The 55,815-nt window shown below is 66.8% G+C and carries 56 protein-coding genes (1 of these 56 only partly in view); 19 read left to right on the top strand and 37 right to left on the bottom strand.

Annotation, left to right across the window (positions count from 1 at the left end; translation table 11 throughout):
* Both rpsA and BCY78_RS18800 read right to left on the bottom strand, forming a co-directional pair.
* Positions 1–58: the 5' portion of a 30S ribosomal protein S1 gene (gene rpsA / locus BCY78_RS18805; RefSeq protein WP_068304926.1), read on the bottom strand. Its footprint begins 1,616 nt before the window's first position; 58 of the gene's 1,674 nt are visible here — the first part of the coding sequence; it begins with the start codon at positions 56–58; its stop codon lies beyond the left edge, outside the window.
* Positions 59–289: 231 nt separating this feature from the next.
* Complete coding sequence (locus tag BCY78_RS18800) at positions 290–922, bottom strand: NAD(P)H-dependent oxidoreductase (RefSeq protein WP_068304924.1); 633 nt, start codon at positions 920–922, stop codon at positions 290–292.
* Positions 923–1,048: 126 nt separating this feature from the next.
* Between BCY78_RS18800 and BCY78_RS18795 the strand changes: the two genes are divergently transcribed.
* Together BCY78_RS18795 and BCY78_RS18790 are read left to right on the top strand one after the other, a co-directional pair.
* Entirely contained in the window at positions 1,049–1,420 is a 372-nt protein-coding gene (locus tag BCY78_RS18795; protein ID WP_068304922.1) for a helix-turn-helix domain-containing protein, read from the top strand.
* 83 nt (positions 1,421–1,503) lie between these two features.
* Positions 1,504–3,057, top strand: coding sequence for an AMP-binding protein (locus BCY78_RS18790; RefSeq protein WP_068304920.1), 1,554 nt, complete (start codon positions 1,504–1,506; stop codon positions 3,055–3,057).
* Between the two features lie 148 nt (positions 3,058–3,205).
* Here BCY78_RS18790 and BCY78_RS18785 read toward each other — a convergent pair whose 3' ends face one another.
* From BCY78_RS18785 to BCY78_RS18770, 4 genes are all read right to left on the bottom strand, one after another.
* On the bottom strand, positions 3,206–3,805 hold the full coding sequence (locus BCY78_RS18785; RefSeq protein ID WP_068304917.1) for a hypothetical protein: 600 nt from the start codon (positions 3,803–3,805) through the stop codon (positions 3,206–3,208).
* 135 nt (positions 3,806–3,940) lie between these two features.
* Positions 3,941–4,954 (bottom strand): tryptophan--tRNA ligase, encoded by a 1,014-nt coding sequence (gene trpS, locus BCY78_RS18780; protein WP_068304915.1) that lies wholly within the window; start codon positions 4,952–4,954, stop codon positions 3,941–3,943.
* 202 nt (positions 4,955–5,156) lie between these two features.
* Positions 5,157–6,155, bottom strand: coding sequence for an aldo/keto reductase (locus BCY78_RS18775; protein ID WP_068304914.1), 999 nt, complete (start codon positions 6,153–6,155; stop codon positions 5,157–5,159).
* A gap of 463 nt (positions 6,156–6,618) precedes the next feature.
* Complete coding sequence (locus BCY78_RS18770) at positions 6,619–7,230, bottom strand: riboflavin synthase (RefSeq protein WP_068304913.1); 612 nt, start codon at positions 7,228–7,230, stop codon at positions 6,619–6,621.
* 156 nt (positions 7,231–7,386) lie between these two features.
* Here BCY78_RS18770 and BCY78_RS18765 point away from each other — a divergent pair, with 156 nt between their 5' ends.
* The 3 genes from BCY78_RS18765 (at position 7,387) to BCY78_RS18755 (ending at position 12,150) form a co-directional block, all read left to right on the top strand.
* Positions 7,387–8,676 carry a capsule biosynthesis protein gene (locus BCY78_RS18765; protein WP_068304912.1) on the top strand — a complete coding sequence of 430 codons (1,290 nt, stop codon included), beginning with the start codon at positions 7,387–7,389 and terminating at the stop codon, positions 8,674–8,676.
* Positions 8,677–8,945: 269 nt separating this feature from the next.
* On the top strand, positions 8,946–10,094 hold the full coding sequence (locus BCY78_RS18760) for a polysaccharide biosynthesis/export family protein (RefSeq protein WP_233499440.1): 1,149 nt from the start codon (positions 8,946–8,948) through the stop codon (positions 10,092–10,094).
* A gap of 16 nt (positions 10,095–10,110) precedes the next feature.
* Positions 10,111–12,150, top strand: coding sequence for a capsular polysaccharide biosynthesis protein (locus BCY78_RS18755; RefSeq protein WP_068304909.1), 2,040 nt, complete (start codon positions 10,111–10,113; stop codon positions 12,148–12,150).
* On the opposite strand, the gene BCY78_RS18750 is transcribed toward BCY78_RS18755, so the two are convergent.
* Complete coding sequence (locus BCY78_RS18750; protein ID WP_158515959.1) at positions 12,151–12,624, bottom strand: peptidoglycan-binding protein; 474 nt, start codon at positions 12,622–12,624, stop codon at positions 12,151–12,153.
* A gap of 243 nt (positions 12,625–12,867) precedes the next feature.
* On the opposite strand from BCY78_RS18750, the gene BCY78_RS18745 reads away from it, so the two are divergent.
* The 5 genes from BCY78_RS18745 to BCY78_RS18725 all read left to right on the top strand — a co-directional run bounded on the left by BCY78_RS18745 (position 12,868) and on the right by BCY78_RS18725 (position 19,000).
* Positions 12,868–13,191 (top strand): 2Fe-2S iron-sulfur cluster-binding protein, encoded by a 324-nt coding sequence (locus BCY78_RS18745; protein WP_068304906.1) that lies wholly within the window; start codon positions 12,868–12,870, stop codon positions 13,189–13,191.
* 4 nt (positions 13,192–13,195) lie between these two features.
* Positions 13,196–14,368 (top strand): AI-2E family transporter, encoded by a 1,173-nt coding sequence (locus tag BCY78_RS18740; protein WP_068304904.1) that lies wholly within the window; start codon positions 13,196–13,198, stop codon positions 14,366–14,368.
* Between the two features lies 1 nt (position 14,369).
* Positions 14,370–15,086 (top strand): chromosomal replication initiator DnaA, encoded by a 717-nt coding sequence (locus BCY78_RS18735; protein WP_369808712.1) that lies wholly within the window; start codon positions 14,370–14,372, stop codon positions 15,084–15,086.
* A 44-nt stretch (positions 15,087–15,130) separates the two neighbouring features.
* On the top strand, positions 15,131–17,317 hold the full coding sequence (locus tag BCY78_RS18730; protein ID WP_068304901.1) for an RNA degradosome polyphosphate kinase: 2,187 nt from the start codon (positions 15,131–15,133) through the stop codon (positions 17,315–17,317).
* 96 nt (positions 17,318–17,413) lie between these two features.
* Positions 17,414–19,000, top strand: a complete 1,587-nt coding sequence (locus BCY78_RS18725; RefSeq protein WP_068304900.1) for a Ppx/GppA family phosphatase — start codon at positions 17,414–17,416, stop codon at positions 18,998–19,000.
* Here BCY78_RS18725 and BCY78_RS18720 read toward each other — a convergent pair.
* The 6 genes from BCY78_RS18720 to scpA all read right to left on the bottom strand — a co-directional run bounded on the left by BCY78_RS18720 (position 18,970) and on the right by scpA (position 23,872).
* Complete coding sequence (locus BCY78_RS18720; RefSeq protein ID WP_068304898.1) at positions 18,970–19,272, bottom strand: hypothetical protein; 303 nt, start codon at positions 19,270–19,272, stop codon at positions 18,970–18,972. The genes BCY78_RS18725 and BCY78_RS18720 overlap by 31 nt on opposite strands.
* Before the next feature lie 13 nt (positions 19,273–19,285).
* On the bottom strand, positions 19,286–19,969 hold the full coding sequence (locus BCY78_RS18715) for a molecular chaperone DjiA (protein WP_068304896.1): 684 nt from the start codon (positions 19,967–19,969) through the stop codon (positions 19,286–19,288).
* A 43-nt stretch (positions 19,970–20,012) separates the two neighbouring features.
* Positions 20,013–20,486: a GNAT family N-acetyltransferase gene (locus BCY78_RS18710; RefSeq protein ID WP_068304894.1), complete on the bottom strand. Its 474-nt coding sequence runs from the start codon at positions 20,484–20,486 to the stop codon at positions 20,013–20,015.
* Entirely contained in the window at positions 20,483–21,100 is a 618-nt protein-coding gene (locus BCY78_RS18705; protein WP_068304892.1) for a VOC family protein, read from the bottom strand. The genes BCY78_RS18710 and BCY78_RS18705 overlap by 4 nt, the downstream gene beginning before the upstream one ends.
* A 9-nt stretch (positions 21,101–21,109) precedes the next feature.
* A complete protein-coding gene (locus BCY78_RS18700; RefSeq protein WP_068304890.1) occupies positions 21,110–21,583 on the bottom strand; it encodes an MAPEG family protein in 474 nt (157 codons plus the stop codon).
* A gap of 153 nt (positions 21,584–21,736) precedes the next feature.
* The gene (scpA, locus tag BCY78_RS18695) at positions 21,737–23,872 is read right to left on the bottom strand and encodes a methylmalonyl-CoA mutase (RefSeq protein ID WP_068304889.1); all 2,136 of its coding nucleotides are present in this window, start codon (positions 23,870–23,872) and stop codon (positions 21,737–21,739) included.
* Between the two features lie 119 nt (positions 23,873–23,991).
* On the opposite strand from scpA, the gene BCY78_RS18690 reads away from it, so the two are divergent.
* Positions 23,992–24,480, top strand: coding sequence for a DUF4174 domain-containing protein (locus BCY78_RS18690; protein ID WP_068304887.1), 489 nt, complete (start codon positions 23,992–23,994; stop codon positions 24,478–24,480).
* Between the two features lie 87 nt (positions 24,481–24,567).
* Here the strand turns inward: BCY78_RS18690 and BCY78_RS18685 are convergent, their stop codons facing one another.
* The 4 genes from BCY78_RS18685 to BCY78_RS18675 form a co-directional block, all read right to left on the bottom strand.
* Entirely contained in the window at positions 24,568–26,571 is a 2,004-nt protein-coding gene (locus BCY78_RS18685) for an acetyl/propionyl/methylcrotonyl-CoA carboxylase subunit alpha (protein ID WP_068304886.1), read from the bottom strand.
* Between the two features lie 64 nt (positions 26,572–26,635).
* Entirely contained in the window at positions 26,636–27,043 is a 408-nt protein-coding gene (locus BCY78_RS18680; RefSeq protein ID WP_068304885.1) for a hypothetical protein, read from the bottom strand.
* 90 nt (positions 27,044–27,133) lie between these two features.
* Entirely contained in the window at positions 27,134–27,289 is a 156-nt protein-coding gene (locus BCY78_RS25655; RefSeq protein WP_158515958.1) for a hypothetical protein, read from the bottom strand.
* A gap of 264 nt (positions 27,290–27,553) precedes the next feature.
* Positions 27,554–29,086 carry an acyl-CoA carboxylase subunit beta gene (locus BCY78_RS18675; RefSeq protein WP_068304884.1) on the bottom strand — a complete coding sequence of 511 codons (1,533 nt, stop codon included), beginning with the start codon at positions 29,084–29,086 and terminating at the stop codon, positions 27,554–27,556.
* A gap of 181 nt (positions 29,087–29,267) precedes the next feature.
* On the opposite strand from BCY78_RS18675, the gene BCY78_RS18670 reads away from it, so the two are divergent.
* From BCY78_RS18670 to BCY78_RS18660, 3 genes are all read left to right on the top strand, one after another.
* Positions 29,268–29,612 (top strand): DMT family protein, encoded by a 345-nt coding sequence (locus BCY78_RS18670; protein ID WP_139103222.1) that lies wholly within the window; start codon positions 29,268–29,270, stop codon positions 29,610–29,612.
* A 41-nt stretch (positions 29,613–29,653) separates the two neighbouring features.
* Positions 29,654–30,865, top strand: a complete 1,212-nt coding sequence (locus BCY78_RS18665; protein ID WP_068304880.1) for a multidrug effflux MFS transporter — start codon at positions 29,654–29,656, stop codon at positions 30,863–30,865.
* 74 nt (positions 30,866–30,939) lie between these two features.
* The gene (locus tag BCY78_RS18660; protein WP_068304878.1) at positions 30,940–32,346 is read left to right on the top strand and encodes a short-chain fatty acyl-CoA regulator family protein; all 1,407 of its coding nucleotides are present in this window, start codon (positions 30,940–30,942) and stop codon (positions 32,344–32,346) included.
* 78 nt (positions 32,347–32,424) lie between these two features.
* Here the strand turns inward: BCY78_RS18660 and BCY78_RS18655 are convergent, their stop codons facing one another.
* From BCY78_RS18655 to betI, 6 genes are all read right to left on the bottom strand, one after another.
* Positions 32,425–32,667: a YdcH family protein gene (locus BCY78_RS18655; RefSeq protein ID WP_068304877.1), complete on the bottom strand. Its 243-nt coding sequence runs from the start codon at positions 32,665–32,667 to the stop codon at positions 32,425–32,427.
* Positions 32,668–32,747: 80 nt separating this feature from the next.
* Positions 32,748–33,299 (bottom strand): hemerythrin domain-containing protein, encoded by a 552-nt coding sequence (locus BCY78_RS18650; RefSeq protein WP_068304875.1) that lies wholly within the window; start codon positions 33,297–33,299, stop codon positions 32,748–32,750.
* A gap of 10 nt (positions 33,300–33,309) precedes the next feature.
* On the bottom strand, positions 33,310–33,978 hold the full coding sequence (locus BCY78_RS18645) for a thermonuclease family protein (RefSeq protein ID WP_068304874.1): 669 nt from the start codon (positions 33,976–33,978) through the stop codon (positions 33,310–33,312).
* A 54-nt stretch (positions 33,979–34,032) separates the two neighbouring features.
* Entirely contained in the window at positions 34,033–35,685 is a 1,653-nt protein-coding gene (betA, locus tag BCY78_RS18640) for a choline dehydrogenase (protein WP_068304872.1), read from the bottom strand.
* Positions 35,686–35,696: 11 nt separating this feature from the next.
* Positions 35,697–37,151, bottom strand: coding sequence for a betaine-aldehyde dehydrogenase (betB, locus tag BCY78_RS18635; protein WP_068304870.1), 1,455 nt, complete (start codon positions 37,149–37,151; stop codon positions 35,697–35,699).
* Positions 37,151–37,732: a transcriptional regulator BetI gene (betI, locus tag BCY78_RS18630; protein WP_068304869.1), complete on the bottom strand. Its 582-nt coding sequence runs from the start codon at positions 37,730–37,732 to the stop codon at positions 37,151–37,153. The genes betB and betI overlap by 1 nt, the downstream gene beginning before the upstream one ends.
* Before the next feature lie 118 nt (positions 37,733–37,850).
* Between betI and choX the strand changes: the two genes are divergently transcribed.
* The 3 genes from choX to choV all read left to right on the top strand — a co-directional run bounded on the left by choX (position 37,851) and on the right by choV (position 40,789).
* Positions 37,851–38,780, top strand: a complete 930-nt coding sequence (gene choX / locus BCY78_RS18625) for a choline ABC transporter substrate-binding protein (protein WP_068304868.1) — start codon at positions 37,851–37,853, stop codon at positions 38,778–38,780.
* A 69-nt stretch (positions 38,781–38,849) separates the two neighbouring features.
* Positions 38,850–39,701: a choline ABC transporter permease subunit gene (choW, locus tag BCY78_RS18620; RefSeq protein WP_068304866.1), complete on the top strand. Its 852-nt coding sequence runs from the start codon at positions 38,850–38,852 to the stop codon at positions 39,699–39,701.
* A complete protein-coding gene (gene choV, locus BCY78_RS18615; protein WP_068304863.1) occupies positions 39,698–40,789 on the top strand; it encodes a choline ABC transporter ATP-binding protein in 1,092 nt (363 codons plus the stop codon). The genes choW and choV overlap by 4 nt, the downstream gene beginning before the upstream one ends.
* A gap of 52 nt (positions 40,790–40,841) precedes the next feature.
* On the opposite strand, the gene BCY78_RS18610 is transcribed toward choV, so the two are convergent.
* The 13 genes from BCY78_RS18610 to BCY78_RS18550 form a co-directional block, all read right to left on the bottom strand.
* The gene (locus BCY78_RS18610) at positions 40,842–41,309 is read right to left on the bottom strand and encodes a CAP domain-containing protein (RefSeq protein WP_068304861.1); all 468 of its coding nucleotides are present in this window, start codon (positions 41,307–41,309) and stop codon (positions 40,842–40,844) included.
* Positions 41,306–42,250, bottom strand: a complete 945-nt coding sequence (locus BCY78_RS18605) for a DMT family transporter (RefSeq protein ID WP_068304860.1) — start codon at positions 42,248–42,250, stop codon at positions 41,306–41,308. Before BCY78_RS18605 ends, BCY78_RS18610 begins: the two co-directional genes overlap by 4 nt.
* Before the next feature lie 81 nt (positions 42,251–42,331).
* Positions 42,332–44,110 (bottom strand): SLC13 family permease, encoded by a 1,779-nt coding sequence (locus tag BCY78_RS18600; protein ID WP_068304859.1) that lies wholly within the window; start codon positions 44,108–44,110, stop codon positions 42,332–42,334.
* A complete protein-coding gene (locus BCY78_RS18595; RefSeq protein WP_068304856.1) occupies positions 44,097–45,032 on the bottom strand; it encodes a DMT family transporter in 936 nt (311 codons plus the stop codon). Before BCY78_RS18595 ends, BCY78_RS18600 begins: the two co-directional genes overlap by 14 nt.
* Complete coding sequence (locus tag BCY78_RS18590) at positions 45,032–45,871, bottom strand: TIGR00282 family metallophosphoesterase (RefSeq protein WP_068304854.1); 840 nt, start codon at positions 45,869–45,871, stop codon at positions 45,032–45,034. Before BCY78_RS18590 ends, BCY78_RS18595 begins: the two co-directional genes overlap by 1 nt.
* A 219-nt stretch (positions 45,872–46,090) precedes the next feature.
* The gene (locus tag BCY78_RS18585; protein ID WP_068304852.1) at positions 46,091–47,020 is read right to left on the bottom strand and encodes an AEC family transporter; all 930 of its coding nucleotides are present in this window, start codon (positions 47,018–47,020) and stop codon (positions 46,091–46,093) included.
* Positions 47,021–47,038: 18 nt separating this feature from the next.
* Positions 47,039–47,839, bottom strand: coding sequence for an MBL fold metallo-hydrolase (locus BCY78_RS18580; protein ID WP_068304851.1), 801 nt, complete (start codon positions 47,837–47,839; stop codon positions 47,039–47,041).
* Complete coding sequence (locus BCY78_RS18575) at positions 47,836–48,624, bottom strand: TatD family hydrolase (RefSeq protein WP_068304850.1); 789 nt, start codon at positions 48,622–48,624, stop codon at positions 47,836–47,838. The genes BCY78_RS18580 and BCY78_RS18575 overlap by 4 nt, the downstream gene beginning before the upstream one ends.
* A 25-nt stretch (positions 48,625–48,649) precedes the next feature.
* The gene (locus tag BCY78_RS18570) at positions 48,650–49,753 is read right to left on the bottom strand and encodes a DNA polymerase III subunit delta' (RefSeq protein WP_068304849.1); all 1,104 of its coding nucleotides are present in this window, start codon (positions 49,751–49,753) and stop codon (positions 48,650–48,652) included.
* Positions 49,750–50,382: a dTMP kinase gene (gene tmk, locus BCY78_RS18565; protein WP_068304847.1), complete on the bottom strand. Its 633-nt coding sequence runs from the start codon at positions 50,380–50,382 to the stop codon at positions 49,750–49,752. Before tmk ends, BCY78_RS18570 begins: the two co-directional genes overlap by 4 nt.
* Positions 50,379–51,542: a D-alanyl-D-alanine carboxypeptidase family protein gene (locus BCY78_RS18560; RefSeq protein ID WP_233499439.1), complete on the bottom strand. Its 1,164-nt coding sequence runs from the start codon at positions 51,540–51,542 to the stop codon at positions 50,379–50,381. The genes tmk and BCY78_RS18560 overlap by 4 nt, the downstream gene beginning before the upstream one ends.
* A 96-nt stretch (positions 51,543–51,638) precedes the next feature.
* Positions 51,639–52,814 (bottom strand): SPOR domain-containing protein, encoded by a 1,176-nt coding sequence (locus BCY78_RS18555; protein WP_139103221.1) that lies wholly within the window; start codon positions 52,812–52,814, stop codon positions 51,639–51,641.
* Between the two features lie 166 nt (positions 52,815–52,980).
* Positions 52,981–53,928, bottom strand: a complete 948-nt coding sequence (locus tag BCY78_RS18550; RefSeq protein ID WP_233499438.1) for a LysR family transcriptional regulator — start codon at positions 53,926–53,928, stop codon at positions 52,981–52,983.
* 107 nt (positions 53,929–54,035) lie between these two features.
* Between BCY78_RS18550 and BCY78_RS18545 the strand changes: the two genes are divergently transcribed.
* Together BCY78_RS18545 and BCY78_RS18540 are read left to right on the top strand one after the other, a co-directional pair.
* Positions 54,036–54,482: a cupin domain-containing protein gene (locus BCY78_RS18545; RefSeq protein ID WP_068304845.1), complete on the top strand. Its 447-nt coding sequence runs from the start codon at positions 54,036–54,038 to the stop codon at positions 54,480–54,482.
* A gap of 2 nt (positions 54,483–54,484) precedes the next feature.
* Positions 54,485–54,859 (top strand): hypothetical protein, encoded by a 375-nt coding sequence (locus BCY78_RS18540; protein ID WP_068304844.1) that lies wholly within the window; start codon positions 54,485–54,487, stop codon positions 54,857–54,859.
* Positions 54,860–54,931: 72 nt separating this feature from the next.
* Here BCY78_RS18540 and BCY78_RS18535 read toward each other — a convergent pair whose 3' ends face one another.
* Positions 54,932–55,636, bottom strand: coding sequence for a B12-binding domain-containing protein (locus BCY78_RS18535; protein ID WP_068304843.1), 705 nt, complete (start codon positions 55,634–55,636; stop codon positions 54,932–54,934).
* Positions 55,637–55,815: the final 179 nt, after the last annotated feature.

Below are 55,815 nucleotides of genomic sequence, written 5' to 3'. Positions count from 1 at the left end.
TGTCGATCTCGAAGCTCTCCTGCAGGAGGGCTTCGAATTCAGCCATAGCATTGCTCATATAAATCAGTTCCTTATGGGTCTGTTTCACTGGCCTGACGGTTGGCTCCGCCGGTCTTTGACTGCCCTCAGTCTCATGCAAGAACGGACGCCCAAGCGGACGCCCGTTGCAACCATGCCTCGGGATGGGGGCGGCTATAGACCTGCAAAGCCTTTATGGCAAGGGAAAACCCGGCCCGGCAGCGGGTCTGCGCCGCCCCCCTTCCGGCCCCTTTCACAGGGGGCCGAGGGGTCAGGCGACGCGGGTCACCAGCGTGTCCATCGGGCGGCGGACCTTCTTCATGCTCAGCAGCCAGTCGCCCGAGGCATCGCGGTAACCCAGCGGCAACAGAGTGACCGACCGAAGACCGCGCGCCCGCAGCCCGAGGATCTCGTCGACCTTGTCGGTCTCGAAGCCCTCCATCGGGGTCGCGTCGACCTCTTCGAAGGCGGCAGCCGTCACCGAGGCCGAGAAGGCGATATAGGCCTGACGTGCGGCGTGGTTGAAGTTCTCTTCCGCCGTGCGCGGCAGATACATGCCTTTCAGGCGGTCGTAATAGGCGGTCAGCGCCTCGCTCACGCCGCCGCGCTCGGCACCCATCTGCTCGACCACGGCGTCAATCCGAGCGTCGGTGTAATTGTCCCAGGCCGCGAAAACCAGCAGATGCGAGCCATCGGTGATTTGCGCCTGATCATAGGCGGCAGCGCGGATCTGGGCGCGGGTCTCGGGGTTGGTGACCACGATGATCTCGAAGGGCTGCAGCCCGCTCGAGGTCGGGGCGAGGCGGGCGGCTTCGAGGATGCGCTCGACGGCCTCCTCGGGAACAGCGCGGCTCGGGTCCATCTTCTTCGTGGCATAGCGCCAGTTGAGCCGGTCGATAAGCATGGGGTGTCTCCTTCAGTCCCCCGGTCCCGGGGTGGTATTGATTTGTAACCGGGTGGATATATGATACTGTCAGAGAGCTTCAAGAAGGCACATTCGGGTCACCCGGTCACAGGAAGGGAACCAGCGATGAAGGATGTCGTTCACGGCTGCGGCCAATGCCAACGGATCAATGACGTGCTCTCGCGCGTGGGGGACCGCTGGAGCATGCTGGTGATCTATGCCCTGCGCGACGGGCCGGTGCGCTTCAACGCGCTGAAGCGGGAGTTGGGGATCTCGCAGCGGATGCTCAGCCTGACGCTGCGCAATCTGGAGCGCGACGGGCTGGTGCTGCGCCACTACTACCCAGAGATCCCGCCACGTGTGGAATACGAGCTGACGCCCCTCGGCCACAGCCTGCGCGGGCCGGTGCGGGCGCTGACTGACTGGGCCTTGGCGAACCTCGATCACATCGACGCGGCCCGCGCCAGTTTCGATGCTGAGGTCGAACAGGCCGGGTAACCTCCGGCCACACACCCGCAAGCCGCTGAAATTCCTTCCGTTACGCCAAGCCGGTGATAGTCTCACGGGCGGGAGGAACCAACATGACCATCATTCGCAGCGCCTATCCCGATGTGCCGATCCGGGATCTGACGATCACCCAGGCCGTTTTCGAGGGGATCGACCCCGACAGCATCGTGCTGATCGACGGCCCCACCGGGCGCGAGGTCACCGGCGCGCAATTCCTCGGCGGGGTGCGGTCGCTGGCCGGCGGCTTGGTCAGCCGGGGCTATGGCAAGGGCAGCTGCGTGGCCCTAATGGCGCCCAACCTGCCCGAGTTCGTCACCGTCTTCCACGCCGTCGCTTGGGCCGGCGGGACGGTGACCACAGTCAACCCCACCTATACCGCGCATGAGCTGAACCATCAGCTAAAGGACGCGGGCGCCGAGCTGTTGGTGACGATCTCCATGTTCCTCGACACCGCGCGGCAGGCCGTTGCCGGAACCAAGGTGCGCGAGATCGTGTTGATCGACGGCGCGGCCACTGGCGTCACGGCGCTGCGCGACATGATGGGGGCGCCACTGACGGAACAGGTGGCGGTCGATCTTGAGGAGCATGTGGTCTGCCTGCCCTATTCCTCGGGCACGACCGGGCTGCCGAAGGGGGTGATGCTGACCCATCGCAACCTCGTCACCAACATGGATCAGGCGCTGGCGCTGTCGGTGTTGCAGCCGGGCGAGACGACGGTCGCCTTCCTGCCCTTCTTCCATATCTACGGGCTGCAGGTGCTGATGAACTTCTACCTCGCCTCGGGCGGGACGCTGGTGACCATGCCGCGCTTCGATCTGGAGATGTTCCTGACCCTGTCGCAGACGCATCGGACGCCGCGGATGTGGATCGTGCCGCCGGTGGCGCTGGCGCTGGCCAAACATCCGCTCGTCGACAAGTTCGACCTCTCGTCGCTTGTGCAGGTCAATTCCGCCGCTGCCCCCCTTGGCGCCGATGTCGCCGAGGCCATGGGCAAGCGCCTCGGCACCGCCGCGACGCAGGGCTACGGCATGACGGAACTCAGCCCCGTCAGCCATGTCTCGCCCAAGGGCAAGGGCCGCGCCGGGGCCTCGGGCCAGACGATCCCCAACACCGAATGCCGGATCGTCGATCCCGAGACGATGAGGGACGCCGAGCCCGGTCAGGATGGCGAGATCTGGATCAAGGGCCCGCAGGTGATGAAGGGCTATCTCAACAACGCCAAGGCCACGGCCGACACGATCGTCGAGGGCGGCTGGCTGCGGACCGGCGACATCGGCCATTTCGATGCGGATGGCTACCTGTTCATCACCGACCGGCTGAAGGAGCTGATCAAGGTCAAGGGCTTCCAGGTCGCGCCCGCCGAGCTTGAGGCCCTGCTGGTGACCCACCCCGCCATCGCCGATGCCGCCGTGATCGGCGTGCAGGACGCCGACGCGGGCGAGGTGCCGATGGCCTTCATCGTCTCGGCCAACCCGCCATCCCTGGCCGAAGTGCAGGCCTTCCTCGACAAGGAGATCGCGCATTACAAGCAGGTGAAACGGCTGGAGGTGGTCGAGGCGATCCCGAAATCCACCTCGGGCAAGATCCTGCGCCGGATGCTGCGTGAGAAGGTCAGCGCGACCGCCTGACCATTACGGGCGCCGCCTCGGGTGGCGCCCACTCGCCGCCGAACGGCCCCGTCAGCACACCTGCCCTCCGCGATCACCGCGTGAGGTCAAAGACCATCGCGCACGGCACGCCCTCGCACGCACCGATCCCGCAGGCCTGCCCCCTGCGTCACCGCTCGTAATAGGCGTAGAAATACTGCCCACCGATCGAGCCGACATGCTGCGACCGCGTCGCCTCCTGTGCGTCAAACAGCGCCTGATCGCCGATCGGCTGCGAGGTGATCCCGCCGCCCTGCGGATAGCCATCCCGATAGACCGCCCAGCCGACATCCGGCTGCCAGTTCAATTCAGGCGTTTCGTCCACGGTCTGGACGATCACCTTCCCCTCCTTGAGCTTTTGCAGGAACTCGGCATGTTCGGGATAGCGGGCATCATACCCGGCCTCGGCGCTTTTCAGATAGGCCAAGGCCTTCTGGCGGAAGGCCTCCTTGTCCTGCGGCACGTCGAGCCCGGAATAGCTGATCTGCACACTATCCCCCAACCCCGACACTGCCCGCGCGATCTCGGAGCCCGCGCCAAAGTAATCGCGCGCGGCCTTCGCGCTGAGGACGAGCTTGCTGGCATTCTCAGGCGCCGTCGCCTCCGCGCCCGCCTTGGCCATGACCTGCGACCCGAAAGCCAAAGCCCCCTGCCCATAGGCACCGCTGGAGCCGAGCAGTTTCAGCGCGATCTGCGCGCCGGTCTGATAGGACGAAATGCCGAAACTCATGGTCACACCTCTTACGCAACAGGCCCAAGGCACCACGAGTTTCCTTGTCAACAGATTGCCAAGTCCCGACAATTGCGCACATCCGCCCCGGAGGGCCGGTGACCGGGCGCCCCCTCGCGGCGACGCCCCAGCCCCTCACAGCCGAAACAGGCCCAGCGCCTCGATCACCTGCGCCTTGGTTTCCTCGGTCCGCTCGCGGGCGCGTTCAGTCCCCTCGCGCACCACCGAGAGGACGTAGCCGAGGTCCTTCGCCAGAGCGGCCCGCCGCGCCCGGATCGGCGCGATCATCGCCTGAAGAATTCCTTCGAGCCGCCGCTTGATGACCGTGTCGCCCAAGCCTCCTACCCGGTAGCGCGCCTTCAGGGCCTCGACCTCGGCCCGGTCGGGATCGAAGGCGTCGAGATAGGTGAAGACGACATTGCCCTCGACGCAGCCGGGGTCCGAGACGCGTAGATGGCCGGGATCGGTGAACATCGCCCGCACCGCTGCGGCGATCTCGTCAGGGCTGGCGTTGAGCGCGATGGCGTTGCCGCCCGATTTCGACATCTTCGCCCGCCCGTCGATGCCCGGCAACCGCCCGGCCTCAGGGATCAGCGCCTGCGCCTCGGGCAGGATGGACTGGCCCGCGACGGCGTTGATGCGGCGGACGATCTCGTTCGTCTGTTCGATCAAGGGCGCCTGATCCTCGCCCACCGGCACGACAGTGGCGCGAAAGCCGGTGATATCGGCCGCCTGCGCCGCCGGGTAGCACAGGAAGCCCGCCGGAATGTCGCGCCCGAAACCGCGCTGGCGGATCTCGTCCTTGATCGTCGGATTGCGCTCCAGCCGGGCGACGGTGACGAAGTTGAGATAGAGCATCGACAGCTCGGCCAGCGCGGGCAGGTGCGATTGCAGGCAGATCGTGGATTTCGCCGGGTCGATGCCGACCGCGAGGTAATCCATCGCCACCTCCAGCACATTGCGCCGGACCTTGGCCGGGTCATGGGCATTGTCCGTCAGCGCCTGCGTATCGGCGAGCAGCAGGAATTGTCGGTGGCTGTCCTGCAACGCGAGGCGGTTTCTGAGCGAACCCGCGTAATGGCCGATATGCAGCGGGCCGGTTGTGCGGTCGCCGGTCAGGATCACGGGTCGGGGATCAAGGGTCGTCATGGCTGTCCTCAGAGAGACGGGGAACCGCAAGGGACAAGCCGGAATACACGAAAGGCCGCCCATGGCGGCGGCCCCCTGTGTTGTGAAACATCAACGCAATGTCGCGCGGGCCGCCCTATGAGGGAAGCCACCACCAAGCCTGGGTCGGGAACATCGCGCGTTTCATGCGACGGGCCTACCCTGCCCGGGGATGCCGTTCAAGTCAGCAATAGCGCTCGGGCCCGATCCATTGCGCATCGTCATAGCGGTCGCCATGCGCCCAGCCGACCGGCAGAACGGCCTCAATCCGGGCAACGTCCTCGGCGGTAAGAGTAATCTCGGCCCCGCGCAGACATTCCTTGAAATGCTCGACCGAGCGCGTGCCGGGGATCGGCAACACATGCTCGCCCCGCGTCAGAAGCCAGGCATTGGCCAAAGCCGCGGCGGGCTCCCCCATCTCGGCCGCAAGGGCGCGGAAGCCGTCGGTGATCTTCAGATTGGCCTCGTGATTGCCCGGCTGGAAGCGCGGGTTCGAGGCCATGAACGGGATCTCGGTGATGCGGTCGGGCAGGATCGGGTGATCCGTGAGCAGCGACCGCCCGACCGGCGAGAACGCCACCAGCGCCGTGCCCAGCTCGGAGCAGGCCTGCACGAGGCCCAGCTCGGGCGAGCGGGTCTGCAAGGAGTATTCCGACTGCACGGCATCGATATGGGTCACCGCAGCGGCGCGGCGCAACGAAGCCGGCGCGATCTCGGAGAAACCGACCGCGCGGGTCTTGCCCGAGGCCTTCAGCCGCGCGAGCGTCTCGGCCACTTCCTCGATCGGCCGGGCGGCCTCGCGACGGTGGATGTAGAACAGGTCGACATGATCGACGCCAAGCTTCTGAAGGCTCTTGTCGAGCTCGGCCTCCAGATGCGCCGGATCATTCGAGAGCGCCCGCTTGCCGTCGGCGCCCGTGGTGATCGAGGCTTTGGTGGCAATGACGAACTCATCCCGCGCGCTGGGGTTCTTCGCCAGATACGAGCCAATCCAACGCTCGGACCGCCCGCCGCCATAGACATTGGCGGTGTCGAGATGGCTCACGCCCCGCTCCCGCATCAGGTCGAGGATCGCGTGCGAGGCCTCCTCGCTGGTGGGTCCGTAGAAATCCGAGAAGGACATCGCGCCATAGCCGATGGCCGAGAGTTCGATCCCCGAGGATCCCAGTCTGCGCTTTTGCATGAAGCTCTCCGGTCTGTTGCCGGACTTACCTGACGCCCGGGCGGGCGCGGGTCAAGGGCGGGTAGTGGCCGGAGGGGTTTCTCCCTCACCCGGCATGGCTCCGCCACGCAGGTCTCGGGCGACGGAAGAAGGGGGGGGGGCGCTGCCCCCCTCGCCCTGCGGGCTCTCCCGGCCCTCGGCTTACGCCTCAGGCGTTCGAGCTTAAGGGCGCGCCACTGGCGCTCCCTCCGGGCGGCCCTCACCCCCCAGGATAATTCAGGAACGAAGATGAGAGGAGCGTGGCGAGGCATTCTCACCTTGTCACAAATACTCAAGGCCCCTCATCGCGCGCCCCACGTCTCATCACTCTGCGTGAAATACTCACGGCAACCTGCCCAACAGCCGAAGGCAGTCAAGTCGGCGCGGGCGGCCGAAGCGCGCGGGGTGGGTGGGTGGGAGCGCGGTTCGGCCGCCCCCTCTCCCCTCAGAGCGACTGATCCCAATCGCGCATGCGGGCGACGTAGCGGGCCAGCGTATCGATCTCCAGATTGATCGCGTCGCCCACCCCGATGTCGCCCCAGGTCGTGACCTGCTGCGTATGCGGGATCAGGTTCACACCGAACTCGCGCCCCTGCACCTCGTTCACCGTCAGCGACGTGCCGTTCAGCGCCACCGACCCCTTGGGGGCGATGAAACGCGCCAGCTCCTCGGGAGCGCGGAAGGTCACGCGGGTCGAGTCCCCTTCGGTCACCATCCCGATCACCTCGGCCACGCCGTCGACATGACCCGAGACGATATGCCCGCCCAGCTCATCCCCGACCTTCAGCGCGCGCTCCAGGTTCAGACGTTTGCCGACGGCCCAGGAGTTCCGGCCGATCGCGGTCTTCATCACCGTCTCGGCCGAGATATCCACGTCGAACCAGTTCATCGGCTCACGGCCCAGCGCCACCACCGTCAGGCAAACCCCGTCGCAAGCGATGGAGGCGCCGATCTCGATCCCGTCCACGTCATAGGCCGTGCCGATCCGCGCCCGCAGGTCGCCGCGCTGCTCCACGGCGAGGACCTCGCCGATATCGGTGATGATTCCGGTGAACATGGCTTCCCCTTCGTTGTCTCTGCCCCGGGCCTTCTTTCAGCCATCATCGGGGTTTATGCCTTGGCCAATCTCTGGCATCCTTTTGCGCCAAGGGGAACACCCCATCCGGCGCCTTGAACCGGGACATAAGCAGGCAACAGCACCAGGCACAGGCCCATGATCCGCACCACCGGCGACGATCGCCGCTTCCTCTTCCTTCAGGGGCCGCACGGGCCCTTCTTCCGGGAACTGGGCGCCATGCTGCGTCAGGCGGGGGCCGAGGTCTGGCGCGTGGGCTTCAACCGGGGCGACCAAGCCTATTGGGGGCGTGAGGGCTATCTGCCCTTCACCGGCACCCAAGACGATTGGCCCGCCTACTTTGACGGGCAATTGGAGGCGCTGGGGATCACCGACCTCGTCCTCTACGGCGACACCCGCTTCATCCATGCCGAGGCCGTTCGCCGCGCCAAGGCCCGCGGGATCCGCGTCCATGTCTTCGAGGAAGGCTATCTGCGCCCCTGGTGGGTGACCTATGAGCGCGGTGGCTCGAACGGGCATTCCCGCTTGATGGACCTCAGCGTGGCACAGATGCAGAAGGCGCTGGAAACCGTCGAGACCGACCTGATCGATGCCCCCGCTCATTGGGGCGACATGCGTCAGCACGTCTGGTACGGCGCCGCCTATCACGCGCGCATTCTGCTGGCGAACCGTGCCTACCGCGGCTTCCGCCCCCACCGCGCGCTGAATGTCGGGCAGGAGTTCCGCCTGCACCTCGGGCGCTTGCTGGCCATGCCGTTCCACGCCATCGAACGGCGGCTCGCCACGCGGCGGGTACGATTGGGCGGCTTCCCCTATCACCTTGCCCTGCTGCAGCTGGAGCATGACAGCAGCTTCCAGCAACACTCGCCCTTCTCGACGATGACCGAGTTCCTTGAGCTCGCTATCCGCGGCTTTGCCGAAGGCGCGCCCCGCCACCACCATCTGGTCTTCAAGGCCCATCCGCTTGAGGATGGCCGCACCAAGCTGAAGGCCGACATCGCCCGCCTCGCCCGTGAGGCCGGGGTTGCCCACCGCGTCCATTTCATCCGCGGCGGCAAGCTTGCGGGCCTTCTGAACCACGCGCGCTCGGCGGTGACCGTGAACTCGACGGCGGCGCAACAGGTGCTCTGGCGCGGCATGCCGCTGAAGGTCTTCGGCGCCGCGGTCTATGACAAGCCCGAGTTCGTCTCGACCCAGGATCTGCCCGAATTCTTCGCACAGCCAACCCGCCCCGATCTGCGCGCCTACCGGGACTATCGCCGATTCCTGCTGGAAAGCTCGCAACTTCCCGGCGGCTTCTATTCCGCGGCCGGTCGTCGGCAATTGCTCCGGCAGGTCGTCGACATGATCCTGTCGCCGGAAGATCCCTACGACGCCCTGATCGCCGGCAGTGCGGCACCCCGGCAACACCTGCGCCTGCTGCCCTGACCACGGGTCCCCCGGGCTGATGGACCGCGACCGGGCCACAAGATGCGGCACCGGACCCACGCGCACGACGCTAAATAGGCAGGCACCGCCCACCGCCACGCGCCGCGGAGGCGCAGCCTCCGCCGGGCCGCCGGGGGCTCGATGCCCCCATGGCCCGCCCCTGTTGTCTGACAGGAACGCTCGCCGCACATCCCCACTTGGAAATTTTCGCGCTTCTGCGTATAGTTGCACAAAAAACTTGAGGCAGATCCATACAAGGAGCCCGAGCAGTGATTGTCAGACCTTCGCGCCGCGCCCGTCGGCTGGCGCTCGGTGCGCTCTTGGTGGCCCTTGGCGCCTGTACCGCGCCGCGCCCCGGCCCCAACATGAACGAGATCTTCGCCGGCTCCGTCATGCGGGAGGGCAATGCCTATATCGTGGCTGTCGGTGACCGCGTGAACCGCGCCGCCAACGTGCCCATGGCCCTCGGCTTCTCGGATTCGCTGCGGCAGGCGCGCCTGTTGGGCGGCGACACCATCCGCACCGGCGACACCGTCTCCGTGACCGTCTACGAGAACGTGCCCGAGGGATTGCTGACCTCCGTCGATACGCGCGGCGCGCAGCTCACCGAGCTTCAGGTCGACGACCAAGGCTACATCTACGTCCCCTTCGCCGGCCGCGTTCGGGCCGCCGGCCAGTCGCCCGAGGCCCTGCGCTCGGCGATCTCGGAACAGCTGGACCAGCAGACGCCCGACCCGCAGGTCTATGTCAGCCGCACTGGCGGTGACGGCGCGACCGTCAGCGTCGTCGGCCGCGTCGGCGCCCAGGGCGTCTATCCGATCGAGCGTCCCAACCGCCGTTTGACCGCCATGCTGGCCACTGCCGGCGGCGTCAGCATCGAGACCCAGACCGCCGTGGTCTCGGTCGCGCGCGGCTCGGTGACGGACCGCATCTGGCTGGAAGACCTGTTCGAATACCCGCAGCTCGACATCGCCATGCGCGGCGGCGACCGTATCTTCGTCGAGGCCGACCAGCGCCGTTTCACGGTTCTGGGCGCGACCGGCGAGCAGGCCCTCGTGACCTTCGACCAGCGTCAGCTGACCGCGATCGAGGCCCTCGCGCAGGTCGGCGGCCTTGATGCCACCCGCGCCGACCCGACCGGGGTCTTCGTCTTCCGCGACGAACCCGTCGAGGTGGCGCGCAACGTTCTTGGCCAGCCGAACCTGCAGACCGACACCCGGATCGTCTATGTGCTGGACCTGACCGCGCCGAACGGCATGTTCATGGCCCGCGACTTCCAGATCCGCGACGGCGACACGATCTATGTGACCGAGGCCTCCTCGGTGGCGTGGAACCGTCAGATCGCCACGCTGTCGGGCACGCTCAGCGCCACCGGCACCGCGGTGACCACCTACAACCGCGCCAGCAGCGGCGGCTGATTGTCCTCGCCGCGTCATGGAGCATGAGGACGCGCCGCCCCGCCGCCTGATCGCCGCGAGCCTGGGCTTTCTGGGCCCCGGCGCGCAGGCGCGGCGCATCCGGCGCATTCTGGACCTGTCCCTGTCGCGCCCCCGCGCCGGCTGGCCTTCGCCGGGCGATGCCGTGGTGGCCTGGGGCCACAGCCCCCGTGCCTGGCGCGCCGAATGGCTCGCGGCGCGCTCGGGTGCGCCGCTGTGGCGGATCGAGGACGCCTGGATCCGCTCGCTCCACCCCGGTCGTCAGGGCAATGAGCCGCCGATGGGCCTGCTCGTCGACGCGCTCGGCCTGCATTACGATCCCGCCCAGCCGTCGGAATTGGAGCTGCTTTTGCAGACCCATCCGTTGGACGACGGCCCGCTGATCGCCCGCGCCCGCAGCACTTTGGAGCGGATGCGCGCCCTTGGCCTGTCCAAATACAACGCCCACGACCCCACTCTGCCCCCGCCCGAACCGGGCTACGTGCTCGTCGTCGACCAGGTGCGCGGCGATGCCTCGCTGACCCATGGCGGCATCGGTGACGAGGCCGCGATCAATCGCCGCTTCCGCGACATGCTGAACGCCGCGCTGGACGAAAACCCCGGCGCGCGGGTGTTGATCCGCGCCCATCCCGAGACCACGGGCGGCCAACGCCCCGGCCATTACCAGCCCGAAGACGCCATCGGTCGCGTCTCTTTCGTTGAGGGGGCGCATAGCCCGCAGGCCCTGCTGGAGGGCGCGGTCGCGGTCTATACCGTCTCGTCGCAGATGGGGTTCGAGGCCATTCTCGCCGGGCATCGCCCGCGCGTCTTCGGCCATCCCTTCTATGCCGGCTGGGGCCTCAGCGGCGACGAGATCCCGCCGCCCCGCCGCGGTCGCGACCTGACCCGCGTACAATTGTTCGCGCTGGCGATGCTGGTCTATCCAGTCTGGTACGACCCGCTGCGCGACCGGCTGTGCCTGTTCGAGGAAGTGCTCGACCAGATGGAAGCGCGGCTCAAGGTCTATCGTCAGGACCATGCCGGCCATGTCGCAGCCGGCATGCGCCGCTGGAAACGCCCGCATCTGCAGGCCTTCTTCGGCACACACCACCCGGTCCGTTTCAGCGACGAGGGCGCGACCCTCGCCTGGGCCTCCCGCGCACCCGAAGGGTTCGACGGGTTGCGGGTCGAGGATGGCTTCCTGCGCTCGAAGGGCTTGGGGGCCGAGCTGGTGCCGCCCCTTTCGCTGGCCGTCGACGACCTCGGGATCTATTACGACCCCAGCCGCGAAAGCCGGCTGGAACGGCTGATCGCCACGCCCCTCGACGCCGCGGCCGAGGAACGCGCCCTGTGGCTGCGGGCGACGATCCTCGACAGCGGGCTGAGCAAATACAACCTCGGCGGCGCGGCAGGAGAGGCCAAGGCCCGGGTTGCGGCCCTGCGTGGGGAACGGCCGGGGGCCACGGTGATCCTCGTGCCCGGACAGGTCGAGGACGATGCCTCGATCCGTCTCGGCGCGGGCGAGGTCTGGACCAACCGTGCCTTGCTGGAGGCCACGCGCGCGGCCCATCCCGAGGCGATCCTGCTGTATAAACCCCATCCCGATATCGAGGCGGGTCTGCGGCCCGGTGCCTTGGGCGAGGCCGCGGAATTGGCGGATCTGGTGCTGGACCGCGTCGACGCGGCCGAGGCTTTGGGGATGGCGGATGCCGTCTGGACCATGACCTCGGGTCTGGGGTTCGAGGCCCTGATGCGGGGCCTGCCGGTCACGACGCTGGGCGCGCCCTTCTATGCGGGCTGGGGCTTGACCGAGGATCGCAGCCCGGTGCCCGAGCGCCGGCTGGCCGTTCAGCCACGCCCGACGCTGGACCAGTTGGTGCATGCGACGCTGATCGCCTATCCGCGTTATCTGGACCCGGTCACCCGTCAGCCCTGCCCGCCCGAACTGGCGGTCGAGCGGCTGGCGCATGGCCTCACGGGGCGCGGATCGCCGCGCCTCAGGGCGCTGGCGAAGCTTCAGGGGGTTTTTGCCAGCTATGCCTGGCTGTGGCGGCGCTGATTACAGCGCCGCTCGCGGCACCGGCACAAGGCCCAGACGCTGCGCCGCTTCCAGGGACAGGATGTTCGAGTTCAGGCCCTGCGTCGACTGATAGCCGCGCACGGCCTCGGCCAGCTCGGGGCCCCATTCGCCATCGATCGCACCGCCGTAATGGCCGCGCGCGGTCAGGGCGCGTTGCAGCGAGGCGATGAAATCCTCGGTCACCTGCTCCGGGCAGAGGACAGCGAACAGACGGTCCTGCGCGGGTGCGATCACCTGCTCCTGCGGGGCCAGCGTGGCATCCGCACCACTGGGCACGAAGGTCGTCTCGGTCACCGCGGGAATGCGGTCGGTGGTCCAGCAGGCATTGTCGGGGATCGTGGCCGGGCGACCGGCTTCGGGTGCGGGTTCGGCCCGGGTCGCGGGCTCGGGCGCCGAGGACTGGCAGGCAGCCAGAATGGCGGTCAGGCAGAGCGGAAGGACAAGACGCAGCATGAAAGCCCCAGCGCGCGATTCGGCGCATTGTTTCGTGTTCAGGAGCAATCTGTTGTCGAAAGGGGGCAATTTCCGGGCAGCGAAACGGCGAAGCGCGGGCGGCTCCGGCACCATTTCGCGGCGAAGGACCTTATCGGCGGCCCCCGCTCCCTTGCTTGCACGACCCGCCGCGACACTTTTCAAAGCGTCGTCCATCGCTTATGTCGGACGTGGATTGCAACGGAACACAGGCAGGCAGACCACATGGTCAAGATCACCTATATCGAGTTCGACGGCAAAGAGCATGTCATCGACGTGGCCGAGGGCCTGACCGTCATGGAAGGCGCCCGCGACAATGGCGTGCAAGGCATCGAGGCCGATTGCGGCGGCGCCTGCGCCTGCTCGACCTGCCATGTCTATGTCGACCCCGCCTGGGTCGAAAAGCTGCCGGCCAAGGACCCGATGGAAGAGGACATGCTCGACTTCGCGTATGAGCCCGATCCGACCACCTCGCGCCTGACCTGTCAGCTGAAGGTGACCGCGGCGCTGGACGGTCTTGTCGTCCGCATGCCTGAGCGGCAGATCTGATCCCATGGCGATGAGCGTGCGTCGCCAGTTGTGGATCTGGGGCGCACTGGCCGCCCTGCTTCTGCTCGCCCTGTGGCGGCTGGGCGATGTCATGCTGCCCTTCGTGCTGGGCGCCGCTCTTGCCTATTTCCTCGACCCGCTGGCCGACCGGCTGGAGCGTGCGGGCCTGTCCCGCACCGCCGCGACGGTGGTCATCTCGCTCGCGATGGTGCTGGTCTTCGTGCTGGCCATCCTCTTGGTCGTGCCGCTGCTGATCCAGCAGTTTCAGGCCCTGCGCGACGCCCTGCCCGGCCTTGTCGAACGCGGCACCACGCTGCTGACGGAACGCTTCCCCTCGATCCTCGAGGCCGATTCGACCCTGCGCACCTCGCTCGACAGTCTTGCCGAGGCGATTCAGGCTCGCTCGGGCGAGCTGGCCAATGCCATCCTCGGCTCGGCCCTGTCGGTGATCAACGTCGTCCTGCTGATCGTCATCGTGCCGGTCGTGGCCTTCTACATGCTGCTGGACTGGGACCATGCAGTGGCGCGTGTCGATGCCATGCTGCCGCGCGAACATGCGCCGACGATCCGCAAGCTGGCCTCTGAAATCGACCGCACCGTGGCCTCGTTCATCCGGGGCATGGGCACGGTCTGCCTGCTGATGGGCGCCTTCTACGCGGTGGGCCTGATGCTGGTCGGGCTGCAATTCGGCGTGGTGCTGGGCGCTTTCGCCGGCCTCATCACCTTTATCCCCTATGTTGGCGCGATCCTCGGCGGGGCTTTGGCCCTCGGCTTCGGGCTGGTGCAGTTCTGGGGCGATTGGGTGTCGCTGGCCATGGTCGCGGGCGTGTTCGTCGCGGGCCAGATGATCGAGGGCAACGTCCTGACGCCGAAGCTGGTGGGCCGCTCGGTCGGACTGCACCCGGTCTGGCTGATCCTCGCCCTCAGCGTCTTCGGGGCCCTGTTCGGCTTCATCGGCATGCTGATCGCCGTTCCGGTTGCCGCCGCCATGGGCGTCGTCGCCCGTCATTTCGCGCAGGTCTACAAGGAGAGCACCCTCTACGACCCCGCGAATGCCGTGAGCCAGCCGGCGGCGCCGCACCGCACCACGATCCCGCGCGAGCAAGAACCCCGCGTCTCCCGGACCCACCTTCCCGACAGCGATTTCGAGCATGGTGACGACACGTCCGGAGGCTGAGGTGAGCGGGTCCCATCGCGCCATCCAACTCCCTCTCGATCTGCCCAGCGCCGAGGCGATGGGGCGCGAGGATTTCCTCGAAGCCCCCTCGAACGCGCTGGCGCTGGCGGCGCTGGACGCCCCTCAGGGCCTGCCCAACGGGTTGTCGGTGCTGGTCGGCCCGCCGGGGTCGGGCAAGACGCATCTGGCACGGATCTGGGCCGAGGCGGTGGACGCGCATTGGCAGCCCGTCGACACGCTGGGCCATGACCTGCCCGCTTTGCTGGAGCCGGGTGCGGCGCTGAACGTCGTCGTCGATGACGCGCAATGCATCGCCGGTACCCGGGGCGAGGAGGCGATGTTCCACCTCGTCAACCACCTGCGCGGACGGGGCCAGCTGCTGCTGACCGCCCCGGTACCGGTGCGCGACTGGGGCCTGCGCCTGCCCGACCTGATCTCGCGTCTGTCGGCGGCCGCGCATCCCGCGCTGGCCGAACCCGACGAGGCCCTGCTGGCCGCCGTTCTGGTCAAGCTGTTCAGCGACCGGCAGCTGCGCGTGGAGCCGGCGCTGATCGACTACCTGCTGGAACGGATGGAGCGGTCGCTGGGCGCCGCGCGCGCGCTGGTGGCGGAAATGGACCGCCGGGGCCTGCAGTTCCGGCGCCGCATGACACGGGATCTTGCGCGCGAGGCGCTGGCCGAGATCCTCGACAAGACCGATGAAGACGAGGCACCATGAGCGACCATCACCAAACTGTCGCAAATCCCGGCTACGGAACCGCCATGAGCACATCGGATTTCCTTCACGGCCCGTTCCCCGACCCGATCGACCCGCCCGAAGGCTTCGATCCGGCGTCCCCTGCGCGTTTCTTCAACCGCGAACTCTCGTGGGTGGCCTTCAACTGGCGCGTGCTGGAAGAGGCCTCGAACCCGCGCGTGCCGCTGCTGGAGCGCCTGCGGTTCCTGTCGATCTCGGCCGCGAACCTCGACGAATTCTACACCGTCCGCGTCGCCGGCCTGCGCGAATTGCACCGGGCCGGAAACACCCATCCCTCGACCGATGGCCGCACGCCCTATGAACAGCTGACCCTCATCAACGAGGACGCTCGGCGCCTGATGCAGGTCCAGCAAGAAACCTTCATCGCCCTGCGCAAGCTGCTGGAGGAGGAACGCATGTTCATCCTCGACCGCAGCGAGCTGACGGCCGAGGACAGCACCTTCCTGCGCGAGTATTTCCTCGCCAACGTCTTCCCGATGCTCTCGCCGCTGGCGATCGACCCGGCCCACCCCTTCCCGTTCATCCCCAACACCGGCTTCTGTCTGGCGCTGACGATCGAACGCAAGTCCGACGGCCTGCGCCGCGCCGCGCTGCTGCCGGTGCCGCAGCAGATCGACCGCTTCGTGCGCCTGCCGGCCGAGGGGCTGGCCTTCCGCTTCCTGCCGCTGGAGGAGCTGCTGCTCGACCAGATCGAGGCGCTGTTCCCCGGCTACCGGGTCATCACCTCGCATGCCTTCCGCGTGCTGCGCGATTCGGACATGGAGGTCGAGGAAGAAGCCGAGGACCTCGTGCGGGAATTCGAGGTCGCGCTGAAGCGTCGCCGCCGCGGCGAGGTCGTGCGCCTGACGATGACCGCCGGGGCCGAACCTTCGCTCAAGTCGCTGGTGATGGAAGAGCTTGGGGTCGAGGCCGAGGAAGTCGTGGAGCTCGACGGGCTTCTGGGCATGGCCGATGTGAAGGAACTGGTGGTCGATGGCCGCCGTGACCTGCAATGGCCGCCCTTCACCCCGCGCGTGCCCGAGCGTGTGCAGGACCATGACGGCGACATGTTCGCGGCGATCCGCCAGAAGGACATGCTGCTGCACCACCCCTACGAGACCTTCGACATGGTGGTCCGCTTCCTCAAGCAGGCGGCGAACGATCCCAACGTGCTGGCGATCAAGCAGACGCTCTATCGCACCTCGCGCGACAGCCCGATCGTCGATGCGCTGTGTGAAGCGGCCGAGGCCGGCAAGTCGGTGACCGCCTTCGTGGAACTGAAGGCCCGGTTCGACGAGGCCGCCAACATCCGCCAGTCGCGCCGGCTGGAACGCGCGGGCGCGCATGTCGTCTACGGCTTCATCCACTACAAGACCCACGCCAAGATCTCGGCCGTGGTCCGGCGTGAGGGTGACAAGCTGGTGACCTATACCCATTGGGGCACCGGCAACTACCACCCGATCACCGCGCGGATCTATACCGACCTCAGCCTGTTCACCTGTGGCGCGCCCGCCGGGCGTGATGCGGCGCGGGTGTTCAACTACCTGTCGGGCTATGCCCAGCCCGAGACGCTGGAGAATCTGGCGATCTCGCCGCTGACGTTGAAACCCCGCCTGATCGAGCTGATCGGACGCGAGGCCGAGCATGCCCGCGCCGGTCGTCCGGCGCAGATCTGGGCCAAGATGAACTCCATCATCGACGCCGATGTGATCGACGCCCTCTATGCCGCCGGTCAGGCCGGGGTGCAGATCAGCCTCGTGGTGCGCGGGATCTGCGGCATCCGCCCCGGCATAAAGGGCCTGTCCGAGAACATCCGGGTCAAATCCATCGTCGGCCGCTTCCTTGAGCATTCGCGCATCGTCTGCTTCGGCTCGGGCCATGGCCTGCCGTCCGATCAGGCGCGGGTCTTCATGTCCTCGGCCGACTGGATGGGTCGCAACCTGATGCGCCGGGTCGAGACCTTGGTCGAGATCGACAACCCGACCGTGAAGGCCCAGATCGTTCGTCAGATCATGGCGGCGAACCTGTATGACGAAGCACAGACCTGGGTCCTCGATGGCAACGGCCGCTACCAGCGCGCCGAGCTGGACCCCGGCGAGGAAGGCCGCACCCTGTTCAGCTGCCACCGCTTCTTCATGGAAAACCCGTCGCTGTCGGGTCGCGGATCGGCGGGCGCGCATGACGTGCCGGAACTGGCCCACACGCCCGAGTGAGTTACCTGTCCTGAGAACTGTTTCCAGACCCGCGGTTGACGCCGCGCAGCGGCCTTGCCTAGATGGCGGGGCCGCTTCCAAGCAATGAGGATGGCGATGAACGCCGACAGCGACACTCCTACTGCCCCGACGCCCGTGCGTGGCTATTTCGGCGGGCAGGCGCTGTTCGATGACGATTCCGTGCGGGCGCTGGACCGCGTGGGCGTGATCGACGTGGGATCGAACTCGATTCGGATGGTCGTCTTTGACGGCGCCGCGCGTTCGCCCGCCTATTTCTTCAACGAGAAGGTCATGTGCGGCCTCGGGCGCGATCTGGCCCAGACCGGCGTGCTGCATCCCGAAGGTCGCGCCCGCGCCCTGTCGTCGATCAAGCGCTTCGCCCTTCTGGCGAACGACATGCACCTGACCTCGCTGACCATGGTCGCCACCGCCGCCGTGCGCGAGGCCTCGGACGGCGAAAGCTTCAAGGCCGAGGTCGAAGCCGCCACCGGGCTGGAGATGAACATCATCCCCGGCACCGAGGAGGCTCGACTGTCGGCTCAGGGCGTGTTGCTGGGCTGGCCCGGTGCGCGCGGCCTTGTCTGCGATATCGGCGGCTCGTCGATGGAACTGGCCGAGATCGGCGACAACACCGTCGGTCGGCGCATCAGCTCGTCTCTGGGTCCGTTCCGCCTGATGCAGGTGCCGGGCGGCAAGAAGGGGCTGAAGACCCATATCACCGAGACCCTGCGCGAGTTGCGCAACGAGGTCGGCGGCGAGCACAAGGCGCTGTACCTCGTCGGTGGCTCGTGGCGGGCCTTGGCGCGTCTGGACATGGAGCGTCGGGGCTATCCGCTGACGGTTCTGCACGAATACGAGATGACGCCGAAGTCGATCCGCAAGACCATCGACTGGCTGGAGACGCAGGATCTGAAGGCCCTGCGCAACAAGACCGGCATCTCGCCCGAGCGGATCACGCTGGTGCCGCTGGCCACGCAGGTGCTGCGCCAAATGCTGACGGTGTTCCGCCCGCGCGAGATTTACATCTCCAGCTATGGCATTCGCGAAGGCGTGCTGTTCGAGCAGATGCCCGACACCCTGCGCGCCCGCGACCCGCTGATCGAGGCCGGTCGCCATCTGGAGGCCACCTCGGCCCGCGTGCCGGGCTTCGGGCGGCAGATGTTCGACTTCCTCATGCCGCTGTTCCGCAATGTCTCGGACGAGCGCATGCGCCTGATCAAGGCCGCCTGCCTGTTGCATGACGTCAATTGGCGCGCGCATCCGGATTATCGCTCGGAAAGCTGCTTCGACACGGCGACCCGTGCCAACCTTGGCGGGCTGGATCACAAGGGGCGTGTGTACCTCGGCCTTGTGCTGATGAACCGCTACAAGTCGCCGGGTGCCGACAGCCGGATCACGCCGCTGCTGAAGCTCTTGGACGAAGAAGAGATCCGCCACGCGATCATGATCGGCCGGGCGATGCGCTTTGGTGCGATGTTCTCGCTGGCCGGGCCGGACAGCTCGGGCGAATTGCGCTACTTCCCCAAGAAGAAGGTGCTGGAGCTGATCCTGCAACCCGACCGCAAGGATCTGTTCGGCGAGGTGGCCATGCAGCGCTTTGCCTCACTAGCGAAGACGCTGGGGGTCACGACGACCTGGCGCGTGGCCCGCACTCAAAGCTCCAGAGGCTCGCCCAAAGGCTGATCCGGACCGGGCCCCTCGGGCGCGGTCTCAGGCGCGCGGCGGCGGATTAGGATGTCGCCATTGGGCAGGACCTCAGGCGCGTGCCAGCCCGAGAGGTCGCCGAGCATCTCGGCCAGATCCTGCAGATACGGGTTCACCGCCCCCAGCATGTCGCCCAGCAGGCCGCGGAGCCTGTTGTCCGGGGCTTCTGGGTCTTCCTGTGCCAAAGCGGGCGCAGCGACCGCCAGCAGACCAAGCAGGATCAGGGGACGGGTGCGACGAGGCGCAGGCATCGGCGGCTCCGTTTCAGGCGGCGTGACGTTGCCGGACCTCTTCCCAAGCGGTGTTGAGGGCCTTCAGCCGTTCTTCGGCCAGTTGGACGGCCTCATCGGGCACACCGCGAGCGCGCAGGGCATCGGGATGCGATTCGCGGACCATGCGGCGGAAGGCGGCACGGGCCTCGTCCAGCGAAGCGTCCTGCGGCAGCTCCAGCAGCTCGAAGGGATCGGGCGCCGCGCCGGGCACGAGGCGCGCGTGGATCGAGCGGTAGCAGCCTTCGCCCAGACCGAAGATCCCGGCGACATCGCGCAGGAAGGCCTCCTCGGCCGGGTGGAAATCGCCATCCGCCAGCGCGACATGGAACAACCCGTCCAACAGGTCGCGCAGCACCGGATCGCCCGCCGGGAACAACGCCGCGATCTTGCGGGCATAGGAATCGTAGCCGGCCACGTCCTGCCGCGCGAGGTTGAAGACGCGCGCCGCGTGCTGCTCTTCCTCGGGCGGGATGGTGAAGACCGAGCGGAACATCGTCACCTCGTCCCGGGTGACCATGCCGTCCGCCTTGGCCAGCTTCGCTCCCAGCGCGATCACGCCGATGGTGAAAGCCACGGTGCGTTCCGGGCGTTGGCGCAGCCGGTCGAACACCACCGACAGGGATTCCCCTGCCCGCAGCGCCCCGACGGCGTCCATGATGCGTGACCAAAGCGACATGAGCCCAGTTTATCCGCGGCCCGGTGATTTGAGAATGCGGCGTTTACAACAATTTCTGCATGAACACGAGATCGTGCCATTGCCCGAACTTCCGTCCCAGTTCCGGCATCCGCGCGACCTCGGCGTAGCCAAGGGCGGCGTGGAAGGCGAGCCCTTCAGGATTGCCGCCGCTGATCCCCGCGATCATCACATGGTGCCCCTTGTCGCGCGCGGCCTGCTCCAGCGCCTGAAGCAAGGCCCGTCCCACGCCGCGGCCCCGCGCGGCGGGCGAAAGGATGATCGTGTGCTCTTGCGCGAAGGCATAGCCGGGACCGCCCCGGAACTGGCTGTAGGTGGCAAAGCCCAGCACGTCTCCACCCTCTTCCGCCACGAGGAACGTCTCTCGGCCGTCGATCATCGCGATGATGTCGTCCTCGGAGCGTTCCAGCGGGCTGAAGGTCACCACCGTGTCCCGGATCAGCGGGTTCCAGAATGCGGCGATGGCGGGCGCATCCCCTGCGCGTCCGGCGCGGATCACCCCAGCACCACCCGGCCCGAGGGGGTCTGGAACTCGGCCACCAGCCCCGGTGCGCCGGTCTCGAACCGCAGGCGCGGGTCCGCGATCAGACGCGCCAGTGCGCGCTGCAGGTCGGGCGCGCGCGGGTGGCGCAGGCACAGCCCGGTCAGGCGCACGCCCCGGTCCGGCAGGCGCGAGGAGGGATGGGGCACGCCCGGCCCCCATTCGATCACCGCGGGCGAGGTGCCGTCGAAGGGCTGCAGGCCGCTGTCCGGCAGCGCGAAAGTCCAGGTCAGGTTGTCCCTGCGGAAGGCCACCGGCTCGCCCGAGCCACCGGGAGCCACAGACAACGCCTCGCCCAGATCATCGGCGCGCACGATCCAGCTTTGCGGACGGGTTGCGCCCTCGAAGTCATCGAGCGCGAACCAGCGCGGGCGATCCGGGCCGGGGGCGTCCGGGTCGATGGTGATCAACTCAAGATACTCGCCCTCGCCCAGCGACAGCAGCCGGTTGTGCGTGCCCATCTGCGCATGCTTTCCGCCGGGTTCCAGCGGGACACCCAGCGCCGCTTCCAGCGCCTCCGCCCCCTCAGCCAGCGATGTCGCGGCGATGGCGATGTGATCGAAAACGGCCATGCTCAGTCCTTACAGCCAATCCGCCAACGCCCAGAGCGCGGCCACCAAAGTCGGGTAGAAACTGGCCGCAAAGCCGAGGCCCCGCAAGGGGGGCGCGCGGTGATAGCCGATCCAGAACGCCAGCCGCGCCGCGCCGAAGGACCAGCCCAGCCAGACCAGCAGCCCCCAGCCCAGCACATACCCGGCAAAGGGCCAGAGCGCCAATGCGACGACCAGCTGTTCGGTCGTGTTGGTCAGCACCCGTTGGTCGATCTCCGCGCCCGAGCCGGGGAAAAACGGCTCGCCGTCGATGATGGCGCCGTCAAAGAACCGTCGCTGCGCCAGCCGGCCGATCATCGCCGCCATCAACAGTCCGCCGGGCAAGAACGCCGTGACCAGCGCGGGCACCATCTCGCCCGGCCCCCGGCCCCACCAGACCAACACCAGCGCCCAGAGCATGGCCAAGGCCATGGAGCCTGCGATCACCCGTCGTTTTCCGTCCATCGCCCTGCTCCCCTGCTTGCCCCAGCCTGTCCCACCGGGGTGGTCAGGTCAACGCGGATGGCGGGCCATAGAAAGGGGCGGCGCCCTCCAGCACCGCCCCCCTTCGGTCGCGCCTCCTCCTCGGAGGGCGGCCGGATATGCCTTGGCCGCGCCTCAGCCGCGCGCTTCGCGGATCAGGCGCAGGATGTCGGCGGCGGCTTTTGGAATGTTGGTCCCCGGACCGAAGATCGCCTTCACGCCGGCGCCCATCAGGAAATCGTAATCCTGCTGCGGGATAACGCCACCGCAGATCACGAGGATATCCCCCGCGCCCTGCGCCTTCAGCACCTCGATCAGCTTCGGCGCGAGGGTCTTGTGACCCGCCGCCTGCGAGCTGATGCCGATCACATGCACGTCGTTGTCGATGGCGTCCTGCGCGGCTTCCTCGGGCGTCTGGAAGAGCGGGCCCACATCGACGTCGAAGCCGATATCGGCAAAGGCCGTGGCGATGACCTTGGCGCCGCGGTCATGGCCATCCTGCCCCATCTTCACCACCAGCATGCGCGGGCGGCGGCCCTCTTCCTCGGCGAACGCCTCGACATCCTTCTGGATCGCCGCAAAGCCCTCGTCGCCCTCATAGGCCGCGCCATAAACACCGGCGAGCGTCTTCACCTCGGCCCGGTGGCGGCCGAACACCTTCTCCATCGCCATGCTGATCTCCCCGACACTGGCGCGTGCGCGCGCGGCTTCGACGGCCCCTTCCAGAAGGTTGCCACCCTCGGTCGCCCGGCGCTCCAGCTCGGCCAGCGCGGCCATGCAGGCGGCCTCGTCGCGGCTGGCGCGCATGGCGGTCAAACGGGCAATCTGGCTTTCGCGGACCTTGACGTTGTCGATGTCGAGGATGTCGATCGGGTCTTCCTTGGCGAGACGGTACTTGTTCACGCCGACGATGACTTCCTCGCCGCGGTCGATCTGCGCCTGACGCTTGGCGGCGGATTCCTCGATCCGGAGCTTGGGCATGCCCGAGGCCACGGCCTTGGTCATCCCTCCCATTTCTTCAACTTCCTCGATCAGTTTCCACGCGGCTTCGGCCAGGTCCGCTGTCAGTTTCTCAACATAATAGGAACCCGCCAGAGGATCGACGACCTTGGTCACCCCGGTCTCTTCCTGCAGGATCAGCTGGGTGTTCCGGGCGATCCGGGCGCTGAATTCCGTGGGCAGGGCGATGGCCTCGTCGAGCGCGTTCGTGTGCAGCGACTGGGTGCCGCCGAGCGCTGCCGCCAAGGCCTCATAGGCCGTGCGGACGACGTTGTTATAGGGGTCCTGCTCCTGCAGCGACACGCCCGAGGTCTGGCAATGGGTGCGCAGCATCAGGGAGCCCGGCTTCTTCGGCTCGAACTCGGACATGATGCGGTGCCAGAGCAGTCGGGCGGCGCGCAGCTTGGCGGCTTCCATGAAGAAGTTCATGCCGATGGCGAAGAAGAAGGACAGCCGGCCCGCGAAGGCGTCGACATCCATGCCCCGCGCCAGCGCCGCGCGGACATATTCGCGACCGTCGGCCAGCGTGTAGGCCAGCTCCTGCACGAGGTTCGCGCCCGCTTCCTGCATGTGGTAGCCGGAGATCGAGATCGAGTTGAACTTCGGCATCTCGGCCGAGGTGTATTCGATGATATCCGCGATGATCCGCATCGAAGGCTCGGGCGGATAGACATAGGTGTTGCGGACCATGAACTCCTTGAGGATGTCGTTCTGGATGGTCCCCGAGAGCGCCGTGCGGTCGACGCCCTGTTCCTCGCCCGTCACAATGAAATTGGCGAGGATCGGGATCACCGCGCCGTTCATCGTCATCGACACCGAGATCTTTTCCAAGGGGATGCCGTCGAAGAGGATCTTCATGTCCTCGACCGAGTCAATCGCCACGCCGGCCTTGCCCACATCGCCGACGACGCGCGGATGATCGCTGTCATAGCCACGGTGCGTCGCGAGGTCGAAGGCGACCGAGACACCCTGCTGACCGGCAGCCAAGGCCTTGCGGTAAAAGGCGTTCGATTCCTCGGCGGTCGAGAAACCCGCATATTGCCGGATGGTCCAGGGACGGCCGGCATACATCGTCGCGCGCGGGCCACGGGTGAAGGGCGCCATGCCGGGCATCGAGCCGAGATGGTCAAGCCCCTCGAGATCGGCCTCGGTATAGACCGGCTTCACCGGGATGCCTTCCAGCGTGTCCCAGGTCAGCGCATCGGGGCTGCGGCCCTTCAGCTCCTTCGTGGCAAGGGCTTCCCATTTGGCCAGCTTGTCGGTGTCGGACATGCGGTGTTCCTCCAAGGCATCAGGCCGCGAACCGCATGGGTTCGGGCGAAAATTCCGTGATCACGGGTGCAATCGGCGCGTTCGTGGTTATATCCACCCCAAAGGGAGACCCGCCGTTGATGAAACCCGTCCTGCTTGCGTTTCTGCTGATCCTCGCCCCCGGCCTTGCGGCGGCGCAGACCCCTGCTGAAGATGCGGTGCTGGACGAGGGCGAAGTGGTCGCGCCCGAGGCGCCCGGCGGGTTGCTGATCCTCGATGCGGCGGATGTGGACCCCGAGGATTTCCTGTGGGAATTCCGCATCGTGGCGGTGATGGCCGACAGCCCCAACGACCCCGCCTTCCAACGCCAGATGCGCGAGATCTCCGAGCGGCCGGGCGACATGGTGACGCGCGATGTGGTGGTGATCGTGGACAGCGACCGGCGCTCAGGCAGCCTGCTGCGGCAAAGGCTGAGGCCGCGCGGTTTCATGCTGGCGATCATCGAGAAGGACGGCGAGATCAAGCAGCGTAGGCCGGCCCCGCGCTCGGTGCGCGAGATCGGCGACATGATCGACCGCTTCCCGCTGAGACGGCAGGAATTGCTGGAGCGGCTGCCCGCGGGACGGTAAGGCGAGCGCCCCTGCCCGAGCGGCCGGGGGCGCTGCCCCCGGACCCCCGGAGTATTTGAGACAAGATGATGGGGGCGCGGTGCCACCTCACTCGAACTCCATGATCACGTCGTCGACGGCCATCGAACCGCCCACCGAGGCGTTGATCTTCTTGATCACGCCCTTCTTCTCGGCGCGCAGGATGTTCTCCATCTTCATCGCCTCGACGGTGCAGAGCGCCTGCCCCTCGAAGACCTCGTCGCCCTCTTCGACCGCGAGCTTCACGATCAGGCCCGGCATCGGGCAAAGGAGCAGTTTCGAAGTGTCGGGCGGCAATTTCTCGGGCATGAGCCGCGCGAGTTCCGCCTGACGCGGGCTGCGCACATGCACCTTCAGATCGGCGCCGCGCAGGCGGACGCGGTAGCCGCCCGTCGCACGCTCGACCTTCAGGACCAAGGGCTGGCCGTCGACGAGGATGCGCGCCAGCGTCTGGCCCGGCGTCCAGTCCGATTCCACCCGCATCGCCGCGCCATCGGCAAAGGCCACCGTCGCGCCGCCACGGTCCGCGCGGATCGCCACCGGGAATTCCTCGCCCTGCAGGACCACGACCCAATCGTCGCCGACCTTGCGCTCGTGGTTGTCCATGCGACCCGAGACGCGGGCGCGCCGGATCTCGGCCACGCGGTTCATCGCCGCCGCCGCCGCCGCGACCTTGCGCAGCATGGCGCCGGGCAGAGCCACGCCGTTGAACCCTTCGGGGAATTCCTCGGCGATGAAGGCCGTGGTGATGTCGCCCGAGACGAATTTCGGATGGTCCATCACCGCCGCGCAGAAGGGCAGGTTATGGCCGATGCCCTCGACCTCGAACGTATCCAGCGCGAGGCGCATCTCCTCGATCGCCGCCGCACGGGTCGGGCCCCAGGTGCAGAGCTTGGCGATCATCGGGTCGTAATACATCGAGATCTCGCCGCCCTCGTAGACGCCGGTATCGTTGCGCACGATGCCGCCATGCTGGGTCGTACCCTCGACGGGCGGACGGTAGCGGGTCAGGCGGCCGATGGAGGGCAGGAAGTTGCGGTAGGGATCCTCGGCATAGAGGCGGCTTTCCATCGCCCAGCCGTTGATCTTCAGGTCCTCTTGCTTGAACGGCAGCGGCTCGCCGTTCGCCACGCGGATCATCTGCTCGACAAGGTCGACGCCGGTGATCAGCTCGGTGACCGGATGCTCCACCTGCAGGCGGGTGTTCATCTCGAGGAAGTAGAAATTGCGGTTGCCGTCGACGATGAACTCGACCGTACCGGCCGAGGTATAGCCCACGGCCTTGGCCAGCGCGCAGGCCTGCTCGCCCATGGCCTTGCGGGTGGCCTCATCGAGGAAGGGCGAGGGCGCTTCCTCAATGACCTTCTGGTTGCGGCGCTGGATCGAGCATTCGCGCTCGTGCAGATAGACGCAATTGCCGTGCTTGTCGGCGAGGACCTGGATCTCGATATGGCGCGGTTGCGTCACGAATTTCTCGATGAAGATCCGGTCGTCGCCGAAGCTGTTCGCGGCCTCGTTCTTCGAGCTCTCGAAACCCTCGCGGGCCTCCTGCGCGTTCCAGGCGATGCGCATGCCCTTGCCACCGCCGCCGGCCGAGGCCTTGATCATCACCGGATAGCCAATCTCGTCCGAGATCTTCACCGCTTCCTCGGCGTCCGCGATGAGGCCCATGTAGCCGGGGACGGTGCTGACGCCCGCTTCCTGCGCGATCTTCTTTGAGGTGATCTTGTCGCCCATCGATTCAATGGCGGGGCTGGGGGGGCCCACGAAGATCACGCCTTCCTTCTCCAGCGCCTCGGCGAATTTCATGTTTTCGCTGAGGAAACCGTAGCCGGGATGCACCGCTTCCGCGCCGGTCTGGCGGATGGCGTCCATGATCTTGTCGATCACGATATAGGATTGGTTGGCGGGCGGCGGGCCGATGTGGACGGCCTCGTCCGCCATCTTGACATGCAACGCATTGCGGTCGGCGTCCGAGTAGACGGCCACCGTCTTGATCCCCATCTTGCGCGCCGACTTGATGACGCGGCAGGCGATCTCACCGCGGTTGGCGATCAGGATCTTCTTGAACATGCTCACTCCCCCTGCCCCGACGGGGCCTCAGATGCGTTGCGGTCGGCGATGGCGGACCGGGATGTCAGTCTTCGTCGTCGTCCCATTCCTCATCGTCTTCCTCGTCGTCCCAATCGTCTTGGGCGTCGTTGAAGATGTCGGGATAGGAGAGACGGGCGCGCTTCAGGTCGATCTTGAGAAGCGCCTCATAGCTGCGTGGGTCGAACGGGTCCTCGGCGGCCACGACCTCGCGGCCGAACAGCCACGACAGGCGGCCCGCGTCGAGATTGCCGCGCTCGAACGGCTCTTCGCCGAAATGTTCCCACAGCGCGGCGATGAAGGCCTCGTCGGCGCGGCGGTCGGGCGCGCGACGGTCCTTGAAACGCTCTCGCGAGATCAGGGGGGTGGCCCCTTCCTTGACGTTCGCGCGGCGGATGGTGAATTGGAAATCGGTGCCGGGCAGGCGCCCGGGGAAGCCACGGTGCTTCAGCATGGGTTTTCTCCCCGCCGGACCGTGTCCAAGCGAACGGGCGAGGCCATTCGCGGCCCCGCCCGGCGCGTTCTTACGCCAGAAGGCGTGAAATCAGTTGTATTTCGGAGCGACCGGCTCGACGTAGATCGGCGCGGGTGCGGGCTCGATGGGCACGTATTCGGGTTCGTCGTGATGGAAGTGGCTGCAGCCACCCAGAACGGCAACACCGAGCACGGCGGCAAGCATGCCGATGCGGGCTTTGAACATGTTGAACTCCTGCTCTCATTGTGACCCGGTCGCCGCCCAAGGCTGCGCCGGATCGCTTTATTTGCACAAACCACAGCGGCTGCGCTGCGCGCGATGCTATCCCATTCAAGGGGCCAAATCCAGTTTTTGTCTTCAAACATGGGGGCTTGCATGGCGTTTTGTGGTTTTGCAGCACCAAGACGGCGCGAGGCAGGGTTCAAGAAATCAACATCTGGGGCCGGACGACTGCCCGCCCTCAGATGCTGGTGAGGAGAGCATCCCGCCTTACAGCGGGATGTTGTCGTGCTTTTTCCAAGGGTTCGTCAGCTTCTTGTTCCGAAGGCTGGCGAAAGCGCGCGAGACACGGCGGCGGGTCGAGCGCGGCTGGATCACCTCGTCGATGAAGCCCTTCTCGGCGGCGACGAAGGGATTGGCGAAGCGGTCTTCGTAATCCTTGGTGCGCGCCGCGATCTTCTCCTTGTCGCCCAGTTCCGAGCGATAGAGGATCTCGACCGCGCCCTTCGCGCCCATCACCGCAATCTCGGCGGTGGGCCAGGCGTAGTTGAAATCGCCGCGCAGATGCTTGGACGCCATGACGTCATAGGCGCCGCCATAGGCCTTGCGGGTGATAACGGTGACCTTCGGCACCGTCGCCTCGCCATAGGCGAAGAGCAGTTTCGCGCCGTGCTTGATGACCCCGCCATATTCCTGACCGGTGCCCGGCAGGAAGCCCGGCACGTCGACCAGCGTCAGGATCGGGATCTCGAAGGCGTCGCAGAAGCGCACGAAGCGCGCGGCCTTGCGCGAGCTGTCGATATCGAGGCAACCCGCCAGCACCATCGGCTGGTTCGCCACCACGCCCACCGTCTGCCCTTCCAGACGGATGAAGCCGGTGATGATGTTCTTCGCGAAATCCTGCTGGATCTCGTAGAAATCGCCCTCGTCCGCGATCTTCAGGATCAGTTCCTTCATATCGTAGGGGGTATTGGGGTTGTCCGGGATCAGCGTGTCGAGGCTGTCCTCGATGCGGCCGGGCTCGTCGAAGAAGGGGCGGACCGGCGGCTTCTCGCGGTTGTTCAGCGGCAGGAAGTCGATCAGGCGGCGGACCTCGATCAGGGCCTCAACGTCATTCTCGAACGAGCCATCGGCGACCGAGCTCTTCTTCGTATGGGTCGATGCGCCGCCCAGCTCCTCGGCGGTGACGATCTCGTTCGTGACGGTCTTCACCACGTCGGGGCCGGTGACGAACATGTAGCTCGAGTCACGCACCATGAAGATGAAGTCGGTCATCGCCGGCGAGTAGACCGCGCCACCGGCACAGGGCCCCATGATCACCGAGATCTGCGGCACCACGCCCGAGGCCATGATGTTGCGCTGGAACACGTCGGCATAGCCCGCGAGCGAGGCCACGCCTTCCTGGATGCGCGCGCCGCCCGAATCGTTGAGACCGATCACCGGGGCGCCGTTCTGGATCGCCATATCCATGATCTTGCAGATCTTCTGGGCGTGGGTTTCCGACAGCGAGCCGCCGAAGACGGTGAAGTCCTGCGAAAAGACATAGACCATGCGGCCGTTCACGGTGCCCCAGCCCGTCACCACGCCGTCGCCGGCCGGACGGTCCTGCTGCATGCCGAAATCGGTGCAGCGATGGGCCACGAACATGTCGAACTCCTCGAACGAGCCCTCGTCGAGCAGCAGCTCGATCCGCTCGCGCGCGGTCAGCTTGCCCTTGGCATGCTGCGCGTCGATGCGGCGCTGGCCACCGCCCAGCCGCGCAGTCTCGCGACGGGATTCGAGCTCTTTCAGGATGTCTTTCATCGGGCCCTCCTCGGATCTGCCGGCAATCTACGAGGGCGACCGGGCCGGGGGAAGGAAAAACGAGAAAATTTGCAAATGAATTGGCAAGGTCGGATAGCGAATTGCAAATTAGCTAACACGGGCCGCTTGCCGCAAGTCCGATCAGAGGCTAGCGCAAGCTGTCCCCTTGCCATGGTGCCCCATGCCCGTCCCCGCCCAAACGATCCTGCTGCTGCTGGCCTCGAACCTGTTCATGACCTTCGCGTGGTACGGGCATCTAAAGTTCAAGACCGCCCCCCTCGCGCTGGTGATCCTGATCAGCTGGGGCATCGCCTTCTTCGAATACCTGCTGCAGGTGCCGGCCAACCGGATCGGCCACGGCTATTTCTCGGCGGCCGAGCTGAAGACCATTCAGGAGGTCATCACGCTGGCCGTCTTCGTCGCCTTCTCGGTGTTTTACCTGAAGGAATCGCTCAGCTGGAACCACCTGATCGGCTTCACCCTGATCGCCGCCGGCGCCGGATTTATCTTCTATCGCCCCAGTTGAGCCATATGGACACTTCCAGACGGCAATAATAAACTTGTGAAATGAATAAAGCCATTCCCCGGTTCCTCGACCGCACCACGCCGCCGCATCTGGCCACGCTGATCCTTATTTCCGGGGTCTCCGCGCTGTCGATGAACGTGTTTCTTCCCTCGCTGCCGAACATGGCGGCGTATTTCGACGCCGATTACCGCGTCCTGCAATTGTCCGTCTCGGTTTACCTTGGCTTCAGCGCCATCCTGCAGCTGGTGATCGGCCCGCTGTCCGACCGGTTCGGCCGCCGCAACATCCTGCTGGCCTCGCTGGTGATCTTCCTGCTGGCCAGTGTCGGCACCTTGATCGCACCCAATGCGACCGTGTTCCTCGTGTTCCGCATGCTGCAGGCGGCGGTGGCGACCGGCATGGCCCTCAGCCGTGCCATCGTGCGCGACATGGTCGAGGAATCACAGGCGGCCTCGATGATCGGCTACCTGACGCTGGGCATGTCGATCGTGCCGATGCTGGGCCCGATCATCGGCGGCGCGCTGGACGAGGTCTTCGGCTGGAAGGCCAGCTTCCTCCTGCTGACGCTGCTGGGCGCCTTGGTGCTGGCCCTCGTGTGGTCCGATCTGGGCGAGACGATGGAGCGCAAACCCGGCGGCTTCGCGGCGCAGTTCCGCGAATACCCCGAGCTTCTGACTTCGCCGCGCTTCTGGGGCTATGTGCTGTCGACCGCTTGCGCCTCGGGCGTGTTCTTCGCCTATCTCGGCGGGGCGCCCTTCGTCGGCACGGTGATCTACGGCCTCAGCCCCAGCGAGCTGGGCTTCTTCTTCGGCACCACCGGTCTGGGCTACGGCTTGGGCAATTTCGTCTCGGGCCGCTATTCGATGCGGATGGGCGTCACGCGGATGATCATCGGCGGCAACGCGGTCATGGCCACCGGCATCGCCTGTCAGGCCTTGGCCGTCGCCACCGGCATCGGCGGGGCGGCCGGGTTCTTCCTGCCCTTCCTGTTCGTCGGCATCGGCAACGGCATGGTGCTGCCCAACTCCAACGCGGGGATGCTGTCGGTGCGCCCGGCGCTGGCCGGCACGGCCTCGGGGCTGGGCGGGGCCTTCATGATCGGCGGCGGCGCGCTGCTGTCCGCCCTCGCCGGCGCCCTCCTGACCGCCGAGACCGGGGCCTGGCCGCTGATCGCCATCATGACCCTGTCGCTGCTGGGCTCGATCGCGGCGATCTTCCTCGTGATCGCGCGCAACCGGCAATTGGCGGGCTGACGCCGCCCTTCGTCGCACTTGGCAGCGCCTGTTTGCAAAGCTAGTGTCCCGCCGTTGCAAAGCGGAGGGACATCATGGCCGTGCAGAAACTCTACGCCGGGGCCAAGCTGCGCGAGATCCGTCTGCGGCTGCAACTGACGCAGAAGGAATTCGCCGCCCGGCTCGGCGTGTCGTTGCCGTATCTGAACCAGATGGAGAACAACAACCGCCCGGTCTCGACCGCGGTGGTTCTGGCCTTGGCGCGCGAATTCGGCACCGATGTGACCGAGCTGTCCACCGGCGACAGCGAGCGGATGGTCTCGGACCTGCGCGAGGCCTTGGCCGACCCGGTCTTCCCCAGCCCCGCGCCCTCGCCGGCCGATCTGCGGCTGGTGGCGTCGAACGCCCCCGGCGTGGCCCGCGCGCTGCTGGCGCTGCACCGCGCCTACCGCCAGACGCATGAGCGCCTTGCCTCGCTGGATGAGGCTCTGGGCGGCGAGGACCGGATGCTCCGCGCCTCGCCCTGGGAGGAGGTGCGCGACTTCTTCCACTACTGCGACAACTATATCGACGCCGTGGACAAGGCTGCCGAACATGTCGCCCAAGGCCCCGGCGCCATCGAGGCCAAGGCCACCCGCCTGCTGGAACGGCGCGGGATCAGCGTGCAGTTTTCCGATGATCTGACCCTCAGAACCTATGACGCGGGGCGTCGGACTCTCACTTTGTCAACAAAGGCCAGCGATGCGTCCCGGCGCTTCCAGATGCTGCACCAGATCGCCCTGCTGACCCAGAACGAGCTGCTGGAGGCCACGCTGGACCTTGCCCGCTTCCAGTCGGACGAGGCCCGGGCCATCGCCAAGATCGGACTCGCCAACTACTTCGCAGGCGCGGCCCAGATGCCCTACCGCGCGTTTCAGGACGCCGCGCAGGAGACCCGCCACGATCTGGAGATGCTGGCTGACCGCTTTGGCGCCTCGATCGAGCAGGTCGCGCATCGGCTGTCGACGCTGCAACGGCCGGGTGCCAAGGGTGTGCCCTTCTGGTTCGTGCGGGTCGATCAGGCCGGGACGATCACCAAGCGCCACTCGGCCACGCGGCTGCAATTCGCGCGCTACGGCGGCGCCTGCCCGTTGTGGAACGTGCACCAAGCCTTCGAGACGCCCGGCCGCTTCCTGCGCCAGCTGGCCGAGACGCCGGATGGCGTGCGCTATTTCTCGCTGGCGCGCGACGTGTCGAAACCGGGCGGATCGTTCCGGGCACCGGTGCGCCGTTATGCCATCGGGCTGGGCTGCGAGATCCGGCATGCCAACCAGATCACCTATGCCGACGACATGGATCTGACCAACCCGCAGGCGTTCGAGCCGATCGGGATCTCGTGCCGGATCTGCGCGCGGCCCGATTGCCACCAGCGTTCGGTCCCGCCGCTGGAGCAGACGCTGAAGATCGATCCCGACCGCCGCGGCGTCCTGCCCTACGGCATCGCCGGACAGGGGCCGCACTGACGGCGCGCCCTGCCCGTTAAAATCAAGGGGCCACCCCTATTGGAGTGACCCCAGGCCAACCCGTTGCCGGATCTCGGTTCAGGCCGTGGCGCGCAGCATCGAGGCGATCTGATCCTTCAGTGCCATCCGCGTCTTGCGCAGCTCGGTCTCGTGTTCGGGGGTGACGGGCTGGACATTGGTCTCGGCCCGGTGAATGGCGTCGTTCACCGCGTGATACTCCTCGGTCAGGCGGGCGAAATGCGCGTCCGCCCCCTTCAGCGCCTGGATCTTCTCGCCGTCCGCCGGGAATTCATCGGCCAGTTGGTGCGGGGTGTTCGACATGGTCTTCTCCGTCCTTCTTGTCCCGTTAAAGGTAGACGGACGAATCAGGTTCCGACTTTGATCTGGATCAGCCCGGCGATTTATCCGCGCACACGGTGATGCAGGATGATCGGCACGATCAGGTCTTCCTCATCCAGCAGGTGCCGGTCGAGGAAGCTGGCGAAGGGCGTCAGAACTTCATCAAGCTGGGCGGCGGTTTCGCGGGGCGGCTGGCCCTCCGAGAGGGTCCGCAGCACGGCATTCGTCCGGTCGGCCAGCGCATGCAGATGGGCATCGAGCGCGTGATGATCGCCGTCGAGCAGCTGAAAGCCCTGTTCCAGCCGGGGCTCCGTCGTCGCCAGCAGCGGAAAGTAATGGTGATCCTCGACCTGATGGTGGCCGTGAAGCCCGTCCAGCAAGGTACTGGCCAGCTGCACCAGACGGCGCGGATTGGGTTCGGCGTCACGCTCGATGATGCTACGGGTCTGGTCTTGGAGCATCGGCAGCAGGCGACGGAACCCCATATGCCGCTCCAGCCAGAAGCTGGTCAGGCCGTGGAACTCGGGATGCGCCTCCCAAGCCTCGCGCGGGTAATCGGCGAGCAGCAGTTGCAGCGTCTCGGGCAGGCCGTCGCGGTGTTCCAGATCGTCCATGCCGGACCTCTCAGCGTTGCGCCCGGCGCCATCCGGCAGCGCGGGCCTCGTCTTCGGTGCAGAACCAGTGCTCGCCGCGCGCGGGGTCGATCCGCGTGCGGTCATAATCGCGCTGGCCGGGCATATGATAGATGCGCCCGGAGCCCGAGACATTCCCCTTGATCGCACAGCCGCTCTGCGGAGGTGCAGAAGGTTGCACTTCGGCCCAGCGGTCCGCACGATAGTCCGAAGGAGTGGTAAAGCCCCCCTCGCCATCGCGCCAGACCCCACGGGCTGAGGCCCGCGCCACCCGTTCCGGGCGGATGTAGTCGTGCGAATAGGCGCGGTAGGCCAATGCGGCGCCATTCAGCACCATCGCCTCGCCCAGATCCCCCTGCCCCGCCGAGCACCGCGCGACGATACGGCCATAGCGGTCGGTGTCGACCTCGATACAGGCGACGTTGCGCCCGCCGATCAGCCGTTCCAGCTCGTCGCCGGACCAGCGGCCGCAATGCCAGCGCTCGCCCGGCAAGCCGCAATCCTGATCCCTCTCTGGCGCATCGATACCGAAGAGCCGGACGGACTGCCCGGCCACCTCCAGCGTGTCGCCATCGACCACACGGGCCGCGCCGCGGACATCGGCCAAGGCCGGCGAGGCCGCCAGCAGAGCCAGAATAAAGAGTGAACGAAAGATTAACATGCCGCCGATGTAGCCACCGGCGGCATGTCCTTCAAGCGGAGTTTCCGGCCAGCCTTAACGCTGGGCGGTTTTCCAGTTCGGGTTGATCCAGGGCTCAAGATTTGAGCGCGGCAGCGGGGTGCGCCCCAAGATATGGTCGGCCATCTTCTCGCCGGTCATGATCGAGGGGCCGTTCAGGTTGCCATTGGTGATGCGCGGGAAGACCGAGCTGTCGGCGACGCGCAACCCGTCCACGCCGATCACCTTGCCCTGCCCGTCGACCACCGCCATCTTGTCGTCGCGCCGCCCCATGCGGGCCGTGCCGCAGGGGTGGAAGGCCGATTCCGCATGCTCGCGGATGAAGCTGTCGAGCTCGTCGTCGGATTGCAGCGCGGCGCCCGGCTGGATCTCGTGTTTGACGTATTGCGCCATCGCCGGCTGGGCGATGATTTCGCGCGTCAGGCGGATGCAGGCGCGGAAATCCTCCCAATCCTCGGGATGCGACATGTAGTTGAAGCGGATCACCGGGTTGTCGGCGGGATCGGTCGAGCGCAGCCGCACCGTCCCGCGCGATTTCGAGCGCATCGGGCCGACATGGGTCTGGAAGCCATGCCCCTCGGCCACGGCCTGCCCGTCATAGCGCACGGCAATGGGGAGGAAGTGGTATTGGATATCCGGATACTCGACCCCGGCCTGCGAACGGATGAAGCCACAGCTCTCGAACTGGTTCGAGGCGCCCGGCCCCTTGCGGCCCAGCATCCATTGCGCGCCGACAAAGGCCTTGCCCCAGAGGTTCCAGTATTTGAACAGCGAGATCGGGTCCTTGGTGGCGTATTGCAGATACAGCTCAAGGTGGTCCTGCAGGTTCGAGCCGACGCCGGGACGGTCGGCGATGACCTCGATCCCATGCTCGCGCAAATGCTCGGCCGGACCGATGCCCGAGAGCATCAACAGCTTCGGCGTGTTCAGGGACGAGGCCGCCAGCACCACCTCGCGGTTGGCCGTCAGCTTGCGGCCATCGGCCATCAAGACGCCCTTGGCGCGCCCCTCCTTGATCAGGACCTTGGCGGCCAAGCCTTTGACGATCTTGACCTTCCCGGTCTTCATCGCGGGCTTGAGATAAGCCTTCGCGGCCGACCAACGCTCGCCCTTGAAGATCGTCGCCTCCATGGCGCCGAAGCCTTCCTGCTGCTGGCCGTTATAGTCGCGGGTGACGGGATAGCCCGCCTGATGCCCGGCCTCGACAAAGGCGTCGAAGAGCGGGTTCTCGCGTTTGCCCCGGCTGATATGCAAGGGGCCGTCGGTGCCGCGCCATTCCTCGCCCTCGCCGGCATCTTCGGCGCCGTGCCAGGTCTCCATGCGCTTGAAATAGGGCTGCACGTCGGCGAAGGACCAGCCTTCGGCGCCCTGCTCTTCCCAATGCTCGTAATCCTTGGCGTGGCCCCGGACATAGACCATCCCGTTGATCGAAGAAGAGCCACCGATCACCTTGCCGCGCGGCGTGACCAAGGACCGGCCGCCGAGATGCGGCTCGGGCTCCGAGGCCATGCCCCAATCGTAGCGCTTCATGTTCATCGGGTAGGACAAAGCGCCCGGCATCTGGATGAAGGGCCCGGCATCGGTGCCGCCGAACTCCACGACCAGCACGGTCTGGCCGGCTTCCGCCAGCCGGTAGGCCACGGCCGATCCGCCCGAGCCTGCCCCAACGATCACGTAATCCGCGTTCATTTCCAATGCCTTCAGTACGGAGCGTCGACGGGGTTCATGCCCACGTAGACGGATTTGATCTGCGTGTAGTGCTCCAGCGCCGCATGACCGTTCTCACGACCGACGCCCGAGAGTTTGGAGCCGCCGAAGGGCGCCTCGACCGGCGTGAGGTTGTAGGCGTTGATCCAGCAGGTGCCGGCCTCGAAGGCGGCGGCGACCCGGTGGCCACGGGCCATATCGGCGGTGAAGACCCCGGCGGCGAGGCCGAAGTCGGTGCCATTGGCGCGGGCGATGACTTCTTCCTCGGTGTCGAAATCGAGGATTGCCATGACCGGGCCGAAGATCTCCTCGCGGGCGATCACCATGTCATCGGTGACGTCGGCGAAGACCGTCGGTTGCAGGTAGTTGCCCGCCCGGTCCAGCCGCGCGCCGCCGGTGATGAGGCGAGCGCCCTCGGCCTTGCCCTTCTCGATGTAGCTCAGGACCTTGGACAGCTGGTCCTCGGTGACCATCGGACCCATCTGCGTGGCCTCGTCCAACGGCTCGCCGATGACGATGGCCTCGGCGCGTTCCTTCAGACGGGCGAGGAAGCGCTCCTTCAGGCCCTTCTGCACGAAGACCCGCGTTCCGTTCGAACAGATCTGCCCGGTCGAGTAGAAATTCCCCAGCATCGCCGCGCCAATGGCGTCTTCCAGCGAGGCATCGTCGAAGACCACCAAAGGCGACTTGCCACCCAGCTCCATCGTCACATGGCGGATGCCCTCGGCGGCGGCGGCATAGACCTTGCGGCCCGTGGGCACCGAACCGGTCAACGAGACCTTGGCCACGCGCGGGTCGGTGACCAGTGAGGCTCCCACCGCGCCGCGCCCCTGCACGACGTTGAACAGGCCCGCCGGCGCACCGGCTTCGATGAAGATCTCGGCCACTTTCAGGGCACAAAGCGGCGTGACTTCCGAGGGTTTGAAGACCATCGCGTTGCCGAAAGCCAGCGCCGGGGCGGCTTTCCAGCAGGCGATCTGGGTCGGGTAGTTCCACGCGCCGATGCCGACACAGACGCCCAAGGCCTCGCGGATCGTGTAGACGAAATCGCCGCCGCCGACGGGCACGGTCTGGCCGGTCACGGTCGGCGCGAAGCCGGCGAAATACTCCAGCGCATCGGCGCCTGAGGACGCGTCGGCGACCAGCGTTTCCTGCAGCGGCTTGCCGGTATCCAGCGTCTCCAGCTCGGAGAGTTCCCGGTTGCGCGAGCGGATGATCTCGGCAGCCTTATGCAGCACGCGGGCGCGCTCGACCGGACGCAGAGCCGCCCATTCCTTCTGCGCGCGGGCGGCCGAGGCCAGCGCGCGGTCGACCAGCGCGGGCGTCGCCTCGTGTAGGCGGGCGATCACCTCGCCGGTGGCGGCATAGACGCACTCGATGGGCGCGCCGGCCGTGTCCTCGACATACTGGCCGTCGATGAAATGGCTGGCGGTCGGCTGGGCGCGCATCAGCGGGCCTCCTTCAGGGCAAGGTTCAGATAGTCTTCGACGCGGCGGGCGGTGCCCGGTCCGTCAGGCGAATCGGCGCCCAAGGCGGCGTGCAGATAGGCGCCGTCGATCATCTCGGCCAGCGATTGCGCGACGTCCGGCGCCTTGGCCCCCAGCTGGGGACGCAGGGCATGCGTGAGGTTCGACACGAGGCGCTTCTGATAGACATTGAGCAGCCGCTTCACCTCGGGCTGGGTCTGGGCCAGCACGTAGAAATTCAGCCAAGCGGCCACTACCTCGCGGCGGAAATTGCCGCCCGTGAACGAGACGCGGATGACCGAGCGCGCGCGCCCTTCGGGGCTGTCGGCCGCGGCCAAAGCGCCCCGGATTTCAGCACCATAGACGGTCAGGACATGGCGCATCGCGGCGAGGAACATCGCCTCTTTCGAGCCGAAGTAGTGATGCGCCAAGGCCGAGGACATGCCGGCGCGCTTGGCGATCCGGCTGACCGTGACTTCCAGCGTCCCCACGTTCCCGATCTCGGCGATTGTGGCCTTGATCAGAGAGGCGCGTCGTATAGGCTCCATGCCGATCTTGGGCATAATCCGTCCCCTTCCACCGGCGCGGACCATGCCCGCTACCGCAATCACTGTTGATTCCCTGCTAGACCATGGTTTATTGACTAGTCAATCAACAAAAAGACCCAACGGGAGAGACACCATGACCCTGACCCGCCTTGGCCTGACCACGGCCGCCCTTGCTCTGGCCACCGCGCCTGCCCTCGCCGATTGCAATACCGTGCGTTTCTCGGATGTGGGCTGGACCGACATCACCGCCACCACCGCCGTCGCGACGACCATCCTCGACGCGCTGGGCTACGAGACCGAGACCCTCGTGCTGTCGGTTCCGGTGACCTATACCTCGATGGCCAACGGCGACATCGACGTCTTCCTCGGCAACTGGATGCCGACCATGGAAGCCGACATCGCCCCCTACCGCGAGGCCGGCACCGTCGACACCGTGCGCATGAACCTGTCGGGCGCCAAATACACGCTGGCTACCAATGCGGCCGGCGCCGAGATGGGGATCACCTCGTTCGCCGACATCGCTGCCCATCGTGACGCGCTGGAAGGCCATATCTACGGCATCGAGCCCGGCAACGACGGCAACCGCCTGATCCTCGACATGATCGAAGCCAATGCCTTCGATCTGGAGGGCTTCGACGTCGTCGAAAGCTCGGAGCAAGGCATGCTGGCGCAGGTGTCGCGCGCCGATCGTCGTGACCAGCCGGTCGTCTTCCTCGGCTGGGAGCCCCACCCGATGAACGCCAACCACGAGCTGACCTACCTGTCGGGTGGTGACGATTACTTCGGCCCGAACTTCGGTGGCGCCGAGGTCTATACCAACACCCGCGCCGGCTATGTCGAGGAATGCGCCAATGTCGGCGCGCTGCTCAACAACATGGAATTCACGCTGGCCATGGAAAACGAGATCATGGGCGCGATCCTCAACGACGGCACCGCGCCCGAGGAAGCCGCCCGTGCCTGGCTGGCCGAGAATACCGACGTGCTGGGCCCGTGGCTGAACGGCGTGCTGACCACCGATGGTGGTGATGCCATGACCGCTGTCACCGAAGCCCTGAACGGCTGATCCTGAACCCGGCCCCGGCCCGTTGCGCACAGCCGCACGGGCCGGGGCCTTGCAATGCGCGGACCCTCTATGTCAGATCCGATTTCCGACGCCATCACCGGGGCCAAGATCCCCGTCGGGCGTGTCATCGCCGATATCTTCACCTTGGTGCAGGATAATTTCTGGCCCTTCTTCGATGCCATCGAACTGGGTCTGCGGACCGCGATCGAGGCCATGGGCGCGGCGCTGTTGCTGCCCCATCCCGCCATCGTCATCGCGATCTTTGCCGCCATCACCTGGCTGCTGCAGCGCAATTGGGTCGCCGTTGCCATCGTCGTCGGCTGCGCGCTGTTCGCCTGGAACCAGAACTACTGGGAACTGACGATGCAGACGCTGGTGCTGGTGCTGGGCTCCTGCGCGGTCTGCATGGCGATCGGGGTGCCGCTGGGCATTTTCGCCGCGCATCACCCGCGCTTCTATCGCTTCCTGACGCCGATCCTCGACCTGATGCAGACGCTGCCGACCTTCGTCTACCTGATCCCGGTGCTGGTGCTGTTCGGCCTCGGCATGGTGCCGGGTCTGGTGGCGACGGTGATCTTCGCCATGCCCGCCGCGATCCGCCTGACGGAGCTGGGCATCCGCTCCACCCCGACCGCGCTGTCCGAGGCCGCCACGGCCTTCGGCGCGACCAACATGCAGCGCATCTTCAAGGTCGAGCTGCCCTGGGCCTTCCCGCAGATCATGGCGGGCCTCAACCAGACGATCATGCTGTCTTTGTCGATGGTGGTGATCGCGGGCCTCGTCGGCGCACCGGGTCTCGGCGTGCCGGTGGTGAGGGCGCTGAACACGGTGAACGCGGCCCTGGGCTTTGAATCCGGCGCGGTGATCGTCGCCGTCGCCATCATGCTGGACCGGATGCTGCGCGTGGAGACCAAGTCATGAGCGAGAGCGATACCCCCCTCCCCGAGGTCGCCCAGACCGCGGTGTCCTTCCAGCATGTCTCCATCGTCTTTGGCGACAATCCGCACCGCGCCCTGCCGCTGATGGAGACGGGCCAGAGCCGCGCCCATATCCAGAAGGAGACCGGGCAGGTGCTGGGCGTGCATGATTGCACGCTCGACGTGGCTGAGGGCGAGATCCTCGTGCTGATGGGCCTGTCGGGTTCGGGCAAGTCGACACTGTTGCGCGCGGTCAATGGCCTCAACCCCATCGTGCAGGGCGACGTGCTGGTGCGCTCGGGCGGCGAGATGGTCTCGGTGCCGGGTGCCGGCAAGACCGCGCTGCGCAAGCTGCGGATGAACTCGGTCGCCATGGTGTTCCAGCAATTCGGCCTGCTGCCGTGGCGGACGGTGCGCGAGAATGTGGGGCTGGGGCTGGAACTGGCCGGGCTCAAGGGCAAGCCGAAACGCGAACGGGTCGAGGCGCAGCTTGAGCTGGTCGGCCTGGCGCAATGGGCCGACCGCAAGGTGGGCGAGCTATCGGGCGGCATGCAGCAGCGCGTGGGTCTGGCCCGCGCCTTTGCCACCGAGGCGCCGATCCTCTTGATGGACGAGCCCTTCTCGGCGCTGGACCCGCTGATCCGCACCCGTCTGCAGGACGAACTTCTGGATCTGCAGCAGCGGCTGAAGCGCACGATCATCTTCGTCAGCCACGATCTCGATGAGGCCTTCAAGCTGGGCAACCGGATCGCCATCATGGAGGGCGGACGCATCATCCAATGCGGTACCCCGTCCGAGATCTACACCAACCCGGCCAATGATTACGTCGCGGACTTCGTCGCGCATATGAACCCGCTGGGCGTTCTGACGGCGCGCGATGCGATGGTCGAGGCCCCGCGCCCGGCCCCGGCGGGCCTGACCCTGCCGGCGGAAACCCCGCTGCGCGAAGCCATGGCCCAACTGACCGACGCCCGCGGGCGCATCCTGCTGACGGACGAGGGCAAGGTGATCGGCATGCTGACCGATTGCAGCGCCGTCACCGCGCTGATCGCCAAGCGCGGGACCGAGGGCGCCGCCGAAGAAACCGCCTGAAAGGGAAGCCGAACCGCGTAGGGTGGGTTTAAAACCCACCTTACCCGGCGCCTTACTCGCTGCGCTGTGCCGCGCCGACCATCGACCAGTGCAGACGGCCATTCTCGGCCCGCGCGACGCCGAAGCCGGCCTCGGTGATCTGACGATTGAGCATGTTCACCCGATGCTCCGGGCTCTCCATCCAGCCGCGCACGATCTCGGCGGCGCTGCGATGACCCTCGCCGATATTCTCGACCGCGGTGGCATAAGGATAATCCACCCGCCGCAGCCGCCGTCCCAGACCGGCGAACCAGCTGCCGCGATGGGTCAGACGCTCCCGATCCGCCATCCGGCAGGCCTGCACCTGCGCCGCTTCGCCCAACCGGGGCTCCATGCGCAAAGCCGGCAACCCAGCCGAGGCGCGCTCGGCATTGGTCTGCACCAGAAGGGCGCCGCGCAGGCCGCCCAGATCCGCAGGCACCTCGCAGGCCAGAGCCGGTGCTGCGGCAAGCATCAGGGTCAGGGCGAGCGCGTGTTTCATTCCGGCAGCGTCGCCGCTTTCTCGCGCAGGCGCAACTGGTGTTCCCGCAGCGCGATGAAGATCACCGCCGAGACGACCATCACCCCGCCGGCCACGACCCAGGGGTCCACCGGCTCGCCGAAGAAGATCGCGCCCAGTGCCACCGACCAGACGAGCTGCAGCGCCGTCACCGGCTGCGTCACCGTGATCGGCGCCGCCGCGAAGGCCAGCGTCATCATGTAATGCCCCGCGGTCGCGAAGCTGGCGATGATCAGGAACATCCCCAGCTGCTGCCATGTCACCGGCTCCCAGACCGCCAGCGCGAAGGGAAACAGCCCGATCGTCACCGCCATCGACATCATCGCCACGATCACTGCCGGGCTGGCCTTGCCGCTGAGCTGCTTGGCCATGACATAGGAGGCCGCGAAGAACAGCGCGGTGAACAGCATCGCCACATGCCCCGAGCTGAGCTCGCGCAGGCCCGGCCGCAGGATGATCAGCGCGCCGATGATCGCCACGCCAATGGCCGCGATACGGCGAAAGCGCAGGGCCTCGCCCAGAAACAGCGCCGCCCCGATCGAGATCCAGACCGGGTTCATGTAGCCCATGGCCGAGACCTCGGCCAAAGGGATGCGGGTCATCGCGTAGAACCACAGCATCACGCCGAAGGTATGGAACACCCCGCGCCACGCGAAGGCTTTCCACGTCGCGGCGGGGAAATGCGTGCGCAGCAGCGTTGGGATCAGCGGGAGCAAGAACACCAGCCCCATCGCATAGCGCAGGAAGGCCGATTGCGGTGCCGGAACCGAGGGTCCCATCGCCTTCACCAGCGCCGTCAGCCCGACGAAGGCAAAGCCCGAGGCCACCATCCACAGCACCCCGGCGATGGGACGCTGGTCAGAGGGTTCGGACGCGGTACGGGCCGCGGGCGACGGGTCTACGGGGGTATTTAACGCGTTCATAAACTCTCCCTGCCCTGCCCTGCGCCGCATGGCAAGGGACAAACACGCATCTTGCCGTGAACACCCCTCGCCGGGGCCATTTCAGAGGGGCCAGATCAGCGGGACGAGGGTGCAAACGGTGATGGCCATCAGGATGTTCAGCGGCACGCCCACGCGCAGGAAGTCGGTGAACTGATAGCCGCCCGGGCCATAGACCAGCGTGTTGGTCTGATACCCGATCGGTGTCGCGAAGGCTGCCGAGGCGGCGAACATCACCGCCACCACCAAGGGGCGCGGATCGACGCCCATGCTCTGCGCCAGACCGATGGCCACCGGCGTCACGATCACCGCAACGGCGTTGTTGGACACAAGTTCCGTCAGCACCCCGGCGATGGCATAGACCGCCAACAGCAGCGCCCAATGCGGCAGGCCCTGCAGATAGGGCGCCAAGGCCTCGACCAACAGGCGCACGGCGCCCGAATTCTCCAACCCCGCGCCGACGATCAGCATGCCGAAGATCAGCGCCAGCAGACGCCCCTCGATGAACCCGAAAGCCTCGTCCGCGTCGATGCAGCGGGTCAGCAGCACGATCACCACCCCCAGCAGCGCCAGCATCTGGATCGAGGCCACGCCCAAGGCGGACAGCCCGACAACTCCCGCCAGCACGGCGATGACGATGGGCGCATGGCTGCGCCGGAACGCCCGCTCCGACGGCTGGCTGACATCGACCATGTCCATATCGGCGGCGAGGCGGCGGATATCCTCCATCGCGCCTTCCAGCAGCAGCGTATCGCCCACCTGCACGACCAGATCGTCCAGCTGGCGGCCGATGTTCTGGCTGCGACGGTGTACGGCCAGCGGATAGACCCCATAGCGCCGGCGCAGACGCATCTGCCCCAGCGAGCGGCCGATCATCCGGCAGCCCGGCGTGATCAGCACCTCGACGGTCGAGGTCCGGACCGAACTCAGCTGGTCGACAACCCGCAACTCGGGGCTTTGCTGCAGGCCCAGCACCTCGGACATCTGCGTGCGCAGAACGACGCGGTCACCGGGCTCCAGCACCACATCGCCCATCGCCCGGCGCAGCGAGGCGTCGCCGCGCAGCACGTCAATCACTCGCGCGCCGCCCCGGCGAAACACGTCGGCCTCGGCGAGGCTCTTGCCGATCAGCGACGAGCCCTCGGGAATCGCGACCTCGGTGAAGAACTTCATCGGCGCGCGGTCGCCAAGCAGCGCCGCCATCGAATCGCGCTCGGGCAGCAGCCAGCGCCCGGCGAGCGCCAGATAGGTGACCCCCACCCCGGCCACGGCGAGGCCCACGAGCGAGATCTCGAAGATCCCGAAGGGCTCGAGCCCCGAGGCCTGCGCGACCCCGTCCACCAGCAGGTTGGTCGAGGTGCCAACCAGCGTGATCGTGCCCCCGAAGATCGAGAAATAGCTCAGCGGGATCAGCAGCTTCGACGGCGGCACCTGCATCGCCTTGGCCAGCTGCATGAAGATCGGGATCATCACCACGACGATCGGCGTGTTGTTGACGAAAGCCGACATGCCCAAGACGGCGAAGGTCAGGATGACCAGCGTGCGGCGGGGGGCCACGGCGGCCTTGCTCACCGCCTGTTGGGAGAGGAAATCCAGCGCGCCGGTCCGCACGAGGCCGCCCACGATCAGGAACATCGCGGCAATGGTCCAGGGCGCGGGGTTGGCGAAGACGGCGAGCGCCCCGGCCTCGGGCACGATGCCCAGCACCAGCATCAGCACGGCGCCGGACAGGGCCACCACCTCGACCGGGTAGCGCTCGCGCACGAACATCACCAGCATGCCGACGACGATGACGATCGACAGCCACGGCAAATAAGCGGCAGGTATCTCAAGCCCGAACATGGGCATCTCCAGAATTGGCGGCCGGGGCGCGCGGGCGCGGCTGCACAAGGAAGAGGCCGAGGAACAGCAGCGCCAAGGCGCTCCAGACCCAGCCGGAATAACGCTCACCAAGGATCAGCATGGCCCAGACGATTCCCATGCCGGTCACGGTATAGGAAACCTGCGCGCCGAACACGGCGCCGGTCTGTCGCAGCAGCCACAGGTAGCCGGCATAGGCGCCGATGCCCAACAAACCGGCGATCACGAAGGCCAGCACCGGCACCGAAAGCACCTGATCGGGCCACAGCGCCGTGCCGTCGAACAGGGCCAGCCCCAGCGCGGCCATCACGCTGACGAGGTATCCCGCCCAAAGCATCTGGAACGGCCCCACCTCCTCGGCCTTGGACTGGTAGACCACGGCGCCTTCCAGCGCGTAGCACAGCGGTGCCAGCGCGGCGACGGGGATCCAGATCCACTGTGCGGGATCGGGCAGGCTGGCCTCGGGGCCCATCAAGAGCGCCATCGCCGCCGCGCCCGAAGCTACGCCCAGCAGGCGGCGCGGCTGGAACCGCTCGGTCCCCAAGCCTAGTGCCAGCGGCAGGGCGAAGACCGGCACCAGCGAGATGACGATGGAGATCACGCCCGACGGCAGATGCCGCGTGGCGCTGTAGGAGGCGATCGAGGGCAAGGCCATGCCCAGCAAGCCCACCGCCGCATAGAGCCGCAGATGCGCTCCGCTCCAGCGCATGCGGCGGATCTGGCCGGTGGCCAGCAACACGGCCCCCAGCACGACCGAGGCGATCAGCGCCTGCCAGAAGACGATCATCAACGGCGCCAGCCCGGCTCCGGTCGCGACCTTGATCATCGGCGCGCTGATCCCCCAGGCGGCCCCGATGGCCAGCAGGATCAGATAGGCGCCCGGTCGGCCGGAGGCGAGGCGCATCACGATGCGGCAGGCTCCGCCACCGGCGCCGGGCCCGACGGCGCCAGCCGCCCGCCCTGCCGCACCATGGTCACGCTCAGCGCCTTGCCGGTGGCATCGTCGGTCTCGACGAACACGCCCGAGACCGTGGCCTCGCCCATCGCCGGCTCGAAGCGGTTGCGCGCCATGCCGGTGATGAAGCGGCGCAGGGGCTCGTCCTTCTGCATGCCGATGACACTGTCGTAATCGCCGCACATGCCGGCATCGGTCAGATAGGCGGTGCCGCCATTCAGGATCTGCGCATCACCGGTCGGCACATGGGTATGCGTACCCACGACAAGTGAGGCCCGACCGTCACACCAATGGCCCATTGCCATCTTCTCGGACGTCGCCTCGGCATGGACATCGACCAAGGTCGCCTGCACCCGCGCGCCCATCGGATGGGCCCGAAGCACCGGCTCGATGGCGCTAAACGGATCGTCGAAGGGCCGCTTCATGAAGACCTGCCCCATGACCTGCGCGACCAGCACGGCGCGCCCATCGGCCAGCGTGAAGACCCGCGCGCCCACGCCCGGCGCTACCTTGGAGAAATTGATCGCGCGGATCAGACGGGGCTCGCTGTCGATATGGCCCATCATCGCCTTCTGATCGAAGGCATGATCGCCCAGCGTCACCACATCGGCCCCGGCCTCGAACAGCCCCTTGGCGTGATCGGGCGACAGCCCCATCCCCGAGGTGGCGTTCTCGCCATTCACGACCACGAAATCGAGGCCCCAATCACGCCGCATCGTCGGCAGCCGTTCAGCCACCGCGTTACGACCGGAGCGGCCCATTACATCGCCCAGAAAGAGAATACGCATAGGCGTTTCCTACGCCCCAAGTCCCGCCGAGGGAAGCAGATTCGCGCAACCGCCACACCCGCCCCCCTCATCTTTGTGCCCTAAATATCCCGGGGGGTGAGCCGAAGGCGAGGGGGGCAGAGCCCCCTCCCTTGCCGAGCGCAGCGAGGCCCGGTCGCCCGAGGAGCCCGTGCCCGCAGGGCGCGAGGGACGAGGGCGAAACCCCTCCCCCGTCAAACCTCACCCCAAGACCGTCATCCAGCCCCAGGCCGTCAGCACGCACAACCCCGTCGCCAGCAACACGGTCGAGGCCGCCACCCGCTTCGCCCGCCCGTACATATTGGCAAAGAGATAGGCATTCACCCCCGGCGCCATCCCCGCGGTCAGCACCGCCGAGCGGAACGGCCCATGCTCCAGCGCGAAGAACCGCCCCAAGCCCCAGGTGATCGTCGGATGCAGGGCCAGCGACAGCAGCGTCGCATAGGCGATGAGCCGCAGGTCACCCTCGGGCCGATAGCGGAACAACACGCCCCCCAGCCCGAACAGCGCCGCCGGCAGACCCGCGCGCGAGATCAGCTCGACCGCGTCCACCACGACGGTGGGCAGTGTGATGCCGCCAAGGTTGACGATCGCCCCCAGCCCGATGCCGATCACCAGCGGGTTGGTCCACATCCCCTGCAGCGCCTTGAACGCCGTGCGGCCGATGCCGGCCCCCCGCGCCCTGACCCCCTCCATCGCGGTGATGCCGATCAGGTAGCACAGGGGCGCGTGGATCGAGATGATGGCATAGTTCGGCGCCAGCGCCTCGGGGCCATAGGCGCGCTCGGTGATCGGCACGCCCAAGAGCATCGAGTTCGAGAACAGGCAGACGAAACCCACCGCGACCGCGTCTTCCCAGTCGCGCCCGAACAGGAACCGCGCGCCCAAAAGACCCGCCACGAAGCCCGAGATCGCCCCGCCATAGAAGCTGACCAGAAGCCGCCAGTCGAAGGCCTGCCCCAGATCCAACCGCATCAGCGCGAGGAACAGCAGCATCGGGATCGCGAAGCTCTGGGCGAATTTCATCAGCCCGTCGACGGCGTCCTCGGTCATCCAGTTCCGCCAGGCGGCGCCATACCCCGCCGCCACAACCAGGAAGACGGGGAGGATGACTTGCAAGAGCGCCTGCATTGGAGCCTTTCGAGCGTGTTACAACGCCAGTTCGAGGACCATCCCGTCATAGGCGGGGGTCACATGGTCAGGGGTCTCGGCTTCCAGCGTCGCGTAGTCGAGATCGACATGCATATTGGTCAGCACCGCGCGCTTGGGCGCCGCCCGCGCGATCCATTCCAGCGCCAGATCGAGATGCGCATGGGTCGGATGCGGCTTGTAGCGCAGCGCATCGAGGATCCAGAGGTCGAGGCCGTCCAGGACCGGCCAGCTGTCCTCGGGGATGCGCACCACGTCGGGCAGATAGGCCAGCCCGCCACAGCGGAAACCAAGGGCCTCGATGCTGCCGTGGTTCACCTCGAACGGCGTCAGCTCGATAGACCCACCGGCGCCCTCGATGGCGAAGGGCCCCTCGATGGTGTTGAGGTCCAAAATCGGCGGATAGGGTGAGCCCTTGGGCTGCACGAAGGCATAGCCAAAGCGCGACAATAGTGCGTCCTGCGTATCGCCATCGGCCCAGACCTGCAGGCGCTGGCGCGTGTTGAAGACGATCATGCGCAGATCGTCGATGCCGTGCACATGGTCGGCATGGCTATGGGTATAGACCACCGCATCCAGATGCCCGATGCCGGCATCGAGCAGCTGTTGGCGCATGTCCGGCGAGGTATCGATCAAGACGCGCGTGGTGCCGCCCTGCCCTACCCGTTCCAGCAGCAGGGAACAGCGGCGGCGGGTGTTGCGCGGATTGGTCGGGTCGCAAGCGCCCCATTCGCCGCCCAGCCGAGGCACGCCGCCGGACGAGCCACAGCCGAGGATCGTCGCGCGCAGCAGGTCACTCATGTCAGCCGGGCCTTGGTGAAGAGACGGTCGAAGTTTTCCGAGGTCTGCCGCGCGAACTCGGGATAGTCCATCCCCCAGACGCTGGCCACGGCCTGCGCGGTCAGCGCGGTATAGGCGGGCTCGTTGCGCTTGCCGCGATGGGGCGGCGGGGCAAGGTAAGGCGCGTCGGTCTCGACGAGGATGCGCTCCACGGGCGCGGTCGCGAAGATCTCGCGCAGGGCCTCGGATTTCTTGAAGGCGGCTATGCCCGAGGCCGACAGGTAAAAGCCCAGATCCAGCGCGGCGGCCGCCAGCTCCGGCCCCGACGAGAAGCAATGCATCACGCAGGAATAGGCGCCGGCGCGGTGTTCCTCGGACAGGATGCGGATCATGTCTTCATCGGCGTCGCGCGAGTGGATGATCAGTGGCAGGCCGGTCTGACGCGCAGCCTCGATATGCACGCGCAGGCTCTCTTGCTGAATGGGCGCGCTTTCGGGCGTGTAATGGTAGTCGAGCCCAGTCTCGCCGATGCCGACGAATTTCGGATGCTCGGCCAGCTTGAGCAGCACCTCCAGCGCGATCACCGGCTGCTTGTCGGCGGACATCGGGTGGATGCCGCCGGCCCAATAGACCTCGGGGTAAGTGTCGGCGAGGCCCCGGACGAAATCCGCCCGCTCCATTTTCGTGCAGATCGAGACCATCCGCGTCACGCCCGCCGCGCGCGCGCGCTCGATGATGGCATCGCGCTCGCCGTCGAAATCGGGGAAGTCGAGATGGGTGTGGCTGTCGACGATCGTGGGAATCATGAGAGGGGGTCGGGCCTTCGGCTAGTCATCCGGGAACGGCCTGTGCGGCGGATTCCAGTCGCAGGAACATATCGAGCACCAGCGCGCCGGGGTCAAGGTTGACCGCCCTCGCGCCCCGCGCCCGTGCGCCAAGTTCCGAGGCCAGCTCCGCCCAGTGCCGCGCGGCGCGAGGATCGGGCGAGAGGCGCTCGATCAGTCGCGCTTCGCCACGCGCGGCCTCGGGGGGGACCATGCCGGTGGCACCGGCGCGGGCCAGACGGGCCAGCGCGAGGTCGATCAGCCGGACGGTCAGATCGAAGCGCGGCTCGGCCTCGCGGCCCCCCATGGAATTGGACAATTTCAACACGTCGGGGCGCGAAAGCTGCGGAAGGTCCGAGAGGATTTTCACAATTTCCGCATAGAGCTCCAGCCCGCCGCCATTCGCCACCCGGATCGCTTCGCCCACCGAGCCGCCGGAGAGCTCGGCCAGAGCCTCGCCGTCCTCGACCATGCCCATAGCCTGATCCATCGCGCGAGCCATGTTATCGGTGCCCAACGGATTGAGCCGCAATTCCCGACAACGTGAGCGGATCGTCGGCAGCAGACGCGAGGGCTGATGCGCGACGAGGAACAGCATGGCGCCCGCCGGCGGTTCCTCGAGCAGCTTCAGAAGCGCATTCGCAGCGTTGGGGTTCATCTCGTCGGCGGCATCGACGATCACCACCCGCCGACCGCCCTCGGCGGCAGACAGACCGAAGAACTCGCGCAGCTTGCGGACCTCGTCGACGGTGATCTGGGTTTTCAGCTTGCCGGTTTTCTCATCCGCACCCCGGCGGATCACCAGAAGCCCCGGCTCTGACCCCGCCGCGATGCGATGCGCGACCGGGTGTTCGGAATCCACGTCCAAGGTGTCGGGCGCACCGAACAGGCCGCCGCCCGGCTCGGTCGCCAGCAGGAACTTCGCCAGCCGCCAGGCCAGCGTCGCCTTGCCCACGCCACGCGGGCCGGTGATCAGCCAGCCATGGTGCAGCCGGTCCTGCGCGAAGGCGTCGAGGAACAGCCGTTCCGCCGCCTCCTGACCGAACAGCTTCAGGGTCTCGCGCGGATGCGGGGCGCCGTCGATGCGGTCGGGTTCGGGCGCGGCGCTCATGCCAGAGCCGCCGTCACGGTCGCCAGCACGTCCTCGGCCACAGCCTCGACCGGGCGCGCGCCGTCGATGACGCGGAAGCGGCTGGCGTATTCCTTGGCCAGCGACAGGAAGCCCGCACGCATCCGGCGCTGCAGCTCGGGGCCGAAATCCTCGAAGCGTTCCTCGGTGCCCTTCCGCCCCTTGGCGCGGGCGAGGCCGATCTCGGGGTCCATATCCACCAGCACCGTCAGATCCGGCTCGCGCCCGATCATCAAGGAATGCAACTGGTCGACCAGCGCGCGCAGATCGCCGCGCGAGAGGCCCTGATACATGCGGGTCGAATCGGCGAAACGGTCGCAGATCACCACTTTCCCGGCGGCCAGAGCGGGCTCGATCGTGCGCTCCAGATGGTCGCGGCGGGCGGCGGTGAAAAGCAGGATCTCGGTCTCGGCGGACCAGCGGTCGGGGTCGCCTTCCAGCACCAGACGGCGGATCTCCTCAGCGCCCGGCGAGCCACCGGGCTCGCGCGTCAGCACCACGTCATGGCCCGCCGCGCGCAGGGCCTCGGCCAGAAGCCGCGCCTGCGTCGACTTGCCCGAGCCGTCGATCCCCTCGAAGGTGACGAAAATCCCCCGACCTGTCCCCGTCACGGCGTGGTCAGACCCAGCTGGTTGCCCAGAACCAGAGCGGCGGTGCGCATGCGCGGCAGAAAGCCCCCCTCAGGGACCGAAGCGCCGGCGAGGATCGGCAGCGTGAAGGGCTCGGGCAGGCCCGGCACTTCGACGATCAGCTGACCGACTTCGGTGCCTTGTTCGACCGGTGCGGCCAGCGGGCCCTCATATTCGACACGGGCGGTGACGTCGCCTTGGCTGATCGCCGGCATCAGCACGCTCAGATCGCGCGCGGCGACCAGGGGCACGCTGTCCACGGTGCCCATCCAGACATCGGCCACGGCGACCTCCTGCCCTTCTTCCAGCACGTCACGCTCGACGAATTGGCGGAAGGCCCAGGTGATGATGCGCTCGGCTTCCTCGACCCGTTCGGTCGCCGAGTTCAGGCCCGAGAAGACGAAGATCACGCGGCGATCGCCCTGATGGGCCGAGCCGACCAGCGAATAACCCGCTTCCTCGGTATGGCCGGTCTTGAAGCCGTCCATGCCGACGCCCGCATTGAGCAACGGCACGCGGTTCGGTTGGGTGATCTCGTTCCAGCTGAACTCGCTCTCGCCGAGGTAATGGTACAGATCGCCGTGCTGGGTGATGATGTAATTCGCCAGCACCGCGAGGTCATGCATACTCATGCGGTGACGCGGGTCCGGCCAGCCCGAGGCATTGGCGATGGTCGTCTGCGTCATGCCGATCTGCGCGGCGCGATCCTGCGCCATCTGCGCGAAGGCCGCTTCCGACCCGCCCAGCCCTTCGGCGATGGCGACGGCGGCATCGTTGCCCGAGACCACGGCGAGACCGCGGATCAGATCCTCGGTCGTCGGACGGTCGCGGGTTTCGAGGAACATCGACGAGCCCCCCATGGCATGCGCCCGTTCGGACACGGTCCAGGTGGTATCGAGCGACACCCGCCCCTCGGCCAGCGCATCATAGAGCATCGCCAGCGTCATCAGCTTCGACATCGAAGCGGGCGGCAGGGGAATATCGGCATTCTGCTGGGCCAGAACCTGACCCGATCCCACGTCGAGGATGTAGTAATTCGGCGCGCGGCCGCCATAGGGCGATTGCGCGACGGCCGTCAGCGACGAGGCGGCAATACTGGCCATGATGAGGGCGCACGCGATCAGCAGGCGCTTGAGGGGCATGGATCTCTCCTTCCGGCAGGGCTGCACCGGGCGCTCCCGTTCAGGGCCCCCGGCGCGCGCACCTTAGCGTTATTCGGTGACAGGTTTCAAACCCGCTCAGCGCACAACCGCGTAAGCATCGGCAAAGCCCAGCTCGCGCACCCGGCGCAGGAACTCGCCGCGCTGAGCGGTCGAGCTGGCCGGGCCGACGACGACACGCCAGTACAGGTTCTCGCCAACGCGGCCCCGGCGCACTTCGGCGGCCAGACCGGCCTGCTGCATCGCGTTGCGGGCGTTCACGGCATTCTGTTCGACGCTGAAGATCCCGATCTGCACGAAGGGCCGGTCGATGCGCGGCCCGGCGGGCTGCGCGGCCTGCGGCGGCAGCGGCGCGGTGCCGGTCGCCTGCAACGGCGCGCTGGCCGCGGCCGAGGTCGGCGCGTCATTGGCATCCGGCAGGGCGATCAGCGTGGTATCGGGTTCAGGCGTGCGCTCACGACGACGGAACAGGTCGCGGAACGAGCGGCGCTGCGGTTCGGCCTCGACCACGGCTACCGGCGCGACACCGGCCTCGGCCGTCGCCGTTGCTGCGGCCGTCGCGGCGCCTGCAGCGGGGGCCAGCGCGGTTTCGGCGATTGCGGTCGTTTCGGGCTCGGGTGTGCGGCGGCGGAACAGGCCGAGCAAACCGCGACGCGGTTCCTCCGCCTCGACATCGGCGACGGCGACCTGACCGGCGGGCTGGGCCGTCGGGGATTCTGCTGTGGCGACAGGGGCGATGGCCAGCGTCTCGGTCGCGGCGGTGGCGACCTCCTCGGGGGCCGGGTCGATCTCCATCTCGACGCGCTGGAGGCGCAGGGCGGTGACTTCGATCTCGGTCGGCGCACCGGCGAGGATGCCCAGCGCGTTGGCGGCCTCGGACGACACCTGGAACCGCGGGCCGGGGTTCTCGCGCTCGCGGCGGAAGAGCGCGCCGATGACGGTCGCGCCGGTTGCGCGGTTGCGGATCAGTACGCGCTCAGGGTCATGGGCGGTGGGATGGGCGACCCAGACGCCGCCCAACGAGGGGCGACCGTCCCAAAGGCCGTTCTCCGAGGCCTGAAACACCTCGGGCGCCTCGACGTCGCGCTCGATCACGCGACCGCCGGGGCCGGTATCCGTGGCGACGACGCCCGGCTCGGCCATGGCGGCTTCGGTCTGGCTCATCTGGCAAGCGCCCAGCGTCAGGACAGCCGACAACACCATGACCGGCGCGGCTGCCAGTCGCGGGAATGCGGTGCTGACTGTACGATCCATTCTGCCCTCGTGCCCCGGTGCCAGGCCGCTCAGGCGGCCCGCACGTTCTTTGCCACCTGCTTTGCAGGTGCGGATTTTTCCCGGCAGGATAGCGTCAACGTCGCATTATGGAAAGTAAATTGCGGGTGCTTTCGCCGCCGCGCGGCATCAACTCGCCGACCGGGGGTCAAGGCGCCTCGGGCAGGTGTTGATCATCGAGGGGCGCGAGGATCTCGGCGATATGCCCGCGCAGCCATTGATGCGCCGGGTTCTGCGATTGCCGCCGGTGCCAGATCATCTGCAAGGTCTCGGGCCCGACAGGCACTGGCGGACGATAAAGGTCGATCGGCAGGCGCTTGGCGACGTGCAGCGCCAGTTGTCCGGGCAAGAGCGCGATCAGGTCCGAGGCCGCGACCGCCAGATAAACCCCCGAGAAGAACGGCATGGTCATCACCACCTGCCGGCTGCGCCCCACCGCCGCCAGAGCCTTGTCGCCGACCGAAGCCGGGTTCCCCTCGGGCGAGAACAGCACATGGCCAAGGTCGCAATAGAGATCGAGCGGCACCACCGCGCCCGGCGCGACCCGGCCAAGGCGGGGATGGTCCTTGCGCGCGATGACGTAATAGGGCGATGAGAAGACCCGCTGCGTCTCGACCCAATCGGGCATCTTCAGCCCCGGCACCAGCGCGATATCGGCCATGTAGCGCTCCAGCGAGGCCGCGTCCGAGGTCGGCACCAGATCGACAAGGTGCAGCCGCATCCCCGGCGCCAGCTTCGACACCCGCGCGCCCAGCGCCGGCATCATCAGCTCGGCGAAGAAATCCGCGCCCGAGATCCGGAAGCTGTCGCGCGAGGTGGCCGGATCGAAGGGCACGTTGCTCAGAAGGGTGCCGATCTGATCCAGCATCTGCCGCAGCTCCACCTCCAGCCCCTTGGCGAAATCGGTGGGCTGCAGCCCCTGCCCCACGCGAACGAACAGGTCGTCCCCCAGCGCCGCCCGAAGCCGCCCCAGCGCCGCCGAGACCGCCGGCTGACTGAGGCCCAGCCTCTCGCCCGCACGGACGGTGGATCCCTCACGCAGGAGGGCATCGAGAACCCGCAGCAGGTTCAGATCGAACGTGGCCAAATTCACCATATCAATAGAGGCTATTGCAAAATGAAGTTTCTCGGATAGCCTTTTTTCACCTTAAGCTTTTCAGCATCGAAAGCGCTTTCGTTTCCCACACAGACATGGAGGAAACGATGAAAGACGGACACCTTGGCCCCGACACCATCGACTGGGCCGGCACGCAATACCGCACGATCCTGTCCACCGAAGCCTCGGGCGGATCGATGAGCATCGTCGACAGCGTCTCGCCCGTGGGCTCGGGCCCGCCGCGCCACATTCACCACGATGCCGACGAGACCTTCGTGCTGCTCTCGGGCGATTGCAGCTTCTGGCTCAACGGCGAGACCTTCACGCGGGGGCCGGGCGAAACCGTCTTCATCCCGCGCGGCACCGAACATACCTTTCGCGTCAGCGGGGACAAGCCCTCGCGTCATCTGGTGATCCTGACCCCCGGCGGGTTCGAGGGTTTCTTCGCCGAGATGGCGGCCGGGCAATTCCGTATCCCCGAGGACATGCCCGCCGTTCTTGCCAGTGCCGAACGTTTCAAGATGACCTTTACCGGACCACCCTTGGGAGATTGATCATGACCACACCGCGCCTGTTCTTCGCTTTCGGCGCCCTCTGCCTTCTGATCGGCATGGCCTGGGGCATCCATATGTCCGCCTCGGGCGACCACGCCCTGTCACCCGCGCACGCCCATCTGAACTTGGTGGGCTTCGTCCTCGCCTCGATCTTCGGAGGCTGGTACGCGCTGGCCCCCACCGCGCAGGACGGGATGCTGGGCCGCATCCACCTCGTGCTGCACGCCGCCGCCGTGGTGGTGATGGTGCCCGGCATCGTCTTCGCGATTCAGGGCACGGGCGAGACCGGCGCGAAGATCGGCTCGGTGCTGGCGATCCTGTCGGGCCTGATGTTCCTCGTGCAGGTGCTGCGGCATCCGATCGGCCGCCCCGCCTGACGGCGCCGGCATAGAAACGACAAAGGCCCCCGCCATCGGCAGGGGCCTTTGTTCATGGCAAGGGCGGCAGGATCAGATCCGGGCGGCGCCTTGGTTGTGCTTGCGGGCGACCAACGTCTTCGCGGTTTCCACCGCCACGGCGGCGTCGCGGCAATAGGCGTCGGCACCGATGGCCTTGCCGAATTCCTCGTTCAGGGGCGCACCGCCCACCAGAACGATGAACTCGTCGCGCATGCCCTTTTCCTTCAGCGTGTCGATCACGACCTTCATGTAGGGCATGGTGGTGGTCAGCAGGGCCGACATGCCGAGGATGTCGGCGCCTTCGGCTTCCAGCGTCTCGATGTATTTCTCGACCGGGTTGTTGATGCCGATGTCGACGACCTCGAAGCCGGCGCCTTCCATCATCATGCCGACAAGGTTCTTGCCGATGTCGTGGATGTCGCCCTTCACGGTGCCGATCACCATCTTGCCCATGCGCGGCGCGCCGGTTTCGGCCAGCAGCGGCTTCAGGATGGCCATGCCGGCCTTCATCGCGTTGGCGGCGAGCAGCACTTCCGGAACGAACAGGATGCCGTCGCGGAAGTCGTGGCCGACGATCGTCATGCCGGCAACCAGCGCTTTGGTCAGCACGTCATAGGGGGTCCAGCCGCGCTCGAGCAGGAGGTTGACGCCCTCTTCGATCTCGTCCTTCAGGCCGTCGTAGAGGTCGTCCATCATCTGGGCGACAAGCTCTTCGTCGTTGAGTTCGGACAGGATGATTTCGTCGTCCTCGGCCATGGCGCGCTTCCCTGTTGAAGGTATCGTTTAAAGGCTACATGCGGCATGTGCCTTGCCGCAACTGATCCATTCCCGACATGCGCCGAATTAGAAGCGACAGCAAGTCGCAGTTTACCCCCGGATCTTGAAAAATGTTCATGATGTGTTCAAGTTCCGACTCATGTCCCGCCCCCGTCAGC

It is taken from the genome of Pararhodobacter sp. CCB-MM2 (genome assembly GCF_001691415.1).
Lineage (GTDB): Bacteria > Pseudomonadota > Alphaproteobacteria > Rhodobacterales > Rhodobacteraceae > Pararhodobacter.
This window is presented reverse-complemented; position numbering and strand designations above follow the sequence as displayed.

Bases quoted from the DNA above. Each gene is read 5' to 3' on its own strand.
- BCY78_RS18800 (WP_068304924.1), bottom strand. From the start codon at position 922: ATGCTTATCGACCGGCTCAACTGGCGCTATGCCACGAAGAAGATGGAC.
- BCY78_RS18795 (WP_068304922.1), top strand. From the start codon at position 1,049: ATGAAGGATGTCGTTCACGGCTGCGGCCAATGCCAACGGATCAATGAC.
- BCY78_RS18790 (WP_068304920.1), top strand. From the start codon at position 1,504: ATGACCATCATTCGCAGCGCCTATCCCGATGTGCCGATCCGGGATCTG.
- BCY78_RS18785 (WP_068304917.1), bottom strand. From the start codon at position 3,805: ATGAGTTTCGGCATTTCGTCCTATCAGACCGGCGCGCAGATCGCGCTG.
- trpS (WP_068304915.1), bottom strand. From the start codon at position 4,954: ATGACGACCCTTGATCCCCGACCCGTGATCCTGACCGGCGACCGCACA.
- BCY78_RS18775 (WP_068304914.1), bottom strand. From the start codon at position 6,155: ATGCAAAAGCGCAGACTGGGATCCTCGGGGATCGAACTCTCGGCCATC.
- BCY78_RS18770 (WP_068304913.1), bottom strand. From the start codon at position 7,230: ATGTTCACCGGAATCATCACCGATATCGGCGAGGTCCTCGCCGTGGAG.
- BCY78_RS18765 (WP_068304912.1), top strand. From the start codon at position 7,387: ATGATCCGCACCACCGGCGACGATCGCCGCTTCCTCTTCCTTCAGGGG.
- BCY78_RS18755 (WP_068304909.1), top strand. From the start codon at position 10,111: ATGGAGCATGAGGACGCGCCGCCCCGCCGCCTGATCGCCGCGAGCCTG.
- BCY78_RS18750 (WP_158515959.1), bottom strand. From the start codon at position 12,624: ATGCTGCGTCTTGTCCTTCCGCTCTGCCTGACCGCCATTCTGGCTGCC.
- BCY78_RS18745 (WP_068304906.1), top strand. From the start codon at position 12,868: ATGGTCAAGATCACCTATATCGAGTTCGACGGCAAAGAGCATGTCATC.
- BCY78_RS18740 (WP_068304904.1), top strand. From the start codon at position 13,196: ATGGCGATGAGCGTGCGTCGCCAGTTGTGGATCTGGGGCGCACTGGCC.
- BCY78_RS18730 (WP_068304901.1), top strand. From the start codon at position 15,131: ATGAGCACATCGGATTTCCTTCACGGCCCGTTCCCCGACCCGATCGAC.
- BCY78_RS18725 (WP_068304900.1), top strand. From the start codon at position 17,414: ATGAACGCCGACAGCGACACTCCTACTGCCCCGACGCCCGTGCGTGGC.
- BCY78_RS18720 (WP_068304898.1), bottom strand. From the start codon at position 19,272: ATGCCTGCGCCTCGTCGCACCCGTCCCCTGATCCTGCTTGGTCTGCTG.
- BCY78_RS18715 (WP_068304896.1), bottom strand. From the start codon at position 19,969: ATGTCGCTTTGGTCACGCATCATGGACGCCGTCGGGGCGCTGCGGGCA.
- BCY78_RS18705 (WP_068304892.1), bottom strand. From the start codon at position 21,100: ATGGCCGTTTTCGATCACATCGCCATCGCCGCGACATCGCTGGCTGAG.
- BCY78_RS18700 (WP_068304890.1), bottom strand. From the start codon at position 21,583: ATGGACGGAAAACGACGGGTGATCGCAGGCTCCATGGCCTTGGCCATG.
- scpA (WP_068304889.1), bottom strand. From the start codon at position 23,872: ATGTCCGACACCGACAAGCTGGCCAAATGGGAAGCCCTTGCCACGAAG.
- BCY78_RS18690 (WP_068304887.1), top strand. From the start codon at position 23,992: ATGAAACCCGTCCTGCTTGCGTTTCTGCTGATCCTCGCCCCCGGCCTT.
- BCY78_RS18685 (WP_068304886.1), bottom strand. From the start codon at position 26,571: ATGTTCAAGAAGATCCTGATCGCCAACCGCGGTGAGATCGCCTGCCGC.
- BCY78_RS18680 (WP_068304885.1), bottom strand. From the start codon at position 27,043: ATGCTGAAGCACCGTGGCTTCCCCGGGCGCCTGCCCGGCACCGATTTC.
- BCY78_RS25655 (WP_158515958.1), bottom strand. From the start codon at position 27,289: ATGTTCAAAGCCCGCATCGGCATGCTTGCCGCCGTGCTCGGTGTTGCC.
- BCY78_RS18675 (WP_068304884.1), bottom strand. From the start codon at position 29,086: ATGAAAGACATCCTGAAAGAGCTCGAATCCCGTCGCGAGACTGCGCGG.
- BCY78_RS18670 (WP_139103222.1), top strand. From the start codon at position 29,268: ATGCCCGTCCCCGCCCAAACGATCCTGCTGCTGCTGGCCTCGAACCTG.
- BCY78_RS18665 (WP_068304880.1), top strand. From the start codon at position 29,654: ATGAATAAAGCCATTCCCCGGTTCCTCGACCGCACCACGCCGCCGCAT.
- BCY78_RS18660 (WP_068304878.1), top strand. From the start codon at position 30,940: ATGGCCGTGCAGAAACTCTACGCCGGGGCCAAGCTGCGCGAGATCCGT.
- BCY78_RS18655 (WP_068304877.1), bottom strand. From the start codon at position 32,667: ATGTCGAACACCCCGCACCAACTGGCCGATGAATTCCCGGCGGACGGC.
- BCY78_RS18650 (WP_068304875.1), bottom strand. From the start codon at position 33,299: ATGGACGATCTGGAACACCGCGACGGCCTGCCCGAGACGCTGCAACTG.
- BCY78_RS18645 (WP_068304874.1), bottom strand. From the start codon at position 33,978: ATGTTAATCTTTCGTTCACTCTTTATTCTGGCTCTGCTGGCGGCCTCG.
- betA (WP_068304872.1), bottom strand. From the start codon at position 35,685: ATGAACGCGGATTACGTGATCGTTGGGGCAGGCTCGGGCGGATCGGCC.
- betB (WP_068304870.1), bottom strand. From the start codon at position 37,151: ATGCGCGCCCAGCCGACCGCCAGCCATTTCATCGACGGCCAGTATGTC.
- betI (WP_068304869.1), bottom strand. From the start codon at position 37,732: ATGCCCAAGATCGGCATGGAGCCTATACGACGCGCCTCTCTGATCAAG.
- choX (WP_068304868.1), top strand. From the start codon at position 37,851: ATGACCCTGACCCGCCTTGGCCTGACCACGGCCGCCCTTGCTCTGGCC.
- choW (WP_068304866.1), top strand. From the start codon at position 38,850: ATGTCAGATCCGATTTCCGACGCCATCACCGGGGCCAAGATCCCCGTC.
- choV (WP_068304863.1), top strand. From the start codon at position 39,698: ATGAGCGAGAGCGATACCCCCCTCCCCGAGGTCGCCCAGACCGCGGTG.
- BCY78_RS18610 (WP_068304861.1), bottom strand. From the start codon at position 41,309: ATGAAACACGCGCTCGCCCTGACCCTGATGCTTGCCGCAGCACCGGCT.
- BCY78_RS18605 (WP_068304860.1), bottom strand. From the start codon at position 42,250: ATGAACGCGTTAAATACCCCCGTAGACCCGTCGCCCGCGGCCCGTACC.
- BCY78_RS18600 (WP_068304859.1), bottom strand. From the start codon at position 44,110: ATGTTCGGGCTTGAGATACCTGCCGCTTATTTGCCGTGGCTGTCGATC.
- BCY78_RS18595 (WP_068304856.1), bottom strand. From the start codon at position 45,032: ATGCGCCTCGCCTCCGGCCGACCGGGCGCCTATCTGATCCTGCTGGCC.
- BCY78_RS18590 (WP_068304854.1), bottom strand. From the start codon at position 45,871: ATGCGTATTCTCTTTCTGGGCGATGTAATGGGCCGCTCCGGTCGTAAC.
- BCY78_RS18585 (WP_068304852.1), bottom strand. From the start codon at position 47,020: ATGCAGGCGCTCTTGCAAGTCATCCTCCCCGTCTTCCTGGTTGTGGCG.
- BCY78_RS18580 (WP_068304851.1), bottom strand. From the start codon at position 47,839: ATGAGTGACCTGCTGCGCGCGACGATCCTCGGCTGTGGCTCGTCCGGC.
- BCY78_RS18575 (WP_068304850.1), bottom strand. From the start codon at position 48,624: ATGATTCCCACGATCGTCGACAGCCACACCCATCTCGACTTCCCCGAT.
- BCY78_RS18570 (WP_068304849.1), bottom strand. From the start codon at position 49,753: ATGAGCGCCGCGCCCGAACCCGACCGCATCGACGGCGCCCCGCATCCG.
- BCY78_RS18560 (WP_233499439.1), bottom strand. From the start codon at position 51,542: ATGCCCCTCAAGCGCCTGCTGATCGCGTGCGCCCTCATCATGGCCAGT.
- BCY78_RS18555 (WP_139103221.1), bottom strand. From the start codon at position 52,814: ATGGATCGTACAGTCAGCACCGCATTCCCGCGACTGGCAGCCGCGCCG.
- BCY78_RS18550 (WP_233499438.1), bottom strand. From the start codon at position 53,928: ATGGTGAATTTGGCCACGTTCGATCTGAACCTGCTGCGGGTTCTCGAT.
- BCY78_RS18545 (WP_068304845.1), top strand. From the start codon at position 54,036: ATGAAAGACGGACACCTTGGCCCCGACACCATCGACTGGGCCGGCACG.
- BCY78_RS18540 (WP_068304844.1), top strand. From the start codon at position 54,485: ATGACCACACCGCGCCTGTTCTTCGCTTTCGGCGCCCTCTGCCTTCTG.
- BCY78_RS18535 (WP_068304843.1), bottom strand. From the start codon at position 55,636: ATGGCCGAGGACGACGAAATCATCCTGTCCGAACTCAACGACGAAGAG.